General features: G+C 72.1%; 49 protein-coding genes and 1 pseudogene (1 of these 50 running past the window's edge). 23 read left to right on the forward strand and 27 right to left on the reverse strand.

Features of this window, described 5'->3' with window-relative positions; all coding sequences use genetic code 11:
* On the reverse strand, window positions 1-1,631 hold the 5' portion of the coding sequence (locus ACGFI1_RS03495) for an MMPL family transporter (RefSeq protein ID WP_392782513.1). Its footprint begins 502 nt before the window's first position; 1,631 of the gene's 2,133 nt are visible here — the first part of the coding sequence; it begins with the start codon at window positions 1,629-1,631; its stop codon lies beyond the left edge, outside the window.
* Between the two features lie 104 nt (window positions 1,632-1,735).
* Between ACGFI1_RS03495 and ACGFI1_RS03500 the strand changes: the two genes are divergently transcribed.
* Entirely contained in the window at window positions 1,736-2,071 is a 336-nt protein-coding gene (locus tag ACGFI1_RS03500) for a cytidine deaminase (RefSeq protein WP_392782516.1), read from the forward strand.
* Window positions 2,072-2,095: 24 nt separating this feature from the next.
* Here the strand turns inward: ACGFI1_RS03500 and ACGFI1_RS03505 are convergent, their stop codons facing one another.
* The 5 genes and pseudogenes from ACGFI1_RS03505 to ACGFI1_RS03525 all read right to left on the reverse strand — a co-directional run bounded on the left by ACGFI1_RS03505 (window position 2,096) and on the right by ACGFI1_RS03525 (window position 6,545).
* Window positions 2,096-3,427, reverse strand: coding sequence for a hemolysin family protein (locus tag ACGFI1_RS03505; RefSeq protein WP_171069339.1), 1,332 nt, complete (start codon window positions 3,425-3,427; stop codon window positions 2,096-2,098).
* Entirely contained in the window at window positions 3,427-3,903 is a 477-nt protein-coding gene (gene ybeY, locus ACGFI1_RS03510) for an rRNA maturation RNase YbeY (protein WP_386867004.1), read from the reverse strand. The genes ACGFI1_RS03505 and ybeY overlap by 1 nt, the downstream gene beginning before the upstream one ends.
* Window positions 3,900-5,330, reverse strand: coding sequence for a PhoH family protein (locus tag ACGFI1_RS03515; protein WP_392783219.1), 1,431 nt, complete (start codon window positions 5,328-5,330; stop codon window positions 3,900-3,902). The genes ybeY and ACGFI1_RS03515 overlap by 4 nt, the downstream gene beginning before the upstream one ends.
* Window positions 5,319-6,050, reverse strand: a pseudogene (locus ACGFI1_RS03520) (PhoH family protein); the annotation flags it as partial. The pseudogene ACGFI1_RS03520 and the gene ACGFI1_RS03515, both read right to left, overlap by 12 nt.
* A 150-nt stretch (window positions 6,051-6,200) precedes the next feature.
* Window positions 6,201-6,545 carry a histidine triad nucleotide-binding protein gene (locus ACGFI1_RS03525; protein WP_138640275.1) on the reverse strand — a complete coding sequence of 115 codons (345 nt, stop codon included), beginning with the start codon at window positions 6,543-6,545 and terminating at the stop codon, window positions 6,201-6,203.
* 348 nt (window positions 6,546-6,893) lie between these two features.
* Between ACGFI1_RS03525 and ACGFI1_RS03530 the strand changes: the two genes are divergently transcribed.
* Window positions 6,894-7,436, forward strand: coding sequence for a SigE family RNA polymerase sigma factor (locus tag ACGFI1_RS03530; RefSeq protein ID WP_240808381.1), 543 nt, complete (start codon window positions 6,894-6,896; stop codon window positions 7,434-7,436).
* On the forward strand, window positions 7,433-8,119 hold the full coding sequence (locus ACGFI1_RS03535; protein WP_392782525.1) for a hypothetical protein: 687 nt from the start codon (window positions 7,433-7,435) through the stop codon (window positions 8,117-8,119). The genes ACGFI1_RS03530 and ACGFI1_RS03535 overlap by 4 nt, the downstream gene beginning before the upstream one ends.
* Before the next feature lie 18 nt (window positions 8,120-8,137).
* On the opposite strand, the gene ACGFI1_RS03540 is transcribed toward ACGFI1_RS03535, so the two are convergent.
* The 3 genes from ACGFI1_RS03540 to hrcA all read right to left on the reverse strand — a co-directional run bounded on the left by ACGFI1_RS03540 (window position 8,138) and on the right by hrcA (window position 11,084).
* Window positions 8,138-8,869 carry a 16S rRNA (uracil(1498)-N(3))-methyltransferase gene (locus ACGFI1_RS03540; protein WP_386867007.1) on the reverse strand — a complete coding sequence of 244 codons (732 nt, stop codon included), beginning with the start codon at window positions 8,867-8,869 and terminating at the stop codon, window positions 8,138-8,140.
* Between the two features lie 63 nt (window positions 8,870-8,932).
* A complete protein-coding gene (gene dnaJ / locus ACGFI1_RS03545; protein WP_301174337.1) occupies window positions 8,933-10,069 on the reverse strand; it encodes a molecular chaperone DnaJ in 1,137 nt (378 codons plus the stop codon).
* Window position 10,070: 1 nt separating this feature from the next.
* Window positions 10,071-11,084, reverse strand: a complete 1,014-nt coding sequence (gene hrcA / locus ACGFI1_RS03550; RefSeq protein ID WP_386867994.1) for a heat-inducible transcriptional repressor HrcA — start codon at window positions 11,082-11,084, stop codon at window positions 10,071-10,073.
* Between the two features lie 203 nt (window positions 11,085-11,287).
* On the opposite strand from hrcA, the gene ACGFI1_RS03555 reads away from it, so the two are divergent.
* On the forward strand, window positions 11,288-12,100 hold the full coding sequence (locus tag ACGFI1_RS03555) for a DUF3097 domain-containing protein (protein ID WP_386867009.1): 813 nt from the start codon (window positions 11,288-11,290) through the stop codon (window positions 12,098-12,100).
* Between the two features lie 184 nt (window positions 12,101-12,284).
* Here ACGFI1_RS03555 and hemW read toward each other — a convergent pair whose 3' ends face one another.
* Both hemW and ACGFI1_RS03565 read right to left on the reverse strand, forming a co-directional pair.
* On the reverse strand, window positions 12,285-13,493 hold the full coding sequence (gene hemW / locus ACGFI1_RS03560) for a radical SAM family heme chaperone HemW (protein WP_392782537.1): 1,209 nt from the start codon (window positions 13,491-13,493) through the stop codon (window positions 12,285-12,287).
* Window positions 13,494-13,523: 30 nt separating this feature from the next.
* Complete coding sequence (locus ACGFI1_RS03565; protein WP_240808383.1) at window positions 13,524-13,916, reverse strand: antitoxin YezG family protein; 393 nt, start codon at window positions 13,914-13,916, stop codon at window positions 13,524-13,526.
* Between the two features lie 207 nt (window positions 13,917-14,123).
* Here ACGFI1_RS03565 and ACGFI1_RS03570 point away from each other — a divergent pair, with 207 nt between their 5' ends.
* The 3 genes from ACGFI1_RS03570 (at window position 14,124) to ACGFI1_RS03580 (ending at window position 17,249) form a co-directional block, all read left to right on the forward strand.
* Window positions 14,124-15,032 carry a hypothetical protein gene (locus tag ACGFI1_RS03570; RefSeq protein WP_386867013.1) on the forward strand — a complete coding sequence of 303 codons (909 nt, stop codon included), beginning with the start codon at window positions 14,124-14,126 and terminating at the stop codon, window positions 15,030-15,032.
* A gap of 76 nt (window positions 15,033-15,108) precedes the next feature.
* On the forward strand, window positions 15,109-16,518 hold the full coding sequence (locus ACGFI1_RS03575; protein WP_392782540.1) for a hypothetical protein: 1,410 nt from the start codon (window positions 15,109-15,111) through the stop codon (window positions 16,516-16,518).
* 170 nt (window positions 16,519-16,688) lie between these two features.
* On the forward strand, window positions 16,689-17,249 hold the full coding sequence (locus ACGFI1_RS03580) for a DUF4870 domain-containing protein (RefSeq protein WP_392742437.1): 561 nt from the start codon (window positions 16,689-16,691) through the stop codon (window positions 17,247-17,249).
* A gap of 39 nt (window positions 17,250-17,288) precedes the next feature.
* Here ACGFI1_RS03580 and lepA read toward each other — a convergent pair whose 3' ends face one another.
* Entirely contained in the window at window positions 17,289-19,169 is a 1,881-nt protein-coding gene (lepA, locus tag ACGFI1_RS03585) for a translation elongation factor 4 (RefSeq protein WP_138640288.1), read from the reverse strand.
* Between the two features lie 204 nt (window positions 19,170-19,373).
* Between lepA and rpsT the strand changes: the two genes are divergently transcribed.
* Entirely contained in the window at window positions 19,374-19,643 is a 270-nt protein-coding gene (gene rpsT, locus ACGFI1_RS03590) for a 30S ribosomal protein S20 (protein WP_138640289.1), read from the forward strand.
* Window positions 19,644-19,701: 58 nt separating this feature from the next.
* Window positions 19,702-20,238: an RNA 2'-phosphotransferase gene (locus ACGFI1_RS03595; RefSeq protein ID WP_392782547.1), complete on the forward strand. Its 537-nt coding sequence runs from the start codon at window positions 19,702-19,704 to the stop codon at window positions 20,236-20,238.
* On the opposite strand, the gene ACGFI1_RS03600 is transcribed toward ACGFI1_RS03595, so the two are convergent.
* Entirely contained in the window at window positions 20,180-20,707 is a 528-nt protein-coding gene (locus ACGFI1_RS03600; RefSeq protein WP_392782549.1) for a hypothetical protein, read from the reverse strand. The genes ACGFI1_RS03595 and ACGFI1_RS03600 overlap by 59 nt on opposite strands.
* Window positions 20,708-20,777: 70 nt before the next feature.
* Between ACGFI1_RS03600 and ACGFI1_RS03605 the strand changes: the two genes are divergently transcribed.
* Genes ACGFI1_RS03605 through ACGFI1_RS03615 form a run of 3 tightly spaced genes read left to right on the forward strand, consistent with a single transcriptional unit; the run spans window position 20,778 to window position 22,048 of the window.
* A complete protein-coding gene (locus tag ACGFI1_RS03605; RefSeq protein WP_392782552.1) occupies window positions 20,778-21,251 on the forward strand; it encodes a LysR family transcriptional regulator in 474 nt (157 codons plus the stop codon).
* 9 nt (window positions 21,252-21,260) lie between these two features.
* The gene (locus ACGFI1_RS03610) at window positions 21,261-21,692 is read left to right on the forward strand and encodes a substrate-binding domain-containing protein (protein ID WP_392782555.1); all 432 of its coding nucleotides are present in this window, start codon (window positions 21,261-21,263) and stop codon (window positions 21,690-21,692) included.
* Window positions 21,632-22,048 carry an SRPBCC family protein gene (locus ACGFI1_RS03615; protein WP_392782558.1) on the forward strand — a complete coding sequence of 139 codons (417 nt, stop codon included), beginning with the start codon at window positions 21,632-21,634 and terminating at the stop codon, window positions 22,046-22,048. Before ACGFI1_RS03610 ends, ACGFI1_RS03615 begins: the two co-directional genes overlap by 61 nt.
* A 152-nt stretch (window positions 22,049-22,200) precedes the next feature.
* Here the strand turns inward: ACGFI1_RS03615 and holA are convergent, their stop codons facing one another.
* From holA to hflX, 6 genes are all read right to left on the reverse strand, one after another.
* A complete protein-coding gene (gene holA, locus ACGFI1_RS03620; protein WP_386867029.1) occupies window positions 22,201-23,154 on the reverse strand; it encodes a DNA polymerase III subunit delta in 954 nt (317 codons plus the stop codon).
* Window positions 23,155-23,590: 436 nt separating this feature from the next.
* On the reverse strand, window positions 23,591-25,681 hold the full coding sequence (locus tag ACGFI1_RS03625) for a DNA internalization-related competence protein ComEC/Rec2 (protein ID WP_392782561.1): 2,091 nt from the start codon (window positions 25,679-25,681) through the stop codon (window positions 23,591-23,593).
* Between the two features lie 413 nt (window positions 25,682-26,094).
* Complete coding sequence (locus ACGFI1_RS03630; protein WP_392782563.1) at window positions 26,095-26,754, reverse strand: helix-hairpin-helix domain-containing protein; 660 nt, start codon at window positions 26,752-26,754, stop codon at window positions 26,095-26,097.
* 76 nt (window positions 26,755-26,830) lie between these two features.
* Entirely contained in the window at window positions 26,831-27,682 is an 852-nt protein-coding gene (locus ACGFI1_RS03635) for a DegV family protein (protein ID WP_392782567.1), read from the reverse strand.
* Between the two features lie 15 nt (window positions 27,683-27,697).
* The gene (hutI, locus tag ACGFI1_RS03640) at window positions 27,698-28,912 is read right to left on the reverse strand and encodes an imidazolonepropionase (protein ID WP_138639187.1); all 1,215 of its coding nucleotides are present in this window, start codon (window positions 28,910-28,912) and stop codon (window positions 27,698-27,700) included.
* Between the two features lie 442 nt (window positions 28,913-29,354).
* The gene (gene hflX, locus ACGFI1_RS03645) at window positions 29,355-30,797 is read right to left on the reverse strand and encodes a GTPase HflX (RefSeq protein ID WP_386867039.1); all 1,443 of its coding nucleotides are present in this window, start codon (window positions 30,795-30,797) and stop codon (window positions 29,355-29,357) included.
* Between the two features lie 221 nt (window positions 30,798-31,018).
* Here hflX and aceB point away from each other — a divergent pair, with 221 nt between their 5' ends.
* The 5 genes from aceB (at window position 31,019) to ACGFI1_RS03670 (ending at window position 37,500) form a co-directional block, all read left to right on the forward strand.
* Window positions 31,019-32,626, forward strand: coding sequence for a malate synthase A (gene aceB, locus ACGFI1_RS03650; RefSeq protein WP_301174347.1), 1,608 nt, complete (start codon window positions 31,019-31,021; stop codon window positions 32,624-32,626).
* A gap of 100 nt (window positions 32,627-32,726) precedes the next feature.
* Complete coding sequence (locus ACGFI1_RS03655) at window positions 32,727-34,166, forward strand: FAD-linked oxidase C-terminal domain-containing protein (RefSeq protein ID WP_171069244.1); 1,440 nt, start codon at window positions 32,727-32,729, stop codon at window positions 34,164-34,166.
* Window positions 34,166-35,362 carry an FAD-binding oxidoreductase gene (locus ACGFI1_RS03660; protein WP_392782572.1) on the forward strand — a complete coding sequence of 399 codons (1,197 nt, stop codon included), beginning with the start codon at window positions 34,166-34,168 and terminating at the stop codon, window positions 35,360-35,362. Before ACGFI1_RS03655 ends, ACGFI1_RS03660 begins: the two co-directional genes overlap by 1 nt.
* Window positions 35,362-36,648 (forward strand): (Fe-S)-binding protein, encoded by a 1,287-nt coding sequence (locus ACGFI1_RS03665; RefSeq protein WP_138639192.1) that lies wholly within the window; start codon window positions 35,362-35,364, stop codon window positions 36,646-36,648. Before ACGFI1_RS03660 ends, ACGFI1_RS03665 begins: the two co-directional genes overlap by 1 nt.
* Before the next feature lie 132 nt (window positions 36,649-36,780).
* Complete coding sequence (locus ACGFI1_RS03670) at window positions 36,781-37,500, forward strand: hypothetical protein (protein ID WP_392782575.1); 720 nt, start codon at window positions 36,781-36,783, stop codon at window positions 37,498-37,500.
* 17 nt (window positions 37,501-37,517) lie between these two features.
* Here the strand turns inward: ACGFI1_RS03670 and ACGFI1_RS03675 are convergent, their stop codons facing one another.
* Genes ACGFI1_RS03675 through ACGFI1_RS03690 form a run of 4 tightly spaced genes read right to left on the reverse strand, consistent with a single transcriptional unit; the run spans window position 37,518 to window position 42,692 of the window.
* Window positions 37,518-39,182, reverse strand: a complete 1,665-nt coding sequence (locus tag ACGFI1_RS03675; protein ID WP_392782578.1) for an ABC transporter family substrate-binding protein — start codon at window positions 39,180-39,182, stop codon at window positions 37,518-37,520.
* Window positions 39,179-40,933: a dipeptide ABC transporter ATP-binding protein gene (locus ACGFI1_RS03680; protein WP_392782581.1), complete on the reverse strand. Its 1,755-nt coding sequence runs from the start codon at window positions 40,931-40,933 to the stop codon at window positions 39,179-39,181. Before ACGFI1_RS03680 ends, ACGFI1_RS03675 begins: the two co-directional genes overlap by 4 nt.
* Window positions 40,930-41,688, reverse strand: coding sequence for an ABC transporter permease (locus ACGFI1_RS03685; protein ID WP_392782584.1), 759 nt, complete (start codon window positions 41,686-41,688; stop codon window positions 40,930-40,932). The genes ACGFI1_RS03680 and ACGFI1_RS03685 overlap by 4 nt, the downstream gene beginning before the upstream one ends.
* Window positions 41,689-41,720: 32 nt before the next feature.
* Window positions 41,721-42,692, reverse strand: a complete 972-nt coding sequence (locus tag ACGFI1_RS03690; RefSeq protein ID WP_392782587.1) for an ABC transporter permease — start codon at window positions 42,690-42,692, stop codon at window positions 41,721-41,723.
* Between the two features lie 362 nt (window positions 42,693-43,054).
* On the opposite strand from ACGFI1_RS03690, the gene ACGFI1_RS03695 reads away from it, so the two are divergent.
* Window positions 43,055-45,016 carry a sensor histidine kinase gene (locus ACGFI1_RS03695; RefSeq protein WP_392782590.1) on the forward strand — a complete coding sequence of 654 codons (1,962 nt, stop codon included), beginning with the start codon at window positions 43,055-43,057 and terminating at the stop codon, window positions 45,014-45,016.
* A 278-nt stretch (window positions 45,017-45,294) separates the two neighbouring features.
* Here ACGFI1_RS03695 and dapF read toward each other — a convergent pair whose 3' ends face one another.
* Both dapF and miaA read right to left on the reverse strand, forming a co-directional pair.
* On the reverse strand, window positions 45,295-46,107 hold the full coding sequence (gene dapF, locus ACGFI1_RS03700; RefSeq protein WP_392782592.1) for a diaminopimelate epimerase: 813 nt from the start codon (window positions 46,105-46,107) through the stop codon (window positions 45,295-45,297).
* Between the two features lie 21 nt (window positions 46,108-46,128).
* The gene (gene miaA / locus ACGFI1_RS03705; RefSeq protein ID WP_392783222.1) at window positions 46,129-47,049 is read right to left on the reverse strand and encodes a tRNA (adenosine(37)-N6)-dimethylallyltransferase MiaA; all 921 of its coding nucleotides are present in this window, start codon (window positions 47,047-47,049) and stop codon (window positions 46,129-46,131) included.
* Between the two features lie 124 nt (window positions 47,050-47,173).
* Between miaA and ACGFI1_RS03710 the strand changes: the two genes are divergently transcribed.
* A complete protein-coding gene (locus tag ACGFI1_RS03710; RefSeq protein WP_392782595.1) occupies window positions 47,174-47,479 on the forward strand; it encodes an antitoxin in 306 nt (101 codons plus the stop codon).
* Here the strand turns inward: ACGFI1_RS03710 and ACGFI1_RS03715 are convergent.
* Window positions 47,476-48,189, reverse strand: coding sequence for a hypothetical protein (locus ACGFI1_RS03715; RefSeq protein WP_392782597.1), 714 nt, complete (start codon window positions 48,187-48,189; stop codon window positions 47,476-47,478). The two genes, ACGFI1_RS03710 and ACGFI1_RS03715, sit on opposite strands and share 4 nt — an antisense overlap.
* 70 nt (window positions 48,190-48,259) lie before the next feature.
* Complete coding sequence (miaB, locus tag ACGFI1_RS03720) at window positions 48,260-49,798, reverse strand: tRNA (N6-isopentenyl adenosine(37)-C2)-methylthiotransferase MiaB (RefSeq protein ID WP_392782599.1); 1,539 nt, start codon at window positions 49,796-49,798, stop codon at window positions 48,260-48,262.
* Window positions 49,799-50,125: 327 nt separating this feature from the next.
* Between miaB and ACGFI1_RS03725 the strand changes: the two genes are divergently transcribed.
* The 4 genes from ACGFI1_RS03725 (at window position 50,126) to ACGFI1_RS03740 (ending at window position 53,572) form a co-directional block, all read left to right on the forward strand.
* Entirely contained in the window at window positions 50,126-50,848 is a 723-nt protein-coding gene (locus tag ACGFI1_RS03725; RefSeq protein ID WP_240808508.1) for an amino acid ABC transporter ATP-binding protein, read from the forward strand.
* Window positions 50,849-50,887: 39 nt separating this feature from the next.
* Window positions 50,888-51,757 carry a glutamate ABC transporter substrate-binding protein gene (locus ACGFI1_RS03730; RefSeq protein ID WP_301174360.1) on the forward strand — a complete coding sequence of 290 codons (870 nt, stop codon included), beginning with the start codon at window positions 50,888-50,890 and terminating at the stop codon, window positions 51,755-51,757.
* A gap of 142 nt (window positions 51,758-51,899) precedes the next feature.
* Window positions 51,900-52,583, forward strand: a complete 684-nt coding sequence (locus ACGFI1_RS03735) for an amino acid ABC transporter permease (RefSeq protein WP_301174361.1) — start codon at window positions 51,900-51,902, stop codon at window positions 52,581-52,583.
* Entirely contained in the window at window positions 52,580-53,572 is a 993-nt protein-coding gene (locus ACGFI1_RS03740; RefSeq protein ID WP_392782604.1) for an amino acid ABC transporter permease, read from the forward strand. The genes ACGFI1_RS03735 and ACGFI1_RS03740 overlap by 4 nt, the downstream gene beginning before the upstream one ends.
* Window positions 53,573-53,715 lie beyond the last annotated feature (143 nt).

Consider the following 53,715-nt stretch of genomic DNA (forward strand, 5'->3'; position numbering starts at 1 on the left):
CCGTACGCGGCGCCGATCGACAGCAGGTTCATCACGGCGGCCTTCAGCGGCACCAGCACCGACCGGAAGACGATCATCAGCATGACGAAGGACGTGGCGACGACCACGCCGATCACCGGCCACAGCCGGTCCGACAGCGTCCGGGACAGGTCCACGTACACGGCGGTCAGCCCGGTGATCTCCGCGCCGGGCGGCAGCGCGTCCGCGCGGACCCGGTCGACGAGGCCGGTCACCCGCTCGTCCTGCGGGCCGTACTCCGGCGTCACCATGATCACCGCGGCATCGCGGCTTGGGGACAGCTGCGGCGGCGCGACGGACGCGACGCCCTCGACGCGGGCCAGCCGCTCGCCGAGCCCCGGCAGCGCATCCGCGCCGGTCTTCTCCAGGTCGACGGCGACGAGCAGCGGCCCGTTGGCGCCGGGCCCGTAGGCGTCCGCGACCAGGTCGTACGCCTGCCGGACGGTGTTGGACGACGGCTCGCTGCTGGCGTCGCTCGGCCAGGTCCGCATGCCGAGCGCGGGCGCGGCCAGGCTGAGCATCAGCACCGCCGCGGCGAGCAGCCACGGCCACGGGTGCCGCCCGACGTGCCCGGCCCACCGCCGCACCCGCGGCGACTCGACCGTGATCTTCGCGCCGGCGGCGCGGTCGCGGCGGCGCAGCACCCGGCGGCCGGCGAGCCCCAGTACCGCGGGCAGCAGGGTGACGGCGCTCAGCACGGTCGCCGCGACGACGAGGCCGGTGGTGAAGCCCATGGTCATGAAGACCGGGATGCGGGACAGCACGAGCCCGGACAGCGCCAGCAGCACGGTGAACCCGGCGAACAGCACCGACAGGCCCGCGGTCGCGATGGCCCGGCCCGCCGCCTCCGGCACGTCCATCCCGGCCGCGAGGCCCTCGCGGTGGCGGGTGAGGATGAACAGGGCGTAGTCGATGCCGACGCCGAGCCCGACCATGCTCGCCACCGTCGGCGCGGTGGTCGCGACGTTCGTGAAGGCCGCCACCAGCGTGATCCCGGACACGCCGACGCCGAGCCCGGCCAGCGCCACCGCCAGCGGCATCCCGGCCGCCACCACCGACCCGAACGCCAGCAGCAGGATCACCAGCGCCGCCACGACCCCGATCGCCTCGGCGACGCCGCTGGGCGCCGTCACGTTCTCGGGCACCTGGCCGCCGAACTCGACCTGGTACCCGGCCGCGTCCAGGCCGTCCGTCGCCGACCGCAGCAGGTCGAGCGTCTCGCCCGGCGCCAGGTCGGTGACGGGCACCTTGTAGCGGACGGTCAGCAGCGCCGTCGCGCCGTCCGCGCTCGGCTGCGCCGGTGCCACCGCGCTGACGTGCGGCAGCCGGCCCAGCTCCGCGGCCGCCTCGTCGAGCTTCGCCTGGTCGACCTTGCCCGACTTCGCGTGCACGACGACCCGCGCGTCCGCGCCCGCGACCGCGGGGAACCTCTCCCGTAGCAGGTCGGTGGCCTGCTGCGAGCCCGTCCCGGACAGCGTGTAGTCGTCCTGCAGCGCTCCCCCGGCGACGCCCGCGAGACCGCCCATCGCCGCGACGAGCGCCAGCCACACGACGATGAACCGCCAGGGCCGCAGCGCCGCGGCCCTCCCCAGGCGGTAGAGCAGACGGGACATCACTTTCCCCCAGAAAACGGCGTACTCCGACCGTCCGAGGATCGCGGGGCGCTCTTGCCGCCCACTTGCCGGTGACTTGCGGGCCACCCCGTACGCTGGGCGGCGTGAGCGAGCTGAACCCCGAGGACGCCAAGATCATCACCCTGGCCCGGTCGGCGCGGGCCCGCACCGGCGCCGCCGAGGGCGCCGCCGTGCGCGACGAGACCGGCCGCACCTACGCCGCCACGAGCGTGGACCTTCCGTCACTCAAGCTCTCGGCCCTCAAGGTCGCCGTCGCGATGGCCGTCTCCAGCGGCGCCGAAGACCTGGAGGCCGCCGCGGTCGTCACCGCCGCCGACGCCCCGGACGCGGCCGACGTCGCCGCCGTCCGCGACCTCGGCGCCAAGGCGACCGTCCTCGTCGCGGGCCCCGACGGGACGCTGCGCACCACCCTCGGCTGACCCACCGGGGCGAGCGGTCCGGCGCTAGCGGGCCCGGCCCGAGTCGTCGGCCTCCGCCGCGTCGGCGGCGGTCGCGCCCAGCCGGTGCACCAGCACCGTGCCGATCCGGTTGCGGCGGCCCGCGATCGTCTCCGCCTTGAGCGACAGGACGGGCCCGCCGTCGACCGGGCCCACCTCCGCCGTCGAGCCCTCGATCGGGACGCGGCCCAGCGCGTGGGCGAGCAGCCCGCCGACCGTCTCGACGTCCTCGCCGTCCAGCTCCACGCCGAACAGCTCGGCGAGGTCCTCGACGGGGAGGCGGGCGGTGACGCGGGCGGCGCCGTCCGGCAGCCAGGTCACCGGCGGGATCTCCCGGTCGTACTCGTCGGTGATCTCACCGACGATCTCCTCCAGGATGTCCTCGATGGTGACCAGGCCCGCGGTGCCGCCGTACTCGTCGATGACGATCGCGACGTGGATCCGGCGGGCCTGCATCTCCCGCAGCAGCTCGTCGATCGGCTTGCTGTCGGGCACGTAGGTGGCCGGGCGCATCACGGAGTCGACCGTCTCGGTCGACTCGCCCGCGCGGTGCTCCTGGCTGCGCCGGGCGACGTCCTTCAGGTAGGCGATGCCGACGACGTCGTCCTCGTTCTCGCCGACGACCGGGATGCGGGAGAAGCCGCTGCGCAGCGCCAGCGACATCGCCTGCCGCAGCGTCTTCGTCCGCTCGATGAACACGATGTCGGTGCGCGGCACCATCACCTCGCGGACGAGCGTGTCGCCCAGCTCGAACACCGAGTGGATCATCTCCCGCTCGACCGGCTCGATCAGCTCCCGCTGCTCGGCCAGGTCGACGAGGTCGCGCAGCTCCGCCTCGGAGGCGAACGGGCCCTCCCGGAACCCCTTGCCCGGCGTGAGCGCGTTGCCGAGCTGGATCAGCAGCCGGGGCAGCGGCCCGAACACCCGGGTGACCGGGTGGATCACCGCGGCGCCCGCCAGCGCGATCCGGTCGGCGTGCTGGATGCCGAGCGTGCGCGGCCCCACCCCGATCACCACGTAGCTGATCAGGATCATGACCGCGGCGGCCGTGACGTAGGCGCGCCACGTCTCGTCCAGCCAGGAGATGAACAGGTCCGCCACGATCACGGTGGCGACCAGCTCGCAGCCGATCCGCAGCAGCAGCACCATGTTCACGTAGCGGGCCGGGTCGGCGACGACCTCGGCGAGCCGCTTCGCGCCGCGCCGCCCCTCGCGCAGCGCCTCCTCCACGGTGACGCGGGACACGCGCGCGAGCGCCGTCTCGGTGCCGGCCAGCAGGCCCGCCAAGAAGACCAGGCCCACCGCCAGGGCGGACAGCCACGCCTGCGCGGTGCTCATCAGCCGCCGCGTTTCTCCCGCCAGGAGGCCAGGAGCTCGGCCTGCAGGCCGAACATCTCCTTGTGCTCCTCCGGCTCGGCGTGGTCGTAGCCGAGGAGGTGCAGGATGCCGTGCGCGCACAGCAGCTCCAGCTCCGCCTCGGTGCTGTGCCCGGCCTCCCGCGCCTGCCGCTCCGCCACCGCCGGGCACAGGACGACGTCGCCGAGCAGCCCGGGATCGGTCTCGCCGTCCTCGTCGGCGCCGCCGGACAGGTGGCCGGGGCGCAGCTCGTCCATCGGGAAGGACAGCACGTCGGTCGGGCCGGGCTCGTCCATCCACTTCACGTGCAGCTCGGTCATCGCGGCCTCGTCGACCAGCAGCACCGACAGCTCCGCCAGCGGATGGACGCGCATGCCGTCCAGGACGTGCCGGGACAGCGCGGCGAGCGCCTGCTCGTCGACGGGCGCCCCCGACTCGTTCAGCACCTCGATGCTCACTGCCGCCCCCGCTTGCGGGGCCCGCCGCGCCCGCCCTGCCTGACGTCCGGGACGCGCTCCTCGTCCCACCGGTTGTAGGCGTCGACGATGTCGGTGACGAGCTTGTGCCGGACGACGTCGCGGCTGTCCAGCCGGCAGAAGTCGATGTCCTCGACGCCCTCCAGGATGTCCTGCACGACGCGCAGGCCGCTGGTCTGGCCGCTCGGCAGGTCGACCTGCGTGACGTCGCCGGTCACCACGACCTTCGAGCCGAACCCGAGCCGGGTGAGGAACATCTTCATCTGCTCGGGCGAGGTGTTCTGCGCCTCGTCCAGGATGATGAACGAGTCGTTCAGCGTGTTGTGAGTGAGGAGGAAGTCCTCCGTGACGTAGAGGGAGTCGGCGGCCGCCACCTGGATGCACACGGCCTCCGCGGACCCCGCGGGCTCGATGCTGTCGATGAACCGCATCGGCCGCCCGCCGCCGGTCGCCCGGTACTTGTCCAGCTTCCGGCCGAGCCTGAAGGGAACGACGCCGGGCGGCAATCGCAGGTCGAGGGCGAAGGCGTCATGCCGGTGGGAGACCGGGCGCCCGTTGGCCCGCCCTGGAGCACGGCCCCGTACCGGGCGCACACGGTGATAGCCGACACCACCGAGCGACCTGACCAGGAAGAGCACGTCATCGCGCAGCCGACGCGAGGTGGTCGTGTACTGGACGCGGCAGGTGCGCGCGTCTTGTGCCACGGGTCCGCCGTCGGCGTCCAGCAGCCCTTGCAGGACTGCGAGCCGCACCTGCGCGGAGTTGTAGAGGTACTCTTCCGGCACGAACTTCGTCTCCGACCTGGTACCGCACAAGCCCATCCGGCGGATGACTCCTGTGACCGGGTTCTCGATCGTCATGACCTGGCCGGGATCGGCGATCCGGTTCAACACGTAGTCCGGTCCGGTCTTGTGCCGGACTGACACACCGGGGAGGAGCCCGCCGAGCGCCTCCGCCAGTTCCGGGTCGCCGGTGGTGAAACTCGGTGTCGTGGAACCCGTGAGGCACCCGTCGCCCAGCAGCAGTCCCAGTGCGTAGGGGTCCATCGGGACGTCCCGGGCCGGGAACTCAACGGGCCCGCTGAGGAGAGGCAGCTCATACCTGCGGGCGTGCGCGGCCCGCAGGTTCCCGATCATTTCACGGGTCTCCAGGACTCGCGGAGGATTCCCTCTGCGGCGGTCGGCTCTCGTCGTGACCGACCAGAGATGGTCGGCTGTGCACAGGGTGGAGGCTCCGTCCTGCGCGGTCAGCCGGAAGATCTCCTTCTCGCCCTGCGGATAGACGCCCAGGACCGGTGTCGGCTCCCCGTTCGAACCGATGACGAGGTCGCCGACCCGCAGTTCTCCGATCGGACGGAATCCGTCCGGGGTCAGCACCCGGGTGGAGACTGGTTGGGCCCTCCCGCGCATGTACGCCAGCGGCGCGACCTCGATGGTGCCCGCGGCCATCAGGCGCGGGATCGAGTCGGGGTCGACCATGTCGTGCAGCGCGTCGTACAGCGGCCGCAGGTACGGGTCGATCTTCTCGTAGAGCGTGCCCGGCAGGAAGCCGAGCCGCTCCCCCGCCTCGACCGCGGGACGCGTCAGGATGATCCGGTTGACCTGCTTGTCCTGCAGCGCGCGGACGGCCTTGGCCATCGCCAGGTACGTCTTGCCGGTGCCGGCGGGGCCGATCCCGAACACGATCGTGTGCTTGTCGATCGCGTCGACGTAGCGCCGCTGGTTCAGCGTCTTCGGGCGGATCGTGCGGCCCCGGCTGGACAGCACGTCCAGGGTCAGCACCTCCGCCGGCCGGGCGCCGCTCTCGCCCCGCAGCATCGCCAGGCTGCGCTCGACGGCGTCGGGGGTGAGCTGCGTGCCGCCCTTCAGCAGTTCGAGCATCTCGGTGAACAGCCGGGACACCAGGTCGGTGTCGTCGCCGGCGCCGGTCACGGTGATCTCGTTGCCGCGGACGTGGATGTCGATGTCGCTGCCGAACGCCTGCTCGATCGCGTGGAGCAGCTCATCCCGGGAGCCGAGCAGGCTCACCATCGAATGGTCGTCCGGCACCACGATCTTGATCTGCGAGCGCGAGCCGTTCCGGTCGTCGCGCCCCGTGCGAGTTGCCCTCGTGTGAGTTGATTCGACCATCAGCCGGGCCTTGCGGCCTTCGGACCTGCCTTCTGTCTGCTCCGGGTGTCCAGCCATGCCGGTTCCATCGTACTGGGCACCCCCGGCACGGCACCGAAGGGTTTTTCGCGTGGCGTAACACCCGCCCCCGCGCGTGCGCGGGCGGGGCGCTCAGCCGGGCGGCCAGTTGAGGCCACGGCCGCCCAGCACGTGGGCGTGCACGTGGAAGACGGTCTGGCCTGCCTGGGCGCCGGTGTTGAACACGATTCGGTAGCCGGTCTCGGCGATGCCCTCGTCCGCGGCGACCTGGTGCGCCTCGCGGACGACCTCGGCCAGCAGGTCGGCGTCGGACGCGGCCAGCTCCCCGGCGGTCGGGTGGTGCTCGCGCGGGATGACCAGCACGTGCGTCGGCGCCTGGGGGTTGATGTCGCGGAACGCGACCGTCCCGGCCGACTCGCGGACGATCTTGGCCGGCACGTCCCCGGAAACGATCTTGCAGAACAGGCAGTCGGTCATCTGTCTCCCCTCGCCGCGGCCCGTGACCGCCCCGGAATCCTATCGGGACCCGCGCGATCGCGGTCCGCGCCGCCCCGCGCCCGGATAGGCTTTCCGGCGACCGACCTCCCGGTTGCGGTCACCATTCCGACCGGCCACTGGTTAAGGTTGTCAGCTCAAGGCGCACCCCCCGGCCCGCAGGCATTTGCGGCGCGCTTCCGGACGGGCGGGCGCGCCCCATTCGTGCCACCCCGAGGGCGCCCGTCCGAATGGACGGCCGGGGCCGGCAAAGGCGGCGGACAGGTGACCGAGGCGGATCAGGACATGCCCTTTCGTAAACCGGGCGACGAGGGCGCGCGTCGTACTGACGTGACCGAGACCCTCGTGGCCAGGGGCACGGCGGGGGCGGTGGCCGTCGCCTGGGACGCCGATCAGGCGGTGACCGCGCTCTACAGCGCCAACTATCGCTCGCTGGTACGCCTGGCGGCCATGCTCGTACGGGACGCCGGGACGGCCGAAGAGGTCGTCCAGGACGCCTTCGTCGCGATGCACGGCGGCTGGCGGCGGCTGCGCGACCCCGACAAGGCCCTGTCCTACCTGCGCCAGTCCGTGGTGAACCGGTCGCGATCGGTGCTCCGGCACCGCGCCGTCGTCGAGAAGTACGCCCCGAAGGGGCTGCCCGACGCGCCGAGCGCGGAGGCCGGTGCCATCGGGGAGCTGGAGCGCTCGGCGGTGATCGACGCGCTCGGCCGGCTCCCCGCCCGCCAGCGGGAGGCGCTCGTCCTCCGCTACTACGCGGACCTGTCCGAAGCGGAGATCGCCAACGCGATGGGCATCTCCCGCGGCGCCGTCAAGAGCCATACGGCGCGCGGGATGACCGCGCTACGCAACGTCCTGGAGCAGTTCACATGACCACCGACCCCCACGACGAGCACGGCGAGATCCTCCGCCGCGCCCTGCACGCGGAGGCGGATACGGTCAACCCCGCGGGCGACGGCCTGGAACGCATCCGGGCCCGCGTCGCCGACGGCCAGAGCCGCCGGTTCGGTCTCGGGCGGCTCGGCCCCGCCCGGTTCGGGTTGGACCGGTTCACCGTCGGCTGGGCGCGGCCCGTGCTCGCCGTCGCCGCCGCCGTCGTCATCGCCGGTCTCGGCGTGACGGCGCCGCAGACCATCGACCTCATCCAGCAGTCCGTCGGCAACAGCCGGCCGTCCGGCGGCGGGCAGAACAACACCGACGGCGACCGCGCGAGCACCCCGGGCAACCCCGAGTTCCCCGAGCCGCCCGCGGCGGGCAGCAGCTCGTCCGGTGCGCCGTCCGCCTCGTCGACGACCATCCCCAGCTCGTCGCCGGGGCTGTCGTCGTGCCGCATCCCGCCGCCCGCGGGCACCGCGCCCGCCTCGCCGGGCGCGACCGACACGCCGACGCAGCCGACCACGCCGTGCCCGAGCGAGACGCCCACGACGGCGCCGACCTCGCCGCCGCCGTCGACGCCCACCACGTCGCCGACCTCGCAGCCCACCGACGCGCCCACGCAGGCGCCGACGAGCCCGGCCGCGGGAACGGGCGAGGAGGGCCCGGCGACCACGCCCTGACGGGCCCGGCGGGTCGCGCTACCAGCGCCCGGTGGCGGCCAGCAGCACGCTGCCCGCCGCCACCCCGGCCGTCGACGTGCGCAGCACGGTCGGGCCGAGGCGCGCCGGGCGGCCGCCGGCCGCGGCGAACCGCTCCAGCTCCGCCTCGGTGATGCCGCCTTCGGGGCCCACCACGAGCACGATGTCGCCGTCCGCCGGCGGTTCCACCCCGCTCAGCGGCGCGTCGGCCTCCTCATGCAGGACGAGGGCCAGTGACGCGGCGGCGACCCGCGCGGCGACGTCCTCGGTGGACGCCAGCTCCGGCACCTCGGGCAGCCGGGTGCGCCGCGCCTGCTTGGCGGCCTCGCGGGCGGTCGCGCGCCAGCGGCCGAGGGCCTTGTCGCGGCGCTCCGGGCGCCACCGGGTGACGCAGCGCTCCGCCGCCCACGGGACGATCACGTCCACGCCGACCTCGGTCATGGTCTCGACGGCCAGCTCGCCCCGCTCGCCCTTCGGAAGCGCCTGGACGACCACGATGCGCGGCGCGGGCGGCGGCTCCCGGTGCCGGGCCAGCACGTCCAGGGTGAGGGACGCGCGGTCGGCGGCGGTGACGACGCACTCGGCCAGCAGGCCGGCGCCGTCGGTCAGGTCGACCCGCTCACCGGGCCGCAGCCGCCGCACGGCCGCCGCGTGCCGCCCTTCGGGGCCGTCCAGGACGACCGTGCCGCGCTCCAGCGCGTCCGCCCCGGCGAGGAACACCGGCGGGCTCATGTGGGCCTCTCAATGCTCGGAACCGCCGCGGCGGCCCTCCCGGTAGGCCGCCGCCACCTCGCTTCAGTGCTGGTTGAAGACGTCCTTGATGCGTGAGAACACGCCGCTGCGCTGGCCGGGGGCGAACTTGCCGGGCGGGCGCTCCTCGCCGCGCAGGGCGGCGAGGCGGCGGAGCAGCTCCTCCTGCTCCTCGTCGAGCCGGCCCGGCGTCTCCACGTTCACGTGGATCATCAGGTCGCCGCGACCGCTCTCGTTGAGGTGCCGGACACCCCGGTTGTAGAGCGTGATCACCTGACCCGACTGCGTGCCGGGCTTGATGTCGACGCTCTCGGCGTCGTCCAGCGTCTCGATGGTGACGCTGGTACCGAGCGCCGCCGCCGTCATCGGGATCTCGACCGTGCAGTGCAGGTCGTCGCCCTCCCGCTCGAAGATCGGGTGCGGCTTCTCCACGATCTCCAGGAACAGGTCGCCGGGCGGGCCGCCGCCCGGGCCGACCTCGCCCTCGCCCGCGAGCTGGATGTGGATGCCGTTCTCCACCCCGGCCGGGATCTTCACCTTGACGGTGCGCCGGGTGCGGACCCGGCCGTCGCCCGAGCACTCGGTGCACGGGTTGCGGATCACCGACCCGAACCCGCCGCACGCCGGGCACGGCCGCGCCGTCATGACCTGGCCGAGGAACGAGCGCTGGACCTGCTGGACCTCGCCGCGGCCGTGGCAGGTCTCGCACGTCTCCGGGTGGGTGCCCGGCGCGCAGCCGGACCCGTCGCAGGTGGCGCAGGCCACCGCGGTGTCGATGGACAGCTCGCGGGTCGTGCCGAACGCGGTCTCGGCGAGGTCGAGCTCGACCCGCAGCGTCGCGTTGCGGCCGCGCCGCGCCCGCGACCGCGGGCCGCGCTGGGTGGCCGTCCCGAAGAAGGCGTCCATGATGTCGCTGAACGGGAACCCGGCCCCGCCGAACCCGCCGGCCCCCGCGCCCGCCCCGGACGCGAACGGGTCCGCGCCGAGGTCGTACATCTCCCGCTTCTTGGGGTCGGAGAGCACCTCGTACGCCTGGGTGATCTCCTTGAACTTCTCCTGGGTCTCCGGATCCGGGTTGACGTCGGGGTGAAGCTCCCGCGCCAGCCGGCGGTAGGCCTTCTTCACCTCGTCGGCGCTGGCGTCGCGCCGGACCCCCAGGGTCGCGTAGTAGTCGTTCGCCACCTTACGACCCCGCCAGGATCTGTCCCACGTAGCGTGCCACTGCCCGTACCGCTCCCATCGTGCTGGGGTAATCCATGCGTGTAGGCCCGAGTACTCCGAGCCTGGCCAAGGTGAGGTCGCCGACCCCGTAGTCCGCGGCGACCACCGAGGTCGATCGGAGCCCCAGGTCGGGGTTCTCGGTGCCGATCCGCACCGTAACTGTAGAGGAGTCGCCGGTCTCGCCGAGCAGCCTCATCAGCACCACCTGCTCCTCCAGCGCCACCAGGACCTCCCGCAGGCTCTGCGAGAAGTCGACGGCGGCGAGGTTGGCCGCCCCGGCGAAAACGATCTTCTCCTCGTGCTTCTCGACGAGCGTCTCCAGCAGCACCGACAGCACCGCCGCCGCGACCGGCCGCTCGTCCGGCCCCACCTTCTCCGGAAGGTCGGCGACGGCCGTCGGCACGTCGCCGAGGCCGAGCCCGTCCAGGCACGTGTTGAGCAACGCCCGCAGGTGCCCGATCGATTCCTCGGAGATCGCGGCCGGCGTCTCGATGACCCGCTGCTCCACCCGCCCGGTGTTGGTGATCAGGACGAGCAGCAGCCGCCCCTCGGCGACCGGGACCAGCTCGACGTGCCGCACCGACGAGCGGGTCAGCGACGGGTACTGGACGACGGCGACCTGCCGGGTGAGCTGCGCGAGCAGCCGCACCGTGCGGCTGACCACGTCGTCCAGGTCGTAGGCGCCGGACAGGAACGTCTCGATCGCGCGCCGCTCGGCGACCGACAGCGGCTTGATCGTCGACAGCCGGTCGACGAACAGCCGGTAGCCCTTGTCGGTCGGGACGCGCCCGGCGCTCGTGTGCGGCTGGGTGATGTAGCCCTGCTCCTCCAGCACCGCCATGTCGTTGCGGATGGTCGCGGGCGACACACCGAGGTTGTGCCGGTCCGCCAGGGCCTTCGACCCCACCGGCTCGTTGGTGGAGACGAAGTCCTCGACGATGGCGCGCAGGACGGCGAGCTTGCGGTCGTCCAGCACGGCGTCACCTCCCTCGTCCGGTCGGCCGTTCCGCTGGCACTCCATACTCTAGAGTGCCAATTGTACGGCCCCGCACCCCCGATCGGAGTGCCCGCGCACTCCCCGCACGGCGGCGCGATCCTATCCGTATCGGACGCGGACGCCACGCCGAGGGACGAGGGGCGACACCGCCGGGCCGTCCCGCCGGGTTAATGTGCGGACCCGTGCGCAGTAAGGACTACGGAAACGACGTGCTCGCCGGCGACTGGCGCAGGCCGCGCAAGGGGCAGATCCCGGAGGTCCCCGCCGAGCCGGGGCTCGTCGCCGAGGACCCCGGCAGCGGCTTCTGCGGCGCGGTCGTCGGCTGCGACAAGTTCGGCGTCACGCTGGAGGACCGGTTCGGCAAGCGGCGCGTGTTCCCGCTGGCGAAGGCGGGCTTCCTGATCGACGGCAAGCCGGTCACCCTGGTCAGGCCCGCCGCGGCGCCCAAGGGGCCGGCGCGGTCGGCGTCCGGCTCGATCGCCGTCCAGGGGCTGCGCGCCCAGGTGGCCAAGGAGAGCCGCATCTACGTGGAGGGCGTCCACGACGCCGAACTGGTCGAGAAGATCTGGGGCCACGACCTGCGCGTCGAAGGCGTCGTCGTGGAGTACCTCGAAGGCGTCGACGACCTGCCCGCGATCGTCGAGGAGTTCGGCCCGGACGCCGACCGCCGCCTCGGCGTCCTGGTCGACCACCTGGTGGAGGGGTCCAAGGAGTCCCGGATCGCCGCGCGGGTGTCGTCCCCGCACGTCCTGATCACCGGCCACCCGTTCATCGACATCTGGGAGGCGGTGAAGCCCGCCGCCGTCGGCATCCGCGCCTGGCCCCGCATCCCCCGCGGCATCCCGTGGAAGGAGGGCGTCATCGCCGAACTCGGCTGGGGCGACGACACCGGCGCCGCCTGGAAGCGGATCCTGAACTCGGTCGACAGCTACACCGACCTGGAACCCGCCCTTCTGGGCCGGGTGGAAGAACTGATCGACTTCGTGACTGTATGACCCAGGGGGGCGACCCCCTGGAACCCCCGTTGCGAGCCGGTCGATCCTCACGCCACGGTTCCGGTTCTTGTGACCGTGCGGGTCTCCTCGTGGCGCTGCGGTCGACCGGCTCGGCGGGCAGACCCGCTGCGCTCGCTGGCGCTCGCTCCGCGTGCCTGCCCGTGGTCGGTGGCTGGGGTTCGCTTTAGGTGAGGTCGCGGACTACTGCGTCGGCCAGGAGGCGGCCCTTGAGGGTTAGGACGGCTCGGCCTTCCTCGTAGGGGGCCGGTTCTAGTAGGCCCTCGTCGATCGCCCGGCGGACGGCCTTGTCGTCCAGGAGGGTCGTGGGGCAGCCCTGGGCGAGGCGTAGTTCGAGCATGACGCGCTCGATGTGGCGGTCGTCGTCGGTGAGGATCTCCCTCGCATGGGCCGGGGTCGTGCCCTCGGCCAGGCGGGACGCGTAGGCCGCGGGGTGCTTGACGTTCCACCAGCGGGTTCCGCCGACGTGGCTGTGCGCGCCCGGGCCGACGCCCCACCAGTCGGCGCCCGTCCAATAGAGCATGTTGTGGCGGCAGGCGGCGGCCGGGTCGGACGCCCAGTTGGAGATCTCGTACCAGTGCAGACCGTGGCCGCCGAGCATCTCGTCGGCGATGAGGTAGCGGTCGGCCATGGCGTCGTCGTCCGGCGCGGTCAGCTCGCCCCGCCGCACCTGGGCGGCCAGGCGGGTGCCCTCCTCGACGATCAGCGCGTACGCCGACACGTGGTCGGGCTCGGACGCGAGGGCCGCCTCCAGGGAGGCCCTCCAGTCGTCGTCGGTCTCCCCCGGCGTCCCGTAGATGAGGTCGAGGTTGATGTGCTCGAAGCCCGCCTTGCGCGTCCACTCGACGACCTGCGGGACGCGTCCGGGTGTGTGGGTGCGCTCCAGCACCGCCAGGACGTGCTCGCGCGCGCTCTGCATCCCGTAGGAGATGCGGGTGAACCCGGCCTCCCGGAGCTTGGCCACGTACGCCTCGTCCACCGACTCGGGGTTGGCCTCCGTCGTCACCTCCGCGCCCGGAGCGAGCCCGAACTCGGCGTCGATGGCGTCCAGGACGCGCCCCAGGTCGCCCGGCGGGAGCAGCGTCGGCGTACCGCCGCCCACGAAGACCGTCTCCACGGGGAGATCCGCGTCACCGAGGACGCGCCGGGCCATCCGCACCTCGCCGATGGCGGTGTCGGCGTAGGAGTCGCGGCTCGCCCCCGGACCCAGCTCCGTCGCCGTGTAGGTGTTGAAGTCGCAGTACCCGCACCGCGTCACGCAGAAGGGCACATGGACGTAGAAGGCGAACGGGCGGTCCCCCAGGCCGTCCAGCGCACTGCCGGGCAGCGCGCCGTCGGCCGGTACGGGATCTCCGTCGGGAAGCGTTGAGGGCACCCTTCAAGTCTGCCCCGCCCGACCGGCTGCTCAGGACTCGTCGAGCTTCGCGCGGAGCCAGTCCGGGATGTGGGCGGCCGTGCGGGGGAAGCGGTCGAGGTCCTGGGCGTAGGCGGAGGCCGTCAGGGGCGGGGTGAAGTCCGGTTCGCCGTCGTAGTCGAACTCGGCGCTGAACCGGCCGGAGCGCTCGATCTGGAGGCGGGCGGTGAACCAGGCGCCCTTGCCGGCGCGGTACATGACGCGGCGCAGCTCGTCCATCCTGCCGATGGCCTGCCCGGGCGGGACGGCGGTGCGGCGGCCGCCATCGGCGTCCTCGACCTCCAGCGAGGCGCTGTCGATGCCGACGGTCGCGCGGAACGCGAAGTCGAGCCGCTCCCAGCCGTCGGGGGCGGCGGAGCGCAGCGCACGGACGGCGCCGTTCACCGTTTCCCGTTCCTTCGCAGAACGCAGTACCTGCTCGGGGTGGGTCACGCTACCTCCGGGAGGTCGGGTCAGACCGTCTGGCCGCTGTTCCGACCGTACCTACATACGGGCCCAGGTCGAGCAACCGCCGCCGTGTCGTCCGGAAACCACGCGCCGGACGGCCGGAATGCAGCGTGCCGCCCCTCTTGGGTGGATAGTGTCAACGGGATGGTGGACGAGGGTGCGACCGAGCGTGGACGGGCGCCGGCGCGGGTGCTGCTGCAGGGCGGGCCGGACGGCTGGCACTGCACGGTGGTCGACGGCGCCGGCGGCGAGCGGCGTTCCGGCCTGCCCGGCCCGGGGACGCGCTGGTCGACGGGCGCCCCCGCCGAGCCGGAGCCCCCATGGTGGCGCCGCCGCCTCGCCGAGACCGCGGAGGGGCTGCGCGAGGCGGTCGCCGAGCGGCTGACCGACGCGACGTTCCGCGACCTCGGCGTGGAAGCCGTGATCACCTGGTTCGCGGTGGACGAGCCGGTCGCGTGGGAGGGGCTCGTCACGCTCCGGGAGGCCGACCCGGCGCGGTTCCCGGGCCGGGTCGCGCCGTTCGTGGTCACGCTGGAGCCGGGCCGCGGGGCGCTGCTGCCGGACGCGAGCCTGCTGTTCTCCACCCTGGCGCCGGACGCGTGGACGGCGCTCGACGGGGTCGCCGAGCACTGCGGCACCCGCCCGCCGAAGGCGTCGCTGCTGTGCGGGTGGGCCGACCACCGCAGCGTGCGGGTGGGGCGCGGGACGCTGGCGCTGTCCACCGACCGGGGCGAGGACGGCGTGGAGCGGCTCGCCGAGATCTGCGGGACGCGGTCGCCCGGCTGGAGCGGCAACCCCGAGATGCGGTTCCGGCTGGACGGCGTCGACCTGCTCGACGAGCCCGCGGGCGACGTGGTCGCGCTGCTGCGGGAGCTGGGCCACGACGTCGTCCGGCGGGGCCGCGCGGTCCGGCTGGCCGCGTCGGGGCTCACCCTCTACGGGCCCGACCGGCACGGCGAGGGGGCCGGAGAGGCGGAGCGGTTCACGGCCGTGTCGCTGCAGCAGCCGGCGGCGCTGGCCGCGCTCGCGCCGCTGCACCGCAGCCGGGCCTGAGGGCTCACGGAGCCGACACCCGCGGGCGACCGGGCCGTCACCGGAACGCGACCCCGGCGCCGTACCTTTCCCGATCATGAGAAGCCGTGCGCGTCATGCCGTGCTCGCCGTCACCGGCGCCGCCCTCGCCGGTGCTCCCCTCACCCTCGCTCCGCTGCCCGCCCACGCCGCCGCCCCCGCCGCCGGCACGATCACCGTCCACCGCGGCGGCCCCGCCCGGACGCTGCCGTTCACCGCCCGCCGGGACGGGGAGGCCGTGATCTCCTTCGCCGCATCCGCCCCGGGCGTCTCGTGGGTCCGCAAGGGCGCCGAGTCCGCCGTGGTATCGGTCGCGGTGGACGGACGCCATGTGACCGACCTCGTCGTCCCCTCGTCCGACCCGATCCCCCGGAGCCTCGGGCTCGGGCGTGTCGGGAAGGGGCGCCACACGGTCACGCTTCGCTTCGCGAAGGGCAGCGCGCCCGCCGCTCGCCGCGTCACTCTCAGCCAAGCCCAGGTCCGGATGCCGGAGGCGAGCGCGCTCGCCCTGCGGCACGCGCCCATAGTCGTCGGCCGGACCGGCTGGCCGTTCGGCGATCCGTATCAGAACGCGGCCACCGACACCCCGCTGATCGCCTGGCACGAGACACGGCCCGCCGCGACGCCGGGGCACCGCGTCATCGAGTACTCGGTGGTATGGAGCAACGAGGACGGCGGCACCGACACGCCCGCGCTGATGGCCCGCTGGGGACGGACCACCGACATCGAATGGGTGTACCGCGTCGAGGTCGACGCGGCCGGGAACCGGGTGGCCGGCACCGCCGTCTACCAGGCGGCCCTGCACCTGACGCTGAAGTTCACCGGCCGCTACGAGGGCGACCACCCGGTGCTGCAGACCTGCACGTCGAACAACAACATGTGCGACGTGATCTCGCCGGACCCGCCGCTGCGCTTCCTCCTCGACGCGTCCCGGACGCGGCCGGAGGGCCGCGCCCGCGAGGCCGTCATGGACCGCGAGCCCTGGACGTACCGGGTCGCGGCGCAGGAGATGGTGCGCGAGGGCAAGATCGAGAACCCGTCCGACCCCGCGACGCGGGAGGTCGGCGACCAGCGCTCCTACCTGTTCGTGGAGTTCGCCAAGACGACGGGGGCCGCGGCCGGGATCGGGTCGGTGCCCGGGGTGGCGCTCGGAGTCCGGCTGAAGGACGACCCGTCCGTGCTGTACACGTCCGACCACGGCGATCCGACCTGGTCGATCGACCGGGACGGCGCCGTCGCCACCACCGTCGAACTGCCCGCCGGGACGCGGGTCGCCGACATCGCGAGCATCGAGGCGCTGCGGCGGCCGACCGGGTTCGGCGACAACGGCGCCCCCGCGACGGTCACGTCCGTCAACCGGGGGTTCTTCCTGGACGAGGCGTACCTGCCGCAGCCGTCGTCCATCGCCTGGACGGGCTCGGTCACGCTCACCCGGACGGCCCCGTCCGCCGTCGTGTGGCGCCCCTGACTCCGGCTCGCGGTCCGGCCTGTGGCGTGAAACGGCCACGGGCCGGGCGATCCGGAGGAACCGGTTCGAACTTACCGAGCGTCCTAAGAGTCATACACTTCGCGCAATGGCTCGCACTTTCGCACCCTCGCACAGCGAACGCGCAGCGAACTAAGGAGAGGACGTCCGCCATGGCCTACGGGCCTCCCCCGTCGCCCGGCCAAGGTCAGCAGCCCGGCCAGGGCTGGCAGCAGCCCCAGCAGCAGGCTCAGCCCCAGGCGCCCTGGCAGCAGCCAGGGAACATGTGGCAGCAACCCCAGCAGGGGCAGCAGCCCCAGCAGCAGCCCAGCGCGGCCTGGCAGCAGCCCCAGCAGGGCGGAGGCACCGTCCAGATGCCGGGGCAGATGCACGGCGGCCAGGGGCCGGGCAGCGACGACGACCGGACGTGGGCGCTCATGGCGTACGTGGGCCAGTTCCTCGTCGGCGCCATCGCACCGGCCATCGTCTACTTCGGCAAGGCCAGGTCACCGTTCGTGCGGCGCCACGCAGCGCAGGGCCTCAACATGGGCATCGCCGCGATCGCCGTGTGGTTCGTCTTCGGCCTGCTGTCCCTGGCCGTCGACGTCCTCATCTGGGTGCCGCTGCTGTTCACGGCCGCCGTGATGTTCTTCCTCGTCTACGCGGGGCGCGCCGCGAACCGCGGCGAGTTCCGCCGCGTCCCCGCCGTGGTGGCGTGGCCCATCCTGAAGTAGGCCGGGCCTGAGGACGGCCGGGCCTGAGGAGGGCGCGGCCTACTTCTTGCCCTTGTCGGCGTCGCCGCCGCCACCACCGGTGGACAGCGCGGCGACGAAGGCCTCCTGCGGGACGTCCACCCGCCCGATGGTCTTCATCCGCTTCTTGCCCTCCTTCTGCTTCTCCAGCAGCTTGCGCTTGCGGGAGATGTCGCCGCCGTAGCACTTGGCGAGGACGTCCTTGCGGATGGCGCGGATGTTCTCGCGGGCGATGATCCGGGCACCGATCGCGGCCTGGATGGGCACCTCGTACTGCTGCCGGGGGATGAGCTCCTTCAGCTTGGAGGTCATCATCAGCCCGTACTCGCGGGACTTCTCCCGGTGGACGATCTGGCTGAACGCGTCCACCGACTCGCCCTGCAGCAGGATGTCGACCTTCACGAGGTCGGACTCCTGCTCGCCGCTGGGCTCGTAGTCGAGCGAGGCGTAGCCGCGCGTCCGCGACTTCAGCTGGTCGAAGAAGTCGAAGATGATCTCGGCGAGCGGCAGCGTGTAGCGGATCTCGACGCGGTCCTCCGACAGGTAGTCCATGCCGAGCAGCACGCCGCGGCGGCCCTGGCACAGCTCCATGATCGCGCCGATGTGCTCGGACGGGGACAGCAGCGTCGCCTTCACCACCGGCTCGTAGACGGCGCCGATCTTGCCCTCGGGGAACTCGCTGGGGTTGGTGACGGTGTGCTCCGTCCCGTCCTCCATGACGACCCGGTACACGACGTTCGGCGCGGTCGAGATCAGCGAGAGGTTGAACTCCCGCTCCAGCCGCTCCCGGACGATCTCCATGTGCAGGAGGCCGAGGAACCCGCAGCGGAACCCGAACCCGAGCGCCGCCGACGTCTCCGGCTCGTAGACCAGCGCGGCGTCGTTCAGCCGCAGCTTGTCGAGCGCGTCGCGCAGCTCCGGGTACTGGTCGCCGTCCACCGGGTACAGGCCGGAGAACACCATCGGCTTCGGGTCGCGGTACCCGCCGAGCGCCTCGGACGCCTGCCGGGACGCGCCGGTCACGGTGTCGCCGACCCGCGCCTGCCGGACGTCCTTCACCCCGGTGATCAGGTAGCCGACCTCGCCGACGCCGAGGCCCTGCACGGCCTTCGGCTCCGGGGAGATCACGCCGACCTCCAGCGTCTCGTGCGCCGCCCCGGTCGACATCATCAGGCTCTTCTCGCGGCGGGACAGGCGCCCGTCCACGATCCGGACATAGGTGACGACGCCCCGGTAGGTGTCGTACACCGAGTCGAAGATGAGCGCGCGAGCGGGCCCGTCCGGGTCGCCGACCGGCGCCGGGACCTCCGCAACGATCTTGTCGAGCAGCTCGCGGACGCCCTCGCCGGTCTTGCCCGACACGCGCAGCACGTCCGACGGCTCGCAGCCGATGATCCCGGCCAGCTCCTCGGCGTACTTGTCCGGCTGCGCCGCCGGCAGGTCGATCTTGTTCAGCACCGGGATCAGGTGCAGGTCCGCCTCGAGCGCCAGGTACAGGTTCGCGAGCGTCTGCGCCTCGATGCCCTGCGCCGCGTCCACCAGCAGGACCGCGCCCTCGCACGCCGCCAGCGACCGCGACACCTCGTAGGAGAAGTCGACGTGGCCGGGCGTGTCGATCAGGTTGAGGACGTGGTCGACGCCGCCGGCCGTCCAGGGCAGCCGGACGGCCTGGCTCTTGATCGTGATGCCGCGCTCGCGCTCGATGTCCATGCGGTCGAGGTACTGGGCGCGCATCTGTCGGTCCTCGACGACACCCGTCAGCTGCAGCATCCGGTCCGCGAGGGTCGACTTGCCGTGGTCGATGTGCGCGATGATGCAGAAGTTGCGGATGATCGCGGGATCGGTCTTGTCAGGCTGGGGCGCTGGCACCGGGGTCCGTTCGCAAAACTCACTGGTGGACATGGATATGTGTGCTTCCATAGTCCCATGCCGGGCGCGGTGCTCCGTGCACGGCCCGGTTTGGGGCGGGCCCCAGTGATTGGTAAGCTGTGCGACTGCGTGTGGCGTAGCGTCGTGCCCCGGGGGCACCGTCCCGCCCCCGTCCAGACATTCGTCAGAACCTGCCGGTGGCAGGCCAGGATCGCAACCAAGCTGAGGCACTACGACGTGGCTAACATCAAGTCCCAGATCAAGCGCAACAAGCAGAACGAGAAGGCCCGCCTGCGCAACAAGGCCGTCAAGTCCGAGCTGAAGACGGCGATCCGCAAGTTCCGCGAGGCCGCCGAGGCCGGCAACGCCGACGCGGCCGCCGAGGCGCAGCGCAGCGCGGCGCGCAAGCTGGACAAGGCCGTCAGCAAGGGCGTCATCCACAAGAACCAGGCCGCCAACCGCAAGTCGGCGATCGCCAAGCAGGCCGCCGCCCTGCAGGCCAAGTAGGACCGCACGCGAGGGGCCGGCCGTTCCGCGCGCCGGCCCCGACGCATGTCCGGGCCCCATGGACGACCGCCGCGTGGTGAAGATCTCGAAGTATCTCGCCAAGCACCTGCGGCACCGCCCCGAGCGGATCGGGCTCACGCTCGACCCCGAAGGCTGGGCGGACGTCCCCGAACTCCTCGCCGCCGCGGCGCGGCACGGCTTCGCGTTGACGCGTTCCGAACTGGAACACGTGGTGAACGTCAACGACAAGAAGCGCTACGAAATGGACGGAGACCGGATCAGGGCCGTCCAGGGCCATTCCGTCCCCGTCGACCTGAAACTGCCGGCGGTGTCCCCGCCGGAATTCCTTTACCACGGCACGGTGGCCGCGTCCGTCGCCGCGATCCTGCGCGACGGCCTCCTGCCGATGGGCCGGCACGCCGTGCACCTGTCCCCCGACCGCGAAACGGCCCGGCGCGTCGGCGCCCGCCGCGGCCGGCCCGTCGTCCTGGTCGTCGAATCAGGGCGGATGGCCGCGGACGGGCACGAGTTCCGGGTCAGCGCGAACGGCGTGTGGTTGACCGAGGCCGTCCCGCCGGAATATCTGCGCGAATGACCTCCGCGGCCGCCCAGTCGGGCAGCAGCCGCACCCATTCCGGGCCTTTCTCCGACCCGAACAGGTACCGGTAGGGGACGAGGTCGCGAATGGCCCGATGCACGTCCAGCCGGTCGTCGATCATGTGGGTGATGCCGAGCTCCGCACAGTGGCCGGCCTTGTCCGCCCGCTTCCGGCAGAAGCGGACGTTCTCCCTCCGCAGGCCCGTCCTGGCGTAGAAGTCATGGCGGTCGAGCCACGCCAGCGTCCGTTTCTGGATGCGCTCACCGCACTTGGAGATGATCCACGCGCGCCCTTCGAATGCGTCGATGAGTCCCGGCAGCACCTCGTAGACGCCTTCGGTCGCCGGTGACGCCATGGCGTCCTCGAAAGTGCCGTCCAAGAACACGGTGTCGTCGTCGCCGGGAGCCCGCAGGCCCCCGTGTACGACCCGGCCGAAATCAATGCCGAGCCGAGGTTCGATGTCCATGCCCTCAACTCTCGGACTCCCACCCCTAAAGCAGAACTATTAACGAACCATCCGGCTATAGTTCACGGCTATGGATCTGAGCCGCCTCTCCACGGACGCGCTCGCCTCCTTCGCGGTCTTCGCCGACCACCTCAATTTCACCCGCGCCGCCGACGAACTCCACATCTCCCAGCCCGCCCTCCACGTCAAGGTGCGGAAACTGTCCGAGAGCCTTGGCCGCCCCCTCTACACCCGGCACGGCCGCCGCCTCGCCCTGACCCCCGCCGGCGAGCAGGTCGCCCGCTTCGCCCGCGACCTCGACGCCCGCGTGTCGGCGTTCCTGGACACCGTCCACGGCACCGCCGCGACCCGCCTCCCGACCCTGGCCGCCGGCGAGGGCGCCTACCTGTACCTGCTCGGCGACGCCGTCCGCCCCGGCGTCCAGCTGATCAACGGCGACCGCGCCCGCACCCTCACCGCCGTCCGCACCGGCCGCGCCGACGTGGGCGTCGCCGTCCTGGACGTCCTCCCGACCGACGTGCGGACCGAACTCCTGGCCTCCTAGACCCTGGTCATGCCGGACGACCACCCGCTCGCCGTGCGGGAACGCCTCACCCTCGCCGACCTCGCGGGCACCGACCTCACCGTCCCGCCCCCGTCCGGCCCGCACCGGATCACTCTCGAACGCGCGCTGCGCGCCGCCGAGGTCCCGTGGACGCTCGCCGTCGAAGCCGAGGGCTGGCCGCTCATGCTGCACTTCGTGTCGCTGCGCATCGGCCTCGCCGTGGTGAACGGCTGCGTCCCCCCGCCGCCCGGCCTCGCCTCCCGCGAGATCATCGACCTGCCCGCGGTCCCCTACTACGCTCTGCACCTGCCGGACCGCGCCGACGACCCCTTGGTCACCGACCTGCTGGCCACCGTCCGCACCGCCGTGAGGAGCACGCCGTGCATTTCGAGATCTCCGTCGACATCGCCGCCACCCCCGAGACCGTCTGGAACCTCCTGAAGGACGTCGAGCGCTGGCCCGAGATGACCGCGTCGATCGACCGCGTCGAGATCCTCGACAAGCCCTTCGCCCTGTCCAGCCGGGCCCGCGTCCACCAGCCGAAGATCCCCGCCGCCGTCTGGACCGTCACCGCCTTCACCGAGAACAAGACCTTCACCTGGGAGTCCCGCTCCCCCGGCGTCACCACCACCGCCGTCCACGACATCACCCCGACCCCGGACGGCGTCACCGTCCGCCTCACCCTCGACCAAAAGGGCCCCCTGGCCCCCCTCTTCGCCCTCCTAACAGGCCGCCTGACCCGCCGCTACGTAACAATGGAAGCGAACGGCCTAAAGACAAAAGCCGAAACCCCCTAATACCGCCCACCGCACCTCAGAAGCACAGCCGTATGCCGGCCATGGGGCGGGACGCGCACGCCCCGTCAGCCGGGCACCGCACCTCGCGAACAGCCACAGACCGACCACGAGCAGGACAGGCACACCTCGTGAGCCGGGCGGCGTGCCTTGGGTCAGCCGCGGGCGGCGACGATCTGGGCGACGGTCTTCTCCAGGGCGTACGCGGGATCGGCCGCACCGCCCTTGACCTGCTCGTCCGCGGCGGCCACCGCCGCGAGCGCCCGCGCGACGCCGTCCCCGGACCAGCCGCGCAGCTGCCGCTGCACCCGGTCGATCTTCCACGGCGGCATGCCCAGCTCCTTGGCGAGCGCCGCGCCCCGCGCTCCGCGCGGCGCCCCGCCGACCTTCGCGAGGCCCCGCACCCCCTGGGCGAGCGCGCTGACGATCAGCACCGGCGCCACCCCGGTGGCGAGCGCCCACCGGAGCTGCTCCAGCGCCTCGGCGAGCTGCCCCTCGATGGCCTTGTCCGCCACCGTGAACCCGCTGACCTCGGCGCGCCCCCGGTAGTAGCGGGCGACGGCCGCGTCGTCGATCTTCCCCCCGGTGTCGGCCACCAGCTGGCTGCACGCCGCCGCCAGCTCGCGCAGATCGTTCCCCACCGCGTCGATCAGCCCGCGCGCGCCGTCCGCCGAGATCTTCCCGCCCGCCCGGCGGATCTCCGCCCTGACGAAGTCGACCCGCTCCCCGACCTTGGCGACCTTCGGGCACGACACCTTGCGCGCCTTGAGCTTGGTGAGCCCGTCCACCAGCGCCTTGCCCTTGGCCCCGCCGGGGTGGACGGCCACGAGCACGACCTCGTCCGCCGGGTTCTTGGCGTACTTCAGCACCTCGGCCGTGAGGTCCTTGCCCAAGTCCTGCGCCGACCGGATCACCAGGACCTTCCCGCCCCCGAACAGCGACGGCGACGTCAGTTCCGAGATCCGCCCGGGCTCCAGCCCCCCCGGCGCGAGATCGATGACCTCCACATCCGGATCGTCCGCGCGCACGGACGCGACGACATCCCCGATCGCCCGCTCCACGAGCAGCTCTTCGTCCCCGACGATCAGAACAATGGGCTCAACCGACACCCCGCCAGCATGCCACGCCCCCACCCCCTCCCGCGCCGCCCAACCCTCCACCGCTCAACCTCCTGGCCCCCGGGTGCGCACCCCAACGCCCACCGCAGTACCCCCGCACGGCATACGACGCCTGACCGCTCGCCCTGTTATCAAGACCGCCAGCGTGAGCCGCCCCTCACCGGCAGGGCTGGCCCTTCAGTGCGGCGGCCATGAGCTCTGCGCGGGCCCGGTCAGTTGCGAGGGACGGCTGTGACGGTGGCGTTGGTTGGGTCACCCCTCCCCGGCAGGGCTGGTCTTTAGGGCTGCGGGCTGGCCATGAGCTTTGGGGCGGGCCCGGTCAGTTGCGAGCGGACGGCTGTGACAGTGGCGTTGGTTGGGCCGACTCTCCCTGGCAGGGCTGGCGTTTCAGTGCGGCGGTCTGGCCATGAGCTTTGGGGCGGCCCGGTCAGTCGCGGGGGACGGCTGTGACGGTGGCGTTGGTGCGGACTATGGCTATGTCTCCTTCCTGGTCGGTGCGGTGGATCTGGGTGTGGAGGCGGTGGAGGAGGCCGAGGGTCGCTGCGGACGGGTGGCCGTAGTCGTTGTGCTCGCCGACCGAGATCAGGGCGATGGACGCGTGGGCGGCGGCCAGGAAGCCGGGGTCCTGGCTTCGGGAGCCGTGGTGCGGCACCTTCAGGACCTGGACGCGGGGGACGCTGGTCGCCAGGACGCGTTGCGCGTCCGCTTCGATGTCGCCGGCCAAGAGGGCGCTGAAGCCAGGTCTTCGAGCGACGAGGACGACGCTGGCGTTGTTGATCAAAGTGCCGTCGTCCTTCGGGGAAAGGGTGTGGGCGGCGCTGAACGGGGCCAGGACCGAGAGTGTCAGGTCGCCCACACGCCATTGCTGTCCTGGTTCGGCGTGACGGGTGGTGAGGCCGGTCGTGTAGCGCGCTTCGCGGCCTGGGCTGAGGGGCGTTGTCAGCACCTCGTGGACCCTGCGCCCGTGACGGACGCCTGGCATGCCGTCGATGTGGTCGGCGTGCGGGTGGGTCAGGATCACGAGCGGGACGTCCTTGATGCCGAGGCGCCGCAGGCAGCGGTCGACGGGGGCGGGCTCGGGGCCGGCGTCCACGATGACGGCCTGGCCCGGACCGGCGGAGAGGACCAGGGCGTCCCCTTGGCCCACGTCGCAGGCGACCATCTGCCAGCCGGGCGGCGGCCAGCCGGGGGCGAGGACGCGCATGGCGACGACCGCGATCAGGACGCCGATCAGCACCGCCGCGGCGAGCAGGCGCAGCCGGCGGCTGCGCAAGATCAGGATGGCCACCGCGGCCGCCGCCAGTAAGGCCAGGGCGCCGAGGCCGCCCCCGGTCCAGGGGATGGTCGCATACGGGAGCGCTGCGGCGGTGCGGGCGACCCAGATGATCCAGCCGACGGCCAGGCCCGCGGGCCACACGATCAGCTGGGCGAGGGGCACCGAGGCGGGCGCGGTCACTGCCGCGAGCGCGCCGAGGAGGGTGGCGGGGGCGACGGCGGGGGCCGCGAGGAGGTTCGCGGCGACGGAGACGACGCCCACCTCGCCCGAGAGCATGACCAGGACCGGCGCCACCGCGACCTCGGCGGCGGCCGTGACCGCGAGGGCGTCGGCGACGGGGCCGGGCAGCCGGTGGGCGAGCCGCTCCCGCCAGGACGGCGCCAGGACCAGCAGCCCGGCCGTCGCGAGGACCGACAGCGCGAAGCCGTACGAGCGCGCGAGTTCGGGGTCGATCAGGACGAGGAGGAGGACGGCCGCCGCCAGCGCGGGGAGCCCGTGACGCTCCCGGCCGGTGAGCAGCGCCAGAAGGCCGATCACGCCCATGAGCGCCGCCCGCAGGACGCTCGGCTCCGGCCGCGCGACGACCACGAACGCCAGCACCGCGAGGACGGCCACGGGCGGGGCCCGGCGGCGGCCGAGGCCGACGAGGCGGCACAGCCCGAGGACCGCCCCGGTGACGATCGCCAGGTTCGCGCCGGAGACCACCAGGAGGTGGGTGAGCCCGGCGGTGCGGAACTCCTCGGCCAGTGCGGGGTCGAGGCGGGAGGTGTCGCCGACGACCATGCCGGGCAGCACGCCGCGCCGGTCGGGCGGCAGCCGGTCGACTGCGGCCCGCAGGCGGGCCCGCACGTGCTCGGCGGCGCGCTGCGGCGCGGACGGCGGCCCGAGGACGGACGGCGGCCCCCGGACGATCACGACCGCCGCCAGCAGGCCCGTCCGGTCGGGCGGCGCGAACCGGCCGCGCAGCCGCACCCGCTGGCTGGGGACGAGGCGCAGCCAGCCGGGATCACCCGCGATGAGCAGCACCGGAACACGGACCTTCGTGCGCGCCACGGCCTCGGCCCGCGCCCGGATGATGACCATCTGCCGGCCGTGGCCCGGCTTGGCCTGCGGGTCTGCGGTGACCACCGCCTCGGCCACCGCGAACCGTCCCGCACGGGCAAGGTCGCGCACGGGCCCGGTGGTGACGGCGGTCGTCCGAAGCGCCACCCCGCACGCCGACGCCGCCGCACACGCCAGCACGACCCCGACAATGACCCGCCACCCGCCCGCCGCCCTCGATCGACCGTTCGCCGCGGCGTCAGCACGCCCCCCGACCGCCCCGCCGCCGCGTACTGCGGCGGTAGGACGAACGCCGCGCATCCCGCCACTGCCCTCCAGGACCTCCGCGTCGGCACTGCGCGTCCCGCCGGTGCGTGCTGCGGCCTGCGGGGCGGCGTTGGGTGTTCTGCGGGTGCTCGTTTTGGGGTGGTTCGGAGCGGCTTGGGGGGTGGGGCGGGGTTGGGGGGTGCGGGGTTTGCGGCGGGTCAATAGGTAGAGGGATGTCAGGGCCGCTGTGGCGGCCAGGGTGTAGGTCACGGGTGGGGGGAGGGAGAGGGTCGTGGCGGCAGTCAGCCAGGTGGCCAGGGCGGGGGCCAGGAGTCTGATGTCGCGGATCATGCGCGGACCATGGGTTTCAGGTCGGCGAAGCGGCGGGCGCCTATGCCGCTGACCTCCTGGAGTTGCTCGACGGAGCGGAAGCCGCCGTGTTCGGTGCGGTAGGCGACGATGCGCTGGGCGAGGACGGGGCCGACGCCGGGGAGGTCGTCGAGTTGGTCGGCGGTGGCGGTGTTCAGGTCGAGCGGCGCACCGGACGCTGCGGGGGACGCGGCCGACTGCGGTGGTCGGGGTACGCCTACCGGGATCTGTTCGCCGTCCACGAGTTTGCGGGCGAGGTTGAGCGTGCCGGTCTTGGCGCCGGGGCGGACGCCGCCGGCGGCCTTGATGGCCTCGGCGACGCGGGAACCGGACGGCAGCGTGATCACGCCGGGGCGTTTGACCTTGCCGAGGACGTGGACGACCACCGAGGAGGCCGCTGCCGGGCTGGCCGAGACGGTGGGGCGCGTGAGTGTGGCGGCCGCTACCGGGGCGGCGGGTTCTTCGGGGCGCGGGCGTGCCAGCCACAGGTAGCCGGCCGCGACCAGGGCCGCGATCACGCCGATGATGACGAGCGTCCGGACGTGGGAGCGTTCGGGGGTCGCGCGGGGTGGCGGTGTGTCGGGCGGTTTCACCTTGCCCATGAGGGCGTGCAGGCGGGCGTGCGCGTCGGGGCTCATGGCAGCCGACGCTAAGGACGGCCGGGCGGCGGCCGCGGCCGGTTCGGTGATTGTGGATAACTCTCGGCGACCGGCGTCAGAGTTGGGGCGCCACGACCACGCCCAGCATGCCAGGGCCGACGTGGGCGCCGATGACCGGGCCCACTTCGCCGACGTAGACGTCCTCGACGTGCGGGATGCGTTCGCGGAGGCGGGCGGCCAGGGCCTCGGCCCGCGACGAGGCGGCGAGATGCTGGATGCCCAGGTCGACCCTGCGGTCACCTGCCTCGGCGACGGCGAGTTCTTCGAGCCGGGCAAGCGCGCGCGAGGACGTGCGGACCTTCTCAAGCGGCGCTATGCGTCCATCGGCGATGTCCAGGAGGGGCTTCACCATGAGCGCGGAGCCGAGGAGGTTGGCGGCGGCGCCGATGCGGCCGCCGCGCCGCAGGTGTTCGAGGGTGTCGACGTAGATAAGGGAGCGGGTGAGTCCGGCCCGGCGGACGGCGGCGGACGCGGCGGATTCGGCGGTGCCGCCCGACAGGGCCTCAGACGCCGCGGAGAGGGCGGCGAAGCCGAGGCCGAGGCCGATGGTGGCGCTGTCGATGACGGTCACGGGCACGGGGGCGTCGCGGGCCGCGAGGCGGGCGGCCTCCACCGTCCCGGAGAGGGCGGACGACAGGTGCACGGAGACGATGTGGCGGGCTCCGGAGGAGGCGGCGGTCTCGTAGGCGCGGGCGAAGCGTTCCGGGGCCGGGCGCGACGTGGTGACGGGGTGCCATTCCTTCAGCGCCCGCGCGGCTTCGGCGGTGCTCATGTCGCCCTCGTCGCGGGTGGTGCCGCCGACGGCGATCTGGAGCGGGACGACGATCAGCCCGTGCCGTTCGGCGAGGCCGGGCGGGAGGTAGGCGGTGGAGTCGGTGACGACCGCGACCGCGCTGGGTGATGGCACTGAGCGGGCGGCGCGTCAGGGCTGGACGGGGACGCCGCCGCGCCAGATGCGCAGGGCGCGCAGGCCGAACGCCCACGCGAACGCGCCCTCGTGGTCGGCGTCCCACAGGACGATGTCGGCGAGCATGCCGGGCGCGAGGGAGCCGCGGTCGCCGACGCGCAGGGCGGCGGCTCCGCCGAGGGTGGCGGCGCGCAGGGCCTCGGTCACGCTCAGCCCGAACATGGCGACCGACAGGCCGATGACGAGCGGCATCGAGGTGATGCCGCACTGGCCGGGGTTGTGGTCGGTGCCGAGGGCGACGGTGACGCCGCGGTCGAGCATCTGCCGGACGGGCGCGGGCGCGCGGCTGCTGTTGAGGGAGCTGCCGGGGCAGACGGTGGCGGTGACGCCGGCGTGGGCGAGGGCCTTGATGTCGTCGTCGTTGGCCTGGGTGAGCAGGTCGGCGGACGCGCAGCCGACCTCGGCGGCGACCTGCGCGGCGCCGACGCGCTCGTTGGCGCAGGCGTGCATGCGGGCCTTCAGCCCGGCGCGCTTGCCGGTGAGCAGCAGGGCGCGGGCCTCCTCGGCGGTGAAGTGGCCCTCGTCGCAGTAGACGTCGATCGAGTCGGCGCCGGCCACGGCGGCGTCGCCGGCCCACAGCCGGACGGCCTCGATGTAGTCGCGGCGGCGGCCGAAGAACTCGGGCGGCAGGATGTGCGCGGCGAGGAACGTCGCGTGGATGCGCGGCATGGACGGCTCGCCCTCCAGCGACCGCAGCATCCGGATGTCGGCGAGTTCGCCGTCGCGGGTGAGGTGGTAGCCGGTCTTGGCCTCGACGGTGGTGGTGCCGGCGAGGATCCACTGGCGGAGCCGTTCGCGGACGCCGTTGCAGAGCGTCCAGGGGTCGGTGCCCCGGGTGACGGTGACGGTGGAGTTGACGCCGCCGCCCGCCGCGGTGATGGCGGAGTGCGACGACCCGCTGGTGCGCATGGCGAGTTCGGCCCACCGGTTGCCCGCGTAGACGGGGTGGGAGTGCGCGTCGATGAGGCCGGGGGTGACGAGGCCGCCGCCGAGGTTCTCGACGTGGTCGACGTCGACGATGTCGTCGATGATGCCGGGGACGCTCTGCGGGAGGTCGGAGGCGGGCCCGGCCCAGACGATGCGGTCGTCGTGGATGAGGACCGCGGCGTTGCTGCAGACGTCGGTGCCCGTCCAGAGCCTGCCGATGTTCGTCAACAGCCGTACGGTCATGGCGTCACCGACCTGGATCGAGCCGTGCGCGCAGCCGCGCGGGTTGGCGCTGGAGCGGGCCGCTCGCCCTCGTTCCAGTGTTCGGACCTGCCATGGCCACCTGCTCTCGATCCGAAACACCGGCAGGGTGCCGGCGACTCACCAATGGAGGGTCGGGTGGCCGGGCGACCACCGCTGGCAACGAGACCGGAGATATCGGTTTCGTCACGGTAGTGCACCGAAGGCCCGTCCGACAACCTTTCGTCGTAGCGCATCGACAGCCATCACCCCGCCCCTAGTGCTAAAGACCGTACGGATTTCAACCGAACCGTCAAGCGGATTGGACAAGCTGTCACCGTACGGCGACGCGAACGGTGCTTCCGCTGGTTCCGGACGGGCTCGAAGCCGGTCTATGAGCAGCCGAAACCCACCGGGCCCGTGCTGGGGCCCGGTGGGTCGAGGGTCAGGCCGTCGGGGCCACGGTCTCGTACCGGGAGAGCTCCCCGGCGAGACCGGCGGGCACCCTGGCGTGCAGGACGGTGCCTTCGGCGATGTGCTCCAGCTTGAGCACCTCACCGCGCTCGTGCACCTGCGCGACGAGGTCGCCGCGCTCGTACGGCACGAGGACGTGGAGCTCGCTCTCCAGCCCCGGGAGGTCGGCCTCGATGGCCGCGCGCAGCTCCTCGATGCCGAACCCGGTGCGGGCGGACACGACGACGCTGTGCGGCTCGCGGCGCCGCAGCCGCGCGATGGCCAGGTCGTCGGCCGCGTCCGCCTTGTTGATCACGATGATCTCGGGGATCGCGTCGGCGCCGATCTCCCGCAGCACCTCGCGGACGGCGTCGATCTGCGCCTCGGGGTCGGCGTCGGAGCCGTCCACGACGTGCAGGATAAGCCCGGCGTCGGTGACCTCCTCCAGCGTCGACCGGAACGCCTCCACCAGCTGGTGCGGCAGGTGCCGGACGAACCCGACGGTGTCGGCGAGGGTGTAGGCGCGGCCGCCGGGCGTCTCGGCCCGCCGGACGGTCGGGTCGAGGGTGGCGAACAGCGCGTCCTCCACCAGCACCCCGGCGCCGGTGAGCCGGTTGAGCAGCGACGACTTGCCGGCGTTGGTGTAGCCGGCGATGGCGACGGCGGGCACCTGGTGGCGGCGCCGCTCGCCGCGCTTGGTGTCGCGCGCCTTGCCCATCTCGGCGATCTGCCGGCGCAGCTTGGCCATCCGGGTGCGGATCCGCCGCCGGTCCAGCTCGATCTTGGTCTCACCGGGGCCGCGGCCGCCGATGCCGATGCCGCCCGCGGCGCGCCCGCCGACCTGCCGGGACAGGTTGCCGCCCCAGCCGCGCAGCCGCGGCAGCAGGTAGTTGAGCTGCGCGAGCTCGACCTGCGCCTTGCCCTCGCGGCTCTTGGCGTGCTGGGCGAAGATGTCCAGGATCAGCGCGGTCCGGTCGATGACCTTGACCTGGACGGTCTCCTCCAGGTGCCGCAGCTGGCTCGGGGCCAGCTCGCCGTCGCAGATGACGGTGTCGGCGCCGGTGGAGATCACGATGTCGCGCAGCTCCGCGGCCTTGCCGGAGCCGATGTAGGTGGCCGCGTCGGGGCGGGACCGGCGCTGCACGAGCCCTTCGAGCACCTGGGAGCCCGCCGTCTCGGCGAGCAGCGCCAGTTCGCGCAGCGAGTTCTCGGCCTCGGCGGCCGTGCCGTCCGTCCAGACGCCCACGAGGACGACCCGCTCCAGCCGCAGGGCGCGGTACTCGACCTCGGTGACGTCGGTCAGCTCGGTGGACAGGCCCGCGACGCGGCGCAGTGCGCGGCGGTCCTCCAGGTCGAGTTCGCCCGTCAGGGGCTCGTACTCGACGTCGTCCTGGATCTGGGTCTGGGTCTGGTCTGCAGAGAAAGGTTCAGTCATATGTCCTCGGTAGAACGCCGCCTCGCGGCCGTATCTTCCCGGCGATCGTCTCACGCACCGTCCCGGAGGTCACCTGCTTATCCCCAGTTTCCCCGTGGGTTGACGCAAGCGCGCGCGGGGAGGTCTCGCAAGGGATACCCGCTTTGACCGCACCTCGCACCGCCGAGTACGGTTCTCCACATAACAGAAGTCAAATTTCGCTATACGAAAGGGCGAGGCAGATGGCCGCACTGGAAGGCGTCGAGGTCACCGGACCTCTCGGCGACCGCTACGAGGAGATCCTGACCCCCGAGGCGCTCGGCCTTCTCGCCGCCCTGCAGCGCGCCCTCGGCGCCCGCCGCAAGGAGCTGCTCGAGGCCCGCGCGGAGCGGCAGCGCAAGCTGTCGGCGGGCGGGACGCTCGACTTCCTGCCCGAGACCGCGAACGTCCGCGACGACGACTCCTGGCGCGTCGCCGAGCCCGCGCCCGGCCTGGTGGACCGCCGTGTCGAGATCACCGGCCCCACCGACCGGAAGATGACGATCAACGCGCTCAACTCCGGCGCGAAGGTGTGGCTGGCCGACTTCGAGGACGCCAACACCCCGCTGTGGGACAACATGATCGAGGGCCAGCTCAACCTGCGGGACGCCCTCGACCGCACCATCGACTTCACCGACGCCAAGTCCGGCAAGAGCTACGCGCTCAAGGCCGACGAGGAGCTCGCGACCATCGTCGTCCGGCCGCGCGGGTGGCACATGGAGGAGAAGCACCTCCTCGTCGACGGCGAGCCCATGTCCGGGTCGCTGTTCGACTTCGGCCTCTACTTCTTTCACTCGGCGCGGCGCCAGCTGGCCAAGGGCAAGGGGCCGTACTACTACCTGCCCAAGATGGAGAGCCACCTCGAGGCGCGGCTCTGGAACGACGCCTTCAACCTCGCGCAGGACCACCTGGACGTCCCGCGCGGCACCATCCGCGCGACGGTCCTGATCGAGACGATCCCGGCCGCGTTCGAGATGGAGGAGATCCTCTACGAGCTGCGCGACCACTCCGCGGGCCTGAACGCCGGCCGCTGGGACTACCTGTTCTCGGTGATCAAGAAGTTCCGGGACCGGGGCACGGAGTTCATCCTCCCCGAGCGCAACGCGATCACGATGACGGCGCCGTTCATGCGCGCCTACACCGAGCTGCTCGTCCGGACGTGCCACAAGCGCGGCGCGCACGCGATCGGCGGCATGGCGGCGTTCATCCCGTCCCGCCGGGACGAGGCGGTCAACAAGGTCGCGCTGGAGAAGGTCCGCGCCGACAAGGCCCGCGAGTCCGGCGACGGCTTCGACGGCTCCTGGGTCGCGCACCCCGACCTCGTCCCCGTCTGCCGCGAGGTGTTCGACGGCGTCCTCGGCGACAAGCCGAACCAGCGGGACCGGCTCCGCGAGGACGTCGGCGTCACCGCCGCCGACCTGCTCAACGTCAAGGACACCCCCGGCGAGATCACCGAGGCCGGCCTGCGCAACAACATCGACGTGGCGCTGCGCTACCTCGCCACCTGGCTGGACGGCGCCGGCGCCGTCGCCATCCACAACCTGATGGAGGACGCGGCCACCGCCGAGATCTCCCGCTCCCAGGTGTGGCAGTGGATCTACAACGGCGTCTCCACCGCCGAGGGCCGGAAGATCACCAAGGAGTGGGTCGAGCAGCTCCTGGACGAGGAGCTCGACAAGATCCGCACGGAGCTGGGGCAGGCGTACAACGAGCCCCGCTACAACCAGGCGGTGGCCCTGTTCAAGGAGGTCACCCTGGCGGACGAGTACTCCGAGTTCCTGACCACGCCGGCCTACCAGCGCTTCCCGTAACCCCGGGCGGCGCGTGCGGAGAGCCGGGCGGCCGCGGGCCGTCCGGCTCCGGATCTTGCGGGGGTGTCGGGGGCGGAGGATGGTGGTAAGAGTGGAGTCCATGCTCACGGCGCTCGGGTCCCGGCTGGAGGCGCTGCTCGGAGCGGATCGGGTGATCACCGACCCGGTGCGGCTGCGCACGTACGAGTGCGACGGCCTCACCAACCACCGGGCGACGCCCGGGGTCGTCGTGCTGCCCGACACGGCCGAGCAGATCGCGGCGATCGTGCGGGAGTGCGCGGCGGCGGGCGTGCCGTACGTGGCGCGCGGGTCCGGGACGGGCCTGTCCGGCGGGGCGCTCCCCCGCACCGACGGCGTGCTGATCGTGACGTCCCGGATGCGCCGCGTCCTGGAGATCGACATCCCCGGTCAGCGCGCCGTGGTGGAGCCCGGCGTGATCAACCTGGACGTGACGCGGGCCGTCCGCCCGTACGGGTACTACTTCGCGCCCGACCCGTCCAGCCAGCAGATCTGCTCGGTCGGCGGGAACGTGGCGGAGAACTCCGGCGGCGCGCACTGCCTGAAGTACGGGTTCACCGCGCACCACGTGCTGGCGTGCGAGATCGTCACGCCGGACGGCGAGCTGGTGGAGCTCGCGGCGGACGCCCCCGGCTACGACCTGCTCGGGGTGTTCGTCGGGGCGGAGGGCACGCTCGGCATCACCACCAAGATCACGGTGCGGCTGACGCGGGTGCCGGAGACCGTGCAGACGCTGCTGGCGGCGTTCGACTCGATCGAGGCGGGCGGCACCGCGGTGTCGTCGATCATCGGCGCGGGCGTGGTGCCGGCGGCGATCGAGATGATGGACGCGCTCGCCATCGAGGCGGCGGAGGCGGCGGTGCGCTGCGAGTACCCGGCGGGCGCCGGGTCCGTGCTGATCGTGGAGCTGGACGGCCCGGACTCCGAGGTCGCGGCCCAGTTCGCCGAGGTGGAGCGGCTGTGCCGGGACGCGGGCGCGTTCGAGATCCGGATCGCCGCCGACGACGCGGAGCGGGCGCTGATCTGGAAGGGCCGCAAGTCCGCGTTCGCGGCGGTCGGCCGGATCAGCCCGGCCTACCTCGTCCAGGACGGCGTGATCCCGCGGACGGTCCTGCCGGACGTCCTCGCGAGCATCGACGAGCTGTCGGCGCGGTCGGGCGTGCGGGTCGCGAACGTGTTCCACGCGGGCGACGGCAACCTGCATCCGCTGGTGCTGTTCGACGACTCCGAGCCGGGCGCCGAGGAGCGCGCCGAGGAGGTGTCGGGGGCGATCCTCGACCTGTGCATCCAGCACGGCGGCTCCATCACCGGCGAGCACGGCGTGGGCGTCGACAAGGCGCGCTACATGCCGCGCATGTTCACCGACGCCGACCTGGACACGATGCAGATGGTCCGCTGCGGGTTCGACCCGGCGGGGCTGTGCAACCCGGGCAAGGTCTTCCCGACGCCCCGGCTCTGCGGTGAGGTGCCCGGCAAGCGCAAGGGCCCCCACCCGTACGAGGGAAAGGCGGACATCTTCTGATGCGGCCCCTGGACGCCCTGGCGAAGGTCTGCGCCGACGTGCGCCCCGGCGAGCCCGCCGAAGGCGTGCTCGGCGTAGAGCCCGCGCTCGTCGCCGCCCCGAAGGACCTGGCCGAGGCCGCCGACGTCATGCGCGTCGCCGCCGAGAAGGGGCTCGCGGTCGTCCCGCGCGGCGCCGAGACCCGGCTGGACTGGGGGACGCCGCCGCGGCGCTGCGATCTGCTGGTCGACACCCACCGGCTGGGCAGGCTCGTCGAGCACACGGCCGGCGACCTCGTCGCCAAGGCCGAGGCGGGGCTCCCCATGGAGCGGCTCAACGAGAGCCTCGCCGAGCACGGCCAGCGGCTCGCCCTGGACGTCCCCCTGCCCGGCTCCACGGTCGGCGGGACGGTCGCCAGCGGCGCCGCGGGGCCGCTCCGCACCCTCTACGGGACGCCCCGGAGCCTGGTCATCGGGCTGACGGTCGTCCGGGCGGACGGCCAGGTCGCGCGGTCGGGCGGCAAGGTCGTCAAGAACGTCGCAGGGTACGACCTGGGCAGGCTCTTCTCCGGCTCTTACGGCACCCTGGGGCTGATCGTGGAGGCGACGTTCCGGCTCCATCCGATCCCCGCCGCGTCCGCGTACGTCACGTGCGCCGTGAACGGGCCGGAGGACGCGCATGATGCCGTCCAGAGTGTCCTCCACTCTCCTGTGGCGCCGAGTGCGGTCGAGTACATCGGTCCCGGTACGGTCTCGGTGCTCCTGGAAGGCGTGCCTGAGGGCGTCGCCGCGCGCGCTGGGCAGACGCAGCAGCTCCTAGGGGAGCACTCCGAGATCTCCGAGTCAGCACCGGACGGCTGGGGACGCTACCCGGACGGCACCACCCTCATCGACATCAGCGCACCGCCGCCCTCGCTCCGCGAAGTCCTCGCCTTGCTCGGGCCGGACACCGCGGTCACATGGAGCGGCAGCGGGAACGGCCATGTCGGTCTGGCCCCGGAGATGTCATCAGACGATGTGGCCGACGTACTAGGGCGGCTGAGGGACGTCCTGTCCCGGCACCGGGGCCACGCCGTCGTCCGTTACGCGCCGCAAGAGGTGCGCGGCGAGATCGACCTGTGGGGGCCGGTTCCGGCGCTCGCCCTGATGCGGCGCGTGAAAGACCAGTTCGACCCGGACCACAGGCTGTGCCCGGGCCGTTTCGTGGGAGGAATCTGATGAGCGCCCAGGACGATCTCCCTGATCTCCTGAACGACTGCGTCCACTGCGGTTTCTGCCTCCCCACATGCCCGACCTACGTGCTGTGGGGCGAGGAGATGGACTCCCCAAGGGGCCGTATCCATCTCATGCAGCAGCACCTTGAGGGCGCGCCGCTCAACGAGCCGATGGCCGAGCATTTCGACCGCTGCCTCGGGTGCATGGCCTGCGTGACGTCATGCCCGTCCGGCGTCCAGTACGACCGTCTCATCGAGATCACCCGCACCCAGGTGGAGGACGAGCACCCGCGTTCGCTGAAGGAGCGGGCCATCAGGGAGATGGTCTTCCAGCTGTTCCCGTACAAGCGGAGGCTCCGTGCTCTGCGCGGGCCTCTGCGCGCGTACCAGAAGTCGGGTCTGGAGCGCCTGGTCCGGCGCAGCGGCGTCCTGGAGCGCCTGTCGCCGTCCATCGCGGCGATGGAGCGGCTCGCGCCGCCGCTCGGGAAGGCGCCGCGCCTGCCGGAGCGGGTCGCGGCGCGCGGCGAGCGCCGCGCCACGGTCGGGATGCTGACCGGCTGCGTGCAGAGCGAGTTCTTCCCCGGCGTCAACGCGGCCACGGCCCGCGTGCTGGCCCTCGAAGGCTGCGACGTCGTCATCCCCCGCGGCCAGGGCTGCTGCGGGGCGCTGTCGCTGCACTCCGGCCGGGCCGGGGAGGCCCGCGCCTTCGCCCGCCGGACGATCGAGACGTTCGAGTCCGTCGACGTCATCGTGGTGAACTCGGCGGGCTGCGGGTCGGCGATGAAGGAGTACCGGACGCTGCTCGCCGACGAGCCGGCCTGGGCCGCGCGCGCCGCGGCGCTGTCGGACAAGACCAGGGACCTCGCCGAGTACCTCGCGGAACTCGGGCCCCGCGCGGAGCGGCGGCCACTTCCGGTCACCGTCGCCTACCACGACGCCTGCCACCTCGCCCATGCCCAGGGCGTGCGGAGCCAGCCCCGCGCGCTGCTGGCCGCGATCCCCGAGCTGACCGTCCGGGAGATCGCCGAACCGGACATCTGCTGCGGTTCCGCCGGAACCTATAACCTGTTCCAGCCGGAGGCCGCCGGCGAACTCGGCGACCGCAAGGCGGTGAACGTGGACGCCACCGGAGCCGAACTACTGGTCGCCGCCAACCCCGGCTGCTCGATGCAGATCGCCACCGCGCTGCGCCGGCGCGGCGCCGGCATCGCGGTCGCGCACACCGCGCAGGTGCTGGACGCCTCCCTACGAGGGCTCGGCCGCGACGCCCTCGTCGCGCGCACTTCGTAACCCGCCGGCCTGGAACACCGCCGTTCCGGGCGTCCGGTATCGTGGCCTGCCGCCGTTGCCGCCGTTGCCGACGACAGCTCGGAAGGACGCGCTTACTGAGCCTGGAGAAGGCCCGAGGGAGCACGCACCACCATGTCCAACAGCTACCAGCCCTACCGCTCGCACCGCCGCCGGAAGAAGACCGCCGCGGGCCGGCTCGGCCTCGCCGGGGCCGTCACCGGCGCCGTCGGCATCGCCGCGATCGCCGCCGGGATCGTGTTCCTGCGGCCGGGCGGCGACGCCGCCCAGGAGACCGCCCAGCCGACCCTGGCGAGCCAGGGCGACGGCACGCAGCAGGGCTCGGCCGTCCCCGCGCCGAAGGCGGGCCCGCCGGTGAACTTCACGACCCCCGAGGGCTACGGCTACAGCCTCGCCGCGGTCCGGGCCGGGACCGACCGGCAGCCCCTCGGCGCCACCGCGGCGCCGCCGTCGGGGACGACGTACGCCTACGCCGACTACATCCTGACCAACACGCAGCGGCGGCCCGTCCTGCTCGACTACCCCGCCGACCTGTTCATGCCGAAGGCGCAGGTCCCGAAGGCGGCGCGGGAGCGGTGCATGCCGCAGGCCGGCATCCCCGACGACATGTGCACGCTGCCGAACCACAGCAAGATCACCGCCCGGATCGACGGGTCGAAGCCGCCGGTCGACGACAGCGGCAGCATGATGATGCCGGGCGGCGCCTCCTACGTCGTGCGGATCGCCTCCGAACTCCCGGTCGACGACGGCATCTCCGCCGACGACCTGCGGCTCTACGTGTGGAACGCGCGCTACACCAGCGACCGCAAGGGCATCCAGCTCGCCTTCCCGTAACCGTCCGGCCTTGTGGCTCAGCGACTGGTGAACCCGATGTCCTGGTAGTCGGGCTCTAGGAAGCCGCACGCCCCCATGTTGGCCAGGTCCGCGCGCGCTGCGACGAGTTGCGGACGCTGGTACAGCGGCAACACCGACGCCTGGCGCCAGATGAGCCGGTCGGTTCCGTTCACGAGGTCGTGGACTTTCGCCGGGTCGGTCTCCGCGATCGCCCGGTCCATCGCCGCGTCTATGGCGGCGGTCCCGGTGCGGGAGTAGTTCTGCTGGGTGCGGCCGGCGTGCGGCCGGGCGAACACCGCCCGCATCGGTGACACCGGGAACGAGGTGCCCAGCCACGAGAACGGGACGATGTCGAAGCCGCCCTTGGTCACGTGGGCGTCGAGGGCGTCGTCGGCGGGAACGGGCCGGATGTCCACCCGGACACCGATACGTTCGAGCAGCGCGCGCGCCAGTTCCGCTTCGCGCGCGCTGATGGGGACACCGGAAGGCACCACGAAGCGCAACGCGAGTGTGCGCCCGGCCTTGGCGCGGTACTTGCCGTGCTGTCGCCAGCCCGCCTCGTCCAGGAGCCGTCCGGCTTGCGCGGGATCGTATCCGCCGAGGACGGCCGAGTTGTCCTGGTAACCGTTCTGGGTGTTGACGTAGAAGTGGTTGCCGAGGGTCTGGACCGGCACCCCCAGGCCGGACAGGTCGGACCGTGCGATGACCTCCCGGTCGATGCCCAGCATGACCGCACGCCGTACGCGCACATCGGACAGGACGGGCGAAGCGGCGTTGAACGTGAAGTGCCGCCAGTCGGGTCCGCCCGCGCGGCGTATGTCGGTACCGGGGACGCCTTGGACGCGCCGCATCGCGCTCGCGTCCAGCCCGATGTCCATCAGGTCGATCTCGTGGTTGGCGAATGCGCCGGGCATCGCGCTGGTGTCCATGGCGCGGTAGAGGATGCGGTCGAGTTTCGCGGGCGGCCCCCACCATGACGGGTCGCGGGCCAAAGTGACGGTCTTGTCGGTGCGGTCGATTCGCTGGACTTTGAACGGACCTGCGGTCATGGGCAGTGCGTTCATCCAGCCGGTGTTGAACGCGCGTGGGGTGGAGTAGGCGGCGGCCGGGTAGAGCGGGCTGAACAGGCTGCGCCAGTCGGCGTACGTCTGGGAGAACGTCACCTTCACGTCGTTTTCGCGGGGGCCTTGTTCGATGTGCTTGATCAGGCGGTATCCGCTGTCGGTGGAGACCTCGTAACGCCGGTCGCGTCCGGAAAGCGCGCGGGCCTGCGCGACGAAATCGGCGTATCCGATGGGGCGGCCGTCAGACCATCTTGCCCGAGGGTTGAGCCTGTAGGTGACGGTCTGGCCCCGCTTGGTGCGCTTCAGCGTGGCCGACTCCAGATACTCCGGGACGGGATGGGGGACGGATTTCTCGTCAGCGTGCATCAGATACGGCAGGACGCCCTGAATGACATGGTCCACCGCACCCTTGGCACCGTTGAGATGGTGGAAATTCCACTGGGATGGAAACTCTGGCAGCGGCCAGCGGAGCGTGCCGCCGTTCACGATTCGGTCGCGCGGGACGGGGTTGACGTCAGAGCCCGGCAGCCGCCCGGATGAATCGTTCTGCTCGCCGATGTCGCCGCATCCGCTCAAAAGCACGATGCCCAGGAGAACCGCGCCGAGTATCCGTTTCACTGCTTGACCTCGGCTCCGATGAGGGGGTGATGGCAGGCGACCAGCCGATCTGGGTCTTTCAAGGGCTCCGGATCCTGTTCATCGCACAAGCGAGCGTCCTGTTCGGCGATCGTGATGTAGCGGGGGCACCGGGAGCGGAAACGGCATCCAGTGGGTGGTGACATCGGGTCTGGTGAGTCTCCTTGCAGAGGGACGCGTCGCAGTGCGCGCGTGTAGGGGTGAGCCGGTGCCTCGTACACGTCCTGGGTCGGCCCCAGTTCGACGATGCGGCCCATGTACATGACGGCGACCCGGTCGGCGATGCGGTGGACGATGGCCAGGTCATGGGCGACGAGCAGATATGCCAGGCCAAGACGGTCGCGGAGGCTTTCCAGCAGAGCCATGACGCTCACCTGCACAGGCGCGTCCAAAGCCGACACAGGTTCGTCCAAGAGCAGCAGACGCGGTTCCAGAGCCAGAGCCCGCGCGATGCTCACACGCTGCTTCTGCCCGCCAGAGAGTGTGTGGGGATAGCGCCATACAGTGTCGGCCCCCAAGCCCACCAGCTCCAGGAGCTCTCTCACTCGGCTTCTCATCCGCGATGACGGGAATCCATGTGTGACCAGCGGCTCGGCGATGATGTCGGCCACGCGCATCCGAGGGTTGAGCGACGCTGCCGGGTCCTGGAACACGATCTGGACATCCCGCCGCAGGGTCTTGCGGCCAGCCGCGCTCAACGACGCCGTGTCCTGGCCGAAGACGACCACACGGCCGTCCTGCGGCCGTGCCAGCCGCAGGATCTCCAGCAAGGTCGTGGTCTTACCGCACCCGGACTCCCCCACGAGCGCGAGCGTCTCGCCCTCCCGAACGTCGAAGCCGACGCCGTCGGCCGCGCGCACACTGCCGACCCGTCGCCGCACCAGCGTCCCCTTGAAGACCGGGTAGTGCCGGACAAGGCCGTGCACTTGCAGTACGACAGGACGTTCAGGCCGAGGCGGCGACACACCCTTGCCCTCTACACGTGGGATGGACCGCAGTAACTCGGCCGTGTACGCCGCACGCGGTTCCCGGTAGATCCGCTCTACCGGCCCGGTCTCAACGATCCGCCCCTCGCGCATGACCATGACGCGATCGGCGAAGTCCTTGACGAGCCGCAGGTCATGCGTGATCAGCATGAGCGCGGCCCCGGTCGCATCCCTCGCGGTGCGGAGGACGTCCAAGACCTGCGCCTGGACGGTCACGTCCAGGCCGGCCGTCGGTTCGTCCGCCAGGATCACGCCGGGACGGTTCGCGACGGCCATGGCGATCATCACCCGCTGCCGCATCCCGCCGGAGAACTCGTGCGGGTACGCGCGCGCCCGTCCTGCCGCGATTCCCACCAGTTCGAGCAGTTCCAGGGCCCGAGCCCTCGCCGCCGCCCGTGTGACCTTGGAATGGGCCCGTACCGCCTCGGCGACCTGATCGCCCACGGTGCGGACAGGCGTGAGCGCCGCCTCCTGGAACACCATCGCCAGGTCGTCGCCGCGCACCCGGCACAACTCGGCATCAGATCGCCCGAGCAGCTCCTCACCGCGCAGCCGCACGGACCCCGTGACCTCGGCACCGTCCGGGAGAAGCCCCATCAGGGCGAGCGCGAGCATGGTCTTGCCCGCCCCCGACTCGCCCACGACCCCGAGGACCTCCCCGGCTCCGACTGCGAAGCCGACCCCGCGCACGGCGCGCACACCGCCTGGAAGATCGACCGTCAGGCCGGTGACGCGCAGCACCGTCATCGCACGTCCCGCAGCGGATCGAGGACGTCCCGCACCCCGTCGCCGACCAGGTTCACGGCGAGGACGATCAGCACGAGCAGCCCCGCGGCGGACATGAACGGCCAGGTGGCCGCCGCGCCCCGCCCCTCCGCGATCATCGTGCCCAGCGAGACGTCCGGCGGACGGACCCCGAAGCCGAGGAAGGACAGCCCGCCCTCGGCGACGATCGCGGCGCCGGCGGTGAGGCCCGCGTCCACGACCAGGAACGACGCGACCTGCGGCAGGACATGCCGGACGAGCACGCGCGGCGCGCTCACCCCGGCGAACCGGGCGGCGAGCACATACTCGCGCTCGCGCACCGACAGCGTCATCGCCCGCACCACCCTGGCGGTGAGCATCCACAAGAACGCGGCGAGCAGGGGCGCGAGCAGAGGCCATCCTCCGCCCGGCGCCAGAACGGCGACGACGAGGAAGGACGGCAGGACCAGCAGGAGATCGACGCCCCACATCATGGCCCGGTCGAGCAGGCCGCCCGCGAACCCGGCGACGGTGCCGACGGCAGCGGCGAACGCCGTCGAGAGCAGCGTGGCCAGAAGCCCGATGACCAGCGACTTCTGCGCTCCGCGCAGCGTGAGCGCGAAGACGTCCCGCCCGCTCTGCGTCGTCCCCAGCCAGTGCCGCGCCGAGGGCCCCTGACCGAACGCCGCGAAGTCGGTCTCGTCCCAGCGCCACGGCGCCAGGAGCGGCCCCGCGAACGCCAGGACGAACACCGACACAAGGAGCGCAATCCCGACAACACCCCGCCGAGTCATGCCGCGACCCCGGACCGAACCCTCGGGTCGAGGGCGGCGTTCAAGACGTCCGCCACGAGGCCGGCCAAGACGACGGCGCAGGCGGCGACGCAGTCGATCGCCGCGACCACGTTGACGTCGCCGCGCGCGATCGAGTCGACGAGCCACTCGCCCATGCCGTGCCGCCCGAAGACCTTCTCGGTGAACACGCCCCCGAGAATGAGCAGCCCGGACGCATAGGCGAAGTACGTCGTCATCGGTACGAACGCGGTGCGCAGCCCATGCCGCAGCAGGGCTCTCCGCTGCGAGAGCCCCTTGGCCCTTGCGGTCCGCACGAAATCGGCACGCAGGACGTCCAGCATCAGCCCCCGCTGGTACCGGCTGTACAGCGCGAGTTGGGCCAGCGCGATCGTGGCCATCGGAAGCAGCAGATGCCGCACCTGATCAGCGATGTCGCGAGGCGACCCCTCCCCCACCCACACGAACACCCGCAGGCCCAGTACGTCGTTCACCCTCACGGCAGCCGCCTGTAACAGCACCGCCAGAACGAACACGGGGACGGCTAAGAGCAGACAGGCCCCGCCCGTAACCACCCTGTCGGTGACCCGTCCATGCGTGGCCGCCGCGTACGCGCCAACGAGAATCCCCAGCACGCCTCCCACGACCCCACCGGGAACCAGCAGCCGGAGGCTGACACCAAGCCGCCGCCATAACTCCGCATTGACGGGCTCGCCCTCCTGCGTCCGGCCGAAGTCCCCTTGCAGGACGCCCCGCGCCCAGGTCCGGTAGCGGTCGGCCAGCGGAGTCCGGTCGTTCAGGTTCAGCGCGCTGAGCCGGGCATCGACGACGGCCTCGGGCGGGCGCGGTGTCCGCCCCTGGAACGCGGCCCGCGGATCGAGGACGGCGGCGGCGAGCAGATAGGCGAGGCTCCCGGCGAACACGACCAGCACCACACGGCTCACCACGCGCCGCAGCACGAACCCCGCCACCGACTCCCCTCCCGCACCGCCCGCCGACGAACACGGAATGCTACACATCGAACACAGAACGCGCAGATGGACGACAAAACACCGCCCTGACCTGCACTTTCCGACTTCTCACATCCGGGCGTCGCGGCATCGGCGCGTCTCGCGCGCACGGCGGAACGGGCAGCGGGGAGGCAGTTCCCGCCCGAACTCGGCGGACCACCTCAAGCCGGGACAGATCTTCCCTGCTCAGGGCGCGCCATCGTAGGTTAGGGCTCCCCTGTTGGTTCCCCTAGGTAGATCATTCGGCCGGATGCGGCTCTCGGCCTGGGTCTCCACGACCTGGACGCTTTAACATTCCATTACTTTCGGGCGGGGAGTGCATGATGGAGACGGCAGCACACGGCCGCGCGGCGGGGCGCCTCGGCGTCCTCCTCGCGCTGGCCGCGGTCGCGTTCGTCGTCACCTCCCTGACCCTCGGCGCCTGGCTCCCGTCCGCCGAGCGCATGGTCTGGTGGCACCCCGAGATCCTCGTCGCGCTCGCCTGGACGCCCGTCGGCGCCGTGCTGCTGCGGCACCGGCCGGGGCTGAAGGTCGCCTGGCTCATGGTCGGCGCCGGCTTCAGCGCGGCCCTGTACGTCCTGACGCTGAACCTCGCCCCGTGGGCGGACCGGCACGACTGGGCCGCGGCCGGGTTCCTCGACTGGCTCGGGACGTGGCTGTGGGCGGTCGACACCTACGCGCTGACGCTTGTCCTGCCGCTGATCTTCCCGGACGGGCGGCTCGTGTCGCGCCGGTACCGGCCGGTGCTCGTGCTCGCCTGCCTCATGCCCGCCGTCGTCTGCGTCCACCTCACCATCGACCCCGGGGTGCGCCGCTGGCACAACGGCGTGTCGGTCTACCCCTTCGACGGCATCCCGCTGCCGATCAGCGCCGTCATCCTCGGCACCCTGGCCGCGGGCCTGTTCTCGGTGCTCGTCCGGTTCGTCCGGTCGCCGCCGGACGTCCGGCGGCAGATCGCCTGGGTCGTCTACCCCGGCATCCTCGCCGAAGGGGTCATCTACATCGGCGAGAACAGCCCCATCGGGGATCCCTTGCGCAACATCACCATCGTCGCCGTGCCGATCTGCATCGCGATCGCCATCACCCGCTACCGGCTGTACGACATCGACCTCGTGGTCAGCAGGACGCTGGTGTACGCCGGGCTGGTGGTCGTCATCACCGGCGTGTACTTCGCGCTGGTCGGCGGGGCGAGCCTGCTCGCGCACGGCCGGGGCACCCTCGCCGGGCTGGCCGGCGCGATCGTCGCGGGCGCTGTCTTCGAGCCCGTCCGGCGCCGCCTGCAGCGGATGGTGGACGGCGTCATCCACGGCGAGCGCGACCCGTACCGGATCGCCGACACCCTCAACCGGCGGCTGCAGACCGCCGCCGACCCCGGGGCCGCGCTCGCCGTGGCCGCCGAGGTGGCCCGCTCCGCGCTGCACGCGACCGGCGTGGTGATCGAGGTGCTGGACCGCGACGGCCGGACGATCTCCGCCGAGGACGGTGTGCTCGGCCCGCGCCCGCAGCTCGTCCCGCTGGTGTGGCACGGGGAGCCGGTGGGCCGGCTGCTGTTCGGCGTCACCCGCACCCCGGACGCGCGGCTGTCGGGCATCCTCGCCCGCAACCTCGCCGAGCTGGCGAACGCGGCGCGGCTCGCCGCAGACGTCCAGCGCTCCCGCGAGCACATCTTGCGCACCCGTGAGGAGGAGCGGCGGCGGCTCCGCCGCGACCTGCACGACGGCCTCGGCCCGACGCTCGCCAGCCTCGCGATGACGGTGGACGCGGCCCGCATCACGCTGAAGACCGACCCGGAGGCGGTGGACACGCTCCTGGAGGAGCTGCGCGCCACCATGGGGCGCACCATCGGCGACATCCGCGACCTGGTGTACGGCCTGCGCCCGCCCGCGCTGGACGACCTCGGGCTGGAGGGCGCGATCCAGGCGCTCGGCGGCGTCGTCGCCACCGGCGACGGCCCGACGGTCGACGTGCGTGTGGAAGGCGACCTCAAAGGACTGTCCGCCGCCGCCGAGGTCGCCGCCTACCGGATCGTGCAGGAGGCGCTGACCAACGTGCACCGGCACGCCAACGCGTGCTACGCCGAGGTCACGCTGTGCCTGAACGGCGATCTGCACGTCACCATCGGCGATGACGGTGTGGGATTGCCCGACCGGCTGCGTTCCGGGGTCGGCATGTCGTCGATGCGGGAACGCGCTACGGAACTGGGCGGATCCTGCACGGTCGGCCCCGGCCCCAACGGCGGAACCCTCGTCCGGGCCCGGCTGCCGGTCAACGGCGCACATTCCTGACGCCGGCCACTGCCACTCTCCCGGGGCGCGCTCACCCGGGGTTCTCCGGCCTCACCCTGGTGGGAGGGCCGGTGACCGCCCCCCGCCAAGAAGGTCGCCACCGGCCCTCAGGCTCCGTACGGCCCCGGGGCTCCCATCCCGGTCCGTACGGGCCATTCACCAGAGGGTGTGCAAGAAAGAAGTTATGCGGCTCAGGGTCCCGTTGGAGAGGGACACCTGTCCCGTTCATACCGGGACGACTCCGGACCCGCCGCAACCCTGGTGAGACAAGGGTTCCGCTAGATCCACCCAGGACGCGTCTCGCCCTCGGCGACGAGCACCGCCGGGCCGCGCAGATGGCTGGTCCGCCCGTCGAGGGTGACGGTCACCCGGCCGCCGGGAACGTCCACGGTCCATTCGGACGCGCCAGGGGTCCCCTGGGCCGCCGCGGCGGCCACCGCGACCGTCCCGGTGCCGCAGGAGCGCGTCTCGCCGGAGCCGCGCTCGAACACCCGCATCTCCACGTGCCGCTCCCCGACGGACCGGAAGAACTCGACGTTCACCCCGTCGGGGAACACGGCCGGGTCGAAGTCGGGGGCACGCGACAGGTCCAGCGCGGCGACCGGACCGTCCACTCGGCACGCCAGGTGCGGGTTGCCCACCGAGACCCGCCGGCCCTGGAACGCCGCCCCGGACAGGGACGCCTCTCCGTAGCCGAGGAGCTCCGGCGCGCCCATGTCCACGCTCACGTCGCCGGACGCGCCGAGCGTCACCCGGCGCAGGCCCGCGCGGGTCGCCACGTCCCACTCGCCGGGCGCGGCCAGGCCGGCGTCGACGAGGTAGCGGGCGAAGACCCGGATCCCGTTGCCGCACATCTCGGCGATGCTTCCGTCGGCGTTGCGGTAGTCCATGAACCACTCGGCGTCGGCGCCCGCGTCGGCGTCGAGTTCCGCCGCCTTCGTCCGGACGACGCGCAGCACGCCGTCGGCGCCGATCCCGGCGCGCCGGTCGCACAGCCGCGCGACGGCCTCCGGGGAGAGGTCGAGGACGCCGTCCGGGTCGGGCAGGATCACGAAGTCGTTCTCGGTGCCGTGGCCTTTGACAAACCGCATCCTTCGATCGTATTGCCTCGCTCAGGTGCCCCGCCCGGCCTCCCCCGCGGCCTCCTCGACCAGGGCGAGAGCGCGTTCGACCAGGTCGGGGGCGTCGTGCGGGAGCCAGTGGACGCGCGGGTCGCGGCGGAACCAGGACTCCTGCCGGCGGGCGAAGCGCCGCGTGGTCCGGACGGTGTCCTCCTTCGCCTCCTCCTCGGTGCACTCCCCCGCGAGGAACCGGAGCACCTGCGCGTAGCCGAGCGCCCGCCCGGCGGTCAGGCCGTCCCGCAGGCCCCGCTTCTCCAGCGCCCGCACCTCGTCGACCAGGCCCGCGTCCCACATCCGCTCCACCCGCAGGGCGATGCGCTCGTCCAGGGCGTCGCGCGGGACGCTCACGCCGATCTGCAGGGCCGAGCCGTATCGGTACCGGTGCTCGGGCAGCGTCGCGGTGAACGGCCGGCCGGTGATCTCGATGACCTCCAGGGCGCGGACGATCCGGCGCCCGTTGCTCGGCAGGATGGCGTCCGCGGCGGCCGGGTCGAGGCCGCGCAGCCGCTCGTGCAGCGCACCGGGGCCGACCTGCGCCAGTTCCACCTCCAGGCGCGCCCGGACGGCGGGATCCGTCCCGGGGAACTCCATCTCGTCGAGCGCCGCGCGCACGTACAGGCCCGACCCGCCGACCAGCACCGGCACCCGGCCCCGCCCCCGGACGTCCGCGATCGCGTCCGCGCTGAGCGCCTGGTACTCGGCGACGCTGGCCGTCTTCACCACGTCCCAGACGTCCAGCAAATGGTGCGGGACGCCGCGCATCTCGGCCGCGGACAGCTTCGCGGTGCCGATGTCCATACCGCGGTAGAGCTGCATCGAGTCGGCGTTGACCGCCTCGCCGTCCAGCCGCAGCGCCAGTTCCACGGCGAGGTCGGACTTCCCCGCGGCCGTCGCCCCGACGACCGCGATCACATAGGGAGCATTGGGTGAGGTCACGGGATTGATTGTGGCAACAGAACGGGTATGGGCGGGGGGTACGGGTGTGCGTGCCAACCGCGCCGCACCGATCGAGACGAGGGATCCGGGGGGATCGGGAATGTCCATCGTCGACAAGGTCAAGCAGATGCTCGGGCAGCACTCCGACAAGGCCAGGCACGGCGTCGAGCGCGCCGGGGACATGATCGACGAGCGCACCGGCGGCAAGTACGCCGACAAGGTCGACAAGGTCCAGGAGAAGGCCGGCGAGATGCTCGACCGGGAAGGCGGCCAGGGCGGCACCGGCCAGCAGGGCCAGGGCGGTCAGGGCGGTCAGATGGGCCAGAGCGACCAGGGCGGCCAGATGGGGCAGGGTGGCCAGATGGGCCAGGGCGGTCAGCCCGGCCAGGGCCAGGGCCCCTCCTAACCTGCCCGGCGGTCGGGCCGCGACCAGGCCGCCACGAAGTAGCCGACCCCGTAGGGCGCGTCGTCGGCGAGCAGTTCCCCGCCGAGACCGGGCGAGTGCAAGGCCGCGCCCGCCAGCACCTGCCACGCCGCACGCCCTGCCGCCTGGACGTCACGGGAGAGCCCGGGGTCCAGCGCGGCCAGGGCGGCGGCGTCAGCTGTGCCGAGCGCACGTGCCACGCCCTCATCGTGCGGGCGCGCGCGCACATCGAGATACCCGGGTGCCTTCTCTGAACGGCACGCCGACCCGTCCCCCATCACCAGGAGCGCCACACGGTCGGCCGCCCCTGCCAGTTCCCTGCCGAGCGATAGGCAAGCCTCCGGTTCGGCGTCGAAGGCCACGGCCTGGTAGCGCGCGCGGGCGGCGAAGCCCTGCCGCTCCAGCAGCCACCGGCCGATCGTCAGCGAGAGCGGGAGCGCCTCTGCCCCGTCCACGGGTTCACGTGGGCTCGTCCAGTGGAGCCCGTACGGCCTGAGGGACGCGTAGGCGTCCGGGCCGTAGGGCCGCGTCTCCGCCCCGCCCCCGACGACGGCCAGCACGTCCGCGTCGCCGAGGAGCCCGACGGCCCGGTCGCAGGCGGTGCGCAGCGCGTCGAGCTCCGACGCCGCCTCCCCCGCCATCTCCGGGACGAGAACCGGCGGGTGCGGGCACACCGCCGCCGCTACGAGCACACTGCCTCCTTGGACGGGGTAACACCGCGCCTTGGGACCGGTAGACCGCGAACGGCCGCGAGAGCCGCGCTCAGGAGCAGCCGTGGCCGGACGGGGCGGCGGGTGCCGGGGCGGGCCGTCCGATCGACGGCATGCCCAGCGCGACGCCCTTCGGACCGCCGCCGTTCCCCTGGCGAGCCTCCCACGCGTCGCCCGCCCGCGTGCGGCGGACGTCCAGCACCGGCTTGTCGGCGACCAGGTGGTGCGGCGCCGCGTAGGTGACCTCGACGGTGACCATGTCGCCGGGCCGGACCGGCTGCTCCGGGGCGCCGAAGTGCACGAGGCGGTTGTCGCGCGCGCGGCCGGACAGCCGGCGGGTCGCCTCGTCCTTGCGGCCCTCGCCCTCCGCGACCAGGACCTCCAGCGTGCGGCCGAGCTGCTTCTTGTTCTCCGCCCAGGAGATCTCCTCCTGGAGGGCGACGAGCCGCTCGTACCGCTCCTGGACGACCTCCTTCGGCAGCTGGCCGTCCATGGTCGCGGCCGGGGTGCCCGGCCGCTTTGAGTACTGGAACGTGAACGCCGAGGAGAACCGGGCCTCCCGCACCACGTGCAGGGTCTCCTCGAAGTCGGCCTCGGTCTCGCCGGGGAACCCCACGATGATGTCGGTGGTGATCGCCGCGTCCGGGATCGCCGCCCGGACCTTGTCGATGATGCCGAGGTAGCGCTCCTGCCGGTACGAGCGCCGCATCGCGCGCAGCACCGCGTCCGACCCGGACTGCAGCGGCATGTGCAGCGACGGCATGACGTTCGGCGTCTCGGCCATCGCCGCGATGACGTCGTCGGTGAAGTCCTTGGGGTGCGGCGAGGTGAACCGGACCCGCTCCAGGCCCTCGATGCCCCCGCAGGCGCGCAGCAGGCCCGTGAAGGCGGACTGGCCGCCCTCGGTCATGGCGCGCACCTCGTCCGGCGCCGCCGCCAGGGCGCCGAAGCCCGAGCCGTAGGCGTTGACGTTCTGCCCGAGGAGGGTCACCTCCAGGACGCCCTCGCCGACGAGCGCCTCGACCTCGGCGAGGATCTCGCCGGGGCGGCGGTCCTTCTCCTTGCCGCGCAGGGAGGGGACGATGCAGAACGTGCACGTGTTGTTGCAGCCGACGGAGATCGACACCCACGCCGCGTACGGCGACTCCCGGCGCGTCGGCAGCGTCGAGGGGAAGGTCACCAGCGACTCTTCGATCTCGACCTGCGCCTCGCTCTGCACGCGGGCCCGCTCCAGCAGCGCGGGCAGCGACCCGATGTTGTGGGTGCCGAACACCACGTCCACCCAGGGGGCGCGCTTGACGATGGTGTCGCGGTCCTTCTGCGCGAGGCAGCCGCCGACGGCGATCTGCATGCCCGGATGGCCGTCCTTGACCGGCCGCAGATGGCCGAGGTTGCCGTAGAGCCGGTTGTCGGCGTTCTCCCGCACCGCGCAGGTGTTGAACACCACCACATCGGGCTCGGCGTCCCCGGCGCGGACGTACCCGGCCGCCTCCAGCAGCCCGGACAGCCGCTCGGAGTCGTGGACGTTCATCTGGCACCCGTAGGTACGGATCTCGTACGTGCGGGCGGCCGTCTCCATTGGCGCACTCATGACGGTAACCAAGGGTACGGGCCCGTCCCGCCGCGATGGAACGTCCGGCCGCGGCGGCCCCGGCGAACGGCCTGCTTCCGGGGGCCGGGGCGCACCCGCGGACACCCCGCTCCGACCAGCCCAGATGATCACTCTCCGCCACGATGGACCCGTCCGACATGGGGATTCGTGATCGGATCGGTACCGCTCGGCAACTTTCAGGCGCCCGGCCATGACGTAAAGTCCGTCCGCATGACGGACAGCGAAGGCGAGCTCGACCTCACCAAGGACGAGCCCGAGGACTCCGTTCCGGAGCCGGCCCCCGCGGCGGGCGACCGGGCTCTCGTCGTGGTCGAGAACGTCAACAAGCACTTCGGCGAGCTGCACGTCCTCAAGGACATCAACCTCACGGTGAACTCCGGCGAGGTCGTCGTCGTCATCGGCCCCTCCGGGGGCGGCAAGTCGACTCTCTGCCGGTCGATCAACCGGCTGGAGCCCATCGACGGCGGGAAGATCCTCGTGGACGGCAAGGAGCTCCCCCAGGAGGGCAAGGAGCTCGCGAAGCTCCGCGCCGACGTCGGGATGGTGTTCCAGTCGTTCAACCTGTTCGCCCACAAGACGATCCTCGAGAACGTCACGCTCGGGCCGGTGAAGGTCCGCAGGCAGGGCAAGCAGGAGGCGCAGAAGCACGCGATGGAGCTGCTCGACCGGGTCGGCATCGCCAACCAGGCCGGCAAGTACCCGGCGCAGCTGTCCGGCGGGCAGCAGCAGCGGGCCGCGATCGCGCGCTCCCTGGCGATGAAGCCCAAGGTGATGCTCTTCGACGAGCCGACCTCGGCGCTTGACCCGGAGATGGTCAACGAGGTCCTGGACGTCATGACGGGGCTCGCCCGCGAGGGCATGACGATGATCGTCGTCACGCACGAGATGGGGTTCGCGCGCCGCGCCGCCCAGAAGGTCGTGTTCATGGCGGACGGTCAGATCGTCGAGGAGAACACCCCCGACGAGTTCTTCACCAATGCGCGCACCGACCGCGCGAAGGACTTCCTTTCCAAGATCCTCACGCACTGAGCCGCGGGGCTCCGGCAGAGAGCAGAGGTAGGACGAGAAATGCGAGTACGTCGTTTCGGCGCCCTCATCGGGGCGGGGATGGCGCTGTCCCTGGCGCTCAGCGCGTGTGGCAGCGACACCGAGAAGACCGAGGCCAAGACGGTCGTCCAGAAGGCCAAGGACGACAAGAAGCTGACCATCGGCATCAAGTTCGACCAGCCGGCGCTCGGGCTGAAGAAGCCCGACGGCACCTACGACGGCTTCGACGTGGACGTCGCCAAGTACGTCGCGCAGAAGCTGGGCGTGCCGGAGAGCGGCATCACCTTCAAGGAGACGACCTCCGCGAACCGCGAGTCGTTCATCGGCGGCGGGCAGGTCGACCTGATCTTCGCCACCTACTCCATCACCGAGGCGCGCAAGCAGCAGGTGACCTTCGGCGGTCCCTACTACGTCGCGCACCAGGACACGATGGTGAAGGCCGACAACACCGACATCAAGAAGGCCGCCGACCTCAAGGGCAAGAAGCTCTGCAAGGCGGCCGGGTCGAACTCGTTCCGCCGCATCACCGAGGGCCCGCCGGACGGCAAGCTCAACATCAAGGGCGTCACGCTGGTGGACGCCGGCAGCTACTCCGAGTGCGTGAGCAAGCTGAAGTCCGGCGCGCTGGACGCGGTGAGCACCGACGACCTGATCCTGGCCGGCTTCGCCAACCAGCAGAAGGGCTCCTTCAAGGTCATCAACGACCCCTTCACCGACGAGAAGTACGGCGTCGGCATCAAGAAGGGCGACAAGGAGACCTGCGAGGCCGTCAACAAGGCCATCACCGAGATGTACTCCGACGGCACCGCCAAGACCCTGCTGGAGAAGCACTTCGCCGGCACCGGGCTGAAGCTCGTCACGACCGCCCCGCAGATGGAGGGCTGCTCCTGACCGGGGGCCGCGCCTGACGCCCACCGCGCCGGCGCGTCCCCGCGGAGCGGCTCCCGGGGACGCGCCGGTCCGGCCTGACACCGCCGGCCGGGCTCGACACCGCTGGCCCGACACCGCTGGAACGCCATGAAACAGCTGAGCAATGTTTGACTTCAGCCCGTTCTTCGACAGCTTCGACGAGATCCTCCAGGGATTCTGGGCGACGATCCGCCTGGCGGCCGCCGCGGCGGTGCTCTCCCTCATCATCGGCACGGTCCTGGCGAGCTTCCGCGTCGCCCCCGTCCCGGTGCTGCGCGCCTTCGGCACGGGCTACGTCAGCATCGTCCGCAACACGCCGCTGACGCTGGTGCTGCTGATGTGCAGCCTCGGCCTCAACGACATCCTCGCGCTGAAGTTCTCCTCGACCTCGTCGGTGACGTACTACTGGTGGGCCGTCCTCGGCCTGTCCGCCTACACCGGCGCCTTCGTCTGCGAGACGCTCCGGTCGGGGATCAACACGGTCCCGCTGGGCCAGGCGGAGGCGGCGCGGTCGATCGGCCTGACCTTCACCCAGTCGCTGCGCATGATCATCATGCCGCAGGCGTTCCGCGCGATCATCGCGCCGATGGGCAGCGTCCTCATCGCGATGATCAAGAACACCACGGTCGCCGCGGCGGCGAGCTACGCCGAGGTCGCGCTGGTCACCAAGACGATCGTCGACAAGCCCACGTTCTCCAACGGCGTCATCCCGCTGTTCCTCGGCGTGGCCGTCGGCTTCCTGATCCTCACCCTGCCCACCGGGTACTTCTTCGGCTGGCTGGCCAAGCGGATGGCGGTGGCGCGATGAGCAAGGAAGCTACTGTTCTCTTCGACATCCCGGGGCCGCGGGCGCGCGCGCGGAACAGGGCTCTCGGCGTCGCCGTCACGGTGGGGCTCGCCGCGATCCTCGCCGCGCTGATCTGGCGGCTGGCCGCCAAGGACCAGTTCGCAGCAAAGTTCTGGACGCCGTTCACCGAGTGGACGGTCTGGCGGCACCTGATCATCCCCGGCCTGCTGAACACGCTGAAGGCCGCCGCCGTCGCGACCGTCCTGGCGCTGCTGTTCGGCGTCGTGTTCGGCCTGGCGCGGCTCTCCGACCACTGGTGGATCCGGGTGCCCGCGGGCGCGGTGGTGGAGTTCTTCCGCGGCATCCCGCTGCTGATCCTGATCTTCCTGGCCTTCTTCGTGCCGAACAAGATCAGCCCGCAGATCGCCGAGTCCCAGTTCGGGCAGCTGCAGCGCGTCTCGGTGGACTACTTCTTCTCGATCTTCGGGGTGGAGAGCAACGCCGGCGTCGTCACCGTCCCGGCGTTCGCCGCGGTCGTGTTCGGCCTCACCATGTACAACGGCTCGGTGCTCGCCGAGGTCGTCCGGGCGGGCGTCCTGTCGATCCCGAAGGGCCAGGCGGAGGCCGCCTACTCGATCGGGCTGCGCAAGAACGGCGTCATGCGGCTGATCCTGCTGCCGCAGGCCATCACCGTGATGATGCCCGCGATCGTCAGCCAGATCGTCGTCCTGCTCAAGGACACCGCCCTCGGGTTCATCATCGCCTATCCCGAGCTGCTGTCCGCGGGCTTCCGCCAGGTCCCCGCCAACTACAGCAACAACGTCCTGCAGGCCGGCATCATCGTCGCGATCATCTACATCGCGATCAACATGTCGGTGAGCCGGCTGGCGACGTGGCTGGAGGCGCGCAGCCGCCGCAGCCGCAAGACCGAGGCCAAGACCATGGGCACGGGCGGGGCGCCGCCCGTCGCCGGGGTCGGGGTCGGCGAGCAGGCCGTCCCCTCGACCTGATCTCCACGGTCGCCCGCCGCGGGGGGGGCGCCGGCCCCCCGGGGGGCCCCCCCGGTCGTTGCCGCGCACGTTAACGGGGTGTCCGGGGGGTGGGGGGTTGTTTAATTCCGAAGTGAAAAAGGGGGTGATGGGCCCCACCGCAT

It is taken from the genome of Actinomadura geliboluensis (assembly GCF_043197915.1).
In the GTDB taxonomy this organism is placed as follows: domain Bacteria; phylum Actinomycetota; class Actinomycetes; order Streptosporangiales; family Streptosporangiaceae; genus Spirillospora; species Spirillospora geliboluensis.

Bases quoted from the DNA above. Each gene is read 5' to 3' on its own strand.
- ACGFI1_RS03505 (WP_171069339.1), bottom strand. From the start codon at position 3,427: ATGAGCACCGCGCAGGCGTGGCTGTCCGCCCTGGCGGTGGGCCTGGTC.
- ACGFI1_RS03515 (WP_392783219.1), bottom strand. From the start codon at position 5,330: ATGCGCGGGAGGGCCCAACCAGTCTCCACCCGGGTGCTGACCCCGGAC.
- ACGFI1_RS03525 (WP_138640275.1), bottom strand. From the start codon at position 6,545: ATGACCGACTGCCTGTTCTGCAAGATCGTTTCCGGGGACGTGCCGGCC.
- ACGFI1_RS03535 (WP_392782525.1), top strand. From the start codon at position 7,433: ATGACCACCGACCCCCACGACGAGCACGGCGAGATCCTCCGCCGCGCC.
- ACGFI1_RS03540 (WP_386867007.1), bottom strand. From the start codon at position 8,869: ATGAGCCCGCCGGTGTTCCTCGCCGGGGCGGACGCGCTGGAGCGCGGC.
- ACGFI1_RS03570 (WP_386867013.1), top strand. From the start codon at position 14,124: ATGGTGGACGAGGGTGCGACCGAGCGTGGACGGGCGCCGGCGCGGGTG.
- ACGFI1_RS03575 (WP_392782540.1), top strand. From the start codon at position 15,109: ATGAGAAGCCGTGCGCGTCATGCCGTGCTCGCCGTCACCGGCGCCGCC.
- ACGFI1_RS03580 (WP_392742437.1), top strand. From the start codon at position 16,689: ATGGCCTACGGGCCTCCCCCGTCGCCCGGCCAAGGTCAGCAGCCCGGC.
- lepA (WP_138640288.1), bottom strand. From the start codon at position 19,169: ATGTCCACCAGTGAGTTTTGCGAACGGACCCCGGTGCCAGCGCCCCAG.
- ACGFI1_RS03595 (WP_392782547.1), top strand. From the start codon at position 19,702: ATGGACGACCGCCGCGTGGTGAAGATCTCGAAGTATCTCGCCAAGCAC.
- ACGFI1_RS03600 (WP_392782549.1), bottom strand. From the start codon at position 20,707: ATGGACATCGAACCTCGGCTCGGCATTGATTTCGGCCGGGTCGTACAC.
- ACGFI1_RS03605 (WP_392782552.1), top strand. From the start codon at position 20,778: ATGGATCTGAGCCGCCTCTCCACGGACGCGCTCGCCTCCTTCGCGGTC.
- ACGFI1_RS03610 (WP_392782555.1), top strand. From the start codon at position 21,261: ATGCCGGACGACCACCCGCTCGCCGTGCGGGAACGCCTCACCCTCGCC.
- ACGFI1_RS03630 (WP_392782563.1), bottom strand. From the start codon at position 26,754: ATGAGCCCCGACGCGCACGCCCGCCTGCACGCCCTCATGGGCAAGGTG.
- hutI (WP_138639187.1), bottom strand. From the start codon at position 28,912: ATGACCGTACGGCTGTTGACGAACATCGGCAGGCTCTGGACGGGCACC.
- hflX (WP_386867039.1), bottom strand. From the start codon at position 30,797: ATGACTGAACCTTTCTCTGCAGACCAGACCCAGACCCAGATCCAGGAC.
- aceB (WP_301174347.1), top strand. From the start codon at position 31,019: ATGGCCGCACTGGAAGGCGTCGAGGTCACCGGACCTCTCGGCGACCGC.
- ACGFI1_RS03655 (WP_171069244.1), top strand. From the start codon at position 32,727: ATGCTCACGGCGCTCGGGTCCCGGCTGGAGGCGCTGCTCGGAGCGGAT.
- ACGFI1_RS03660 (WP_392782572.1), top strand. From the start codon at position 34,166: ATGCGGCCCCTGGACGCCCTGGCGAAGGTCTGCGCCGACGTGCGCCCC.
- ACGFI1_RS03665 (WP_138639192.1), top strand. From the start codon at position 35,362: ATGAGCGCCCAGGACGATCTCCCTGATCTCCTGAACGACTGCGTCCAC.
- ACGFI1_RS03670 (WP_392782575.1), top strand. From the start codon at position 36,781: ATGTCCAACAGCTACCAGCCCTACCGCTCGCACCGCCGCCGGAAGAAG.
- ACGFI1_RS03680 (WP_392782581.1), bottom strand. From the start codon at position 40,933: ATGACGGTGCTGCGCGTCACCGGCCTGACGGTCGATCTTCCAGGCGGT.
- ACGFI1_RS03695 (WP_392782590.1), top strand. From the start codon at position 43,055: ATGGAGACGGCAGCACACGGCCGCGCGGCGGGGCGCCTCGGCGTCCTC.
- dapF (WP_392782592.1), bottom strand. From the start codon at position 46,107: ATGCGGTTTGTCAAAGGCCACGGCACCGAGAACGACTTCGTGATCCTG.
- ACGFI1_RS03710 (WP_392782595.1), top strand. From the start codon at position 47,174: ATGTCCATCGTCGACAAGGTCAAGCAGATGCTCGGGCAGCACTCCGAC.
- miaB (WP_392782599.1), bottom strand. From the start codon at position 49,798: ATGAGTGCGCCAATGGAGACGGCCGCCCGCACGTACGAGATCCGTACC.
- ACGFI1_RS03730 (WP_301174360.1), top strand. From the start codon at position 50,888: ATGCGAGTACGTCGTTTCGGCGCCCTCATCGGGGCGGGGATGGCGCTG.
- ACGFI1_RS03735 (WP_301174361.1), top strand. From the start codon at position 51,900: ATGTTTGACTTCAGCCCGTTCTTCGACAGCTTCGACGAGATCCTCCAG.
- ACGFI1_RS03740 (WP_392782604.1), top strand. From the start codon at position 52,580: ATGAGCAAGGAAGCTACTGTTCTCTTCGACATCCCGGGGCCGCGGGCG.